At 74.8% G+C, this 57044-nt stretch carries 54 protein-coding genes (1 of these 54 only partly in view); 7 read left to right on the top strand and 47 right to left on the bottom strand.

The window, feature by feature from the left end; all coding sequences use genetic code 11:
• The 14 genes from DQ241_RS15565 to pyrR form a co-directional block, all read right to left on the bottom strand.
• Positions 1 to 1271 carry the 5' portion of a primosomal protein N' gene (locus DQ241_RS15565; RefSeq protein ID WP_113831093.1) on the bottom strand. It extends 685 nt beyond the left edge of the window, so 1271 of the gene's 1956 nt are visible here — the first part of the coding sequence; the start codon lies at positions 1269 to 1271; its stop codon lies off the left edge, out of view.
• Positions 1272 to 1318: 47 nt separating this feature from the next.
• Entirely contained in the window at positions 1319 to 2536 is a 1218-nt protein-coding gene (gene metK / locus DQ241_RS15560; RefSeq protein ID WP_113831092.1) for a methionine adenosyltransferase, read from the bottom strand.
• Positions 2537 to 2617: 81 nt separating this feature from the next.
• Complete coding sequence (gene coaBC, locus DQ241_RS15555) at positions 2618 to 3844, bottom strand: bifunctional phosphopantothenoylcysteine decarboxylase/phosphopantothenate--cysteine ligase CoaBC (protein ID WP_113831091.1); 1227 nt, start codon at positions 3842 to 3844, stop codon at positions 2618 to 2620.
• 90 nt (positions 3845 to 3934) lie between these two features.
• Positions 3935 to 4198, bottom strand: coding sequence for a DNA-directed RNA polymerase subunit omega (rpoZ, locus tag DQ241_RS15550; RefSeq protein WP_012949163.1), 264 nt, complete (start codon positions 4196 to 4198; stop codon positions 3935 to 3937).
• A gap of 52 nt (positions 4199 to 4250) precedes the next feature.
• Positions 4251 to 4850, bottom strand: a complete 600-nt coding sequence (gene gmk, locus DQ241_RS15545) for a guanylate kinase (RefSeq protein ID WP_113831090.1) — start codon at positions 4848 to 4850, stop codon at positions 4251 to 4253.
• A gap of 44 nt (positions 4851 to 4894) precedes the next feature.
• Complete coding sequence (mihF, locus tag DQ241_RS15540; protein WP_113831089.1) at positions 4895 to 5251, bottom strand: integration host factor, actinobacterial type; 357 nt, start codon at positions 5249 to 5251, stop codon at positions 4895 to 4897.
• Between the two features lie 332 nt (positions 5252 to 5583).
• Positions 5584 to 5874: a hypothetical protein gene (locus tag DQ241_RS15535; RefSeq protein ID WP_113831088.1), complete on the bottom strand. Its 291-nt coding sequence runs from the start codon at positions 5872 to 5874 to the stop codon at positions 5584 to 5586.
• Positions 5875 to 5887: 13 nt separating this feature from the next.
• Positions 5888 to 6703 (bottom strand): orotidine-5'-phosphate decarboxylase, encoded by an 816-nt coding sequence (gene pyrF / locus DQ241_RS15530; RefSeq protein ID WP_113831087.1) that lies wholly within the window; start codon positions 6701 to 6703, stop codon positions 5888 to 5890.
• Entirely contained in the window at positions 6700 to 8052 is a 1353-nt protein-coding gene (locus tag DQ241_RS15525; protein ID WP_233492465.1) for a dihydroorotate oxidase, read from the bottom strand. The genes pyrF and DQ241_RS15525 overlap by 4 nt, the downstream gene beginning before the upstream one ends.
• Positions 8049 to 11357, bottom strand: a complete 3309-nt coding sequence (gene carB, locus DQ241_RS15520; RefSeq protein ID WP_113831086.1) for a carbamoyl-phosphate synthase large subunit — start codon at positions 11355 to 11357, stop codon at positions 8049 to 8051. Before carB ends, DQ241_RS15525 begins: the two co-directional genes overlap by 4 nt.
• Positions 11357 to 12523: a glutamine-hydrolyzing carbamoyl-phosphate synthase small subunit gene (carA, locus tag DQ241_RS15515; protein WP_113831085.1), complete on the bottom strand. Its 1167-nt coding sequence runs from the start codon at positions 12521 to 12523 to the stop codon at positions 11357 to 11359. Before carA ends, carB begins: the two co-directional genes overlap by 1 nt.
• The gene (locus DQ241_RS15510) at positions 12520 to 13806 is read right to left on the bottom strand and encodes a dihydroorotase (protein WP_113831084.1); all 1287 of its coding nucleotides are present in this window, start codon (positions 13804 to 13806) and stop codon (positions 12520 to 12522) included. The genes carA and DQ241_RS15510 overlap by 4 nt, the downstream gene beginning before the upstream one ends.
• Positions 13803 to 14723 carry an aspartate carbamoyltransferase catalytic subunit gene (locus DQ241_RS15505; RefSeq protein ID WP_113831083.1) on the bottom strand — a complete coding sequence of 307 codons (921 nt, stop codon included), beginning with the start codon at positions 14721 to 14723 and terminating at the stop codon, positions 13803 to 13805. Before DQ241_RS15505 ends, DQ241_RS15510 begins: the two co-directional genes overlap by 4 nt.
• Complete coding sequence (gene pyrR / locus DQ241_RS15500) at positions 14720 to 15319, bottom strand: bifunctional pyr operon transcriptional regulator/uracil phosphoribosyltransferase PyrR (protein WP_113831082.1); 600 nt, start codon at positions 15317 to 15319, stop codon at positions 14720 to 14722. The genes DQ241_RS15505 and pyrR overlap by 4 nt, the downstream gene beginning before the upstream one ends.
• A 241-nt stretch (positions 15320 to 15560) precedes the next feature.
• Between pyrR and DQ241_RS15495 the strand changes: the two genes are divergently transcribed.
• From DQ241_RS15495 to DQ241_RS15485, 3 genes are all read left to right on the top strand, one after another.
• Positions 15561 to 16121, top strand: coding sequence for a transcriptional regulator (locus DQ241_RS15495; protein WP_113831081.1), 561 nt, complete (start codon positions 15561 to 15563; stop codon positions 16119 to 16121).
• Positions 16122 to 16291: 170 nt separating this feature from the next.
• On the top strand, positions 16292 to 17221 hold the full coding sequence (locus tag DQ241_RS15490) for an ABC transporter ATP-binding protein (RefSeq protein WP_113831080.1): 930 nt from the start codon (positions 16292 to 16294) through the stop codon (positions 17219 to 17221).
• Positions 17218 to 18249 carry an ABC transporter permease subunit gene (locus tag DQ241_RS15485; RefSeq protein ID WP_113831079.1) on the top strand — a complete coding sequence of 344 codons (1032 nt, stop codon included), beginning with the start codon at positions 17218 to 17220 and terminating at the stop codon, positions 18247 to 18249. The genes DQ241_RS15490 and DQ241_RS15485 overlap by 4 nt, the downstream gene beginning before the upstream one ends.
• 12 nt (positions 18250 to 18261) lie before the next feature.
• Here the strand turns inward: DQ241_RS15485 and nusB are convergent, their stop codons facing one another.
• The 15 genes from nusB to DQ241_RS15410 all read right to left on the bottom strand — a co-directional run bounded on the left by nusB (position 18262) and on the right by DQ241_RS15410 (position 32425).
• Positions 18262 to 18672, bottom strand: coding sequence for a transcription antitermination factor NusB (gene nusB, locus DQ241_RS15480; RefSeq protein ID WP_113831078.1), 411 nt, complete (start codon positions 18670 to 18672; stop codon positions 18262 to 18264).
• A complete protein-coding gene (gene efp / locus DQ241_RS15475) occupies positions 18672 to 19232 on the bottom strand; it encodes an elongation factor P (RefSeq protein WP_113831077.1) in 561 nt (186 codons plus the stop codon). The genes nusB and efp overlap by 1 nt, the downstream gene beginning before the upstream one ends.
• Positions 19233 to 20330, bottom strand: a complete 1098-nt coding sequence (locus DQ241_RS15470; protein ID WP_113831076.1) for a Xaa-Pro peptidase family protein — start codon at positions 20328 to 20330, stop codon at positions 19233 to 19235.
• Positions 20327 to 20761 (bottom strand): type II 3-dehydroquinate dehydratase, encoded by a 435-nt coding sequence (gene aroQ / locus DQ241_RS15465; RefSeq protein WP_113831075.1) that lies wholly within the window; start codon positions 20759 to 20761, stop codon positions 20327 to 20329. The genes DQ241_RS15470 and aroQ overlap by 4 nt, the downstream gene beginning before the upstream one ends.
• The gene (gene aroB / locus DQ241_RS15460) at positions 20758 to 21816 is read right to left on the bottom strand and encodes a 3-dehydroquinate synthase (protein ID WP_113831074.1); all 1059 of its coding nucleotides are present in this window, start codon (positions 21814 to 21816) and stop codon (positions 20758 to 20760) included. The genes aroQ and aroB overlap by 4 nt, the downstream gene beginning before the upstream one ends.
• Positions 21813 to 22343 (bottom strand): shikimate kinase, encoded by a 531-nt coding sequence (locus DQ241_RS15455; protein ID WP_113831073.1) that lies wholly within the window; start codon positions 22341 to 22343, stop codon positions 21813 to 21815. The genes aroB and DQ241_RS15455 overlap by 4 nt, the downstream gene beginning before the upstream one ends.
• Positions 22340 to 23518, bottom strand: a complete 1179-nt coding sequence (gene aroC / locus DQ241_RS15450) for a chorismate synthase (RefSeq protein WP_113831072.1) — start codon at positions 23516 to 23518, stop codon at positions 22340 to 22342. The genes DQ241_RS15455 and aroC overlap by 4 nt, the downstream gene beginning before the upstream one ends.
• A 21-nt stretch (positions 23519 to 23539) precedes the next feature.
• Positions 23540 to 24202 (bottom strand): prepilin peptidase, encoded by a 663-nt coding sequence (locus tag DQ241_RS15445; protein WP_113831071.1) that lies wholly within the window; start codon positions 24200 to 24202, stop codon positions 23540 to 23542.
• A 9-nt stretch (positions 24203 to 24211) separates the two neighbouring features.
• On the bottom strand, positions 24212 to 25048 hold the full coding sequence (locus DQ241_RS15440; protein ID WP_113831205.1) for a shikimate dehydrogenase: 837 nt from the start codon (positions 25046 to 25048) through the stop codon (positions 24212 to 24214).
• Entirely contained in the window at positions 25041 to 26858 is a 1818-nt protein-coding gene (gene mltG / locus DQ241_RS15435; RefSeq protein ID WP_113831070.1) for an endolytic transglycosylase MltG, read from the bottom strand. The genes DQ241_RS15440 and mltG overlap by 8 nt, the downstream gene beginning before the upstream one ends.
• A complete protein-coding gene (gene ruvX, locus DQ241_RS15430; protein WP_233492464.1) occupies positions 26855 to 27535 on the bottom strand; it encodes a Holliday junction resolvase RuvX in 681 nt (226 codons plus the stop codon). The genes mltG and ruvX overlap by 4 nt, the downstream gene beginning before the upstream one ends.
• A gap of 5 nt (positions 27536 to 27540) precedes the next feature.
• Positions 27541 to 30222, bottom strand: coding sequence for an alanine--tRNA ligase (gene alaS / locus DQ241_RS15425; RefSeq protein WP_113831069.1), 2682 nt, complete (start codon positions 30220 to 30222; stop codon positions 27541 to 27543).
• A 49-nt stretch (positions 30223 to 30271) separates the two neighbouring features.
• Positions 30272 to 30556, bottom strand: a complete 285-nt coding sequence (locus DQ241_RS15420; RefSeq protein ID WP_113831068.1) for a hypothetical protein — start codon at positions 30554 to 30556, stop codon at positions 30272 to 30274.
• A complete protein-coding gene (locus tag DQ241_RS15415; RefSeq protein WP_113831067.1) occupies positions 30556 to 30981 on the bottom strand; it encodes a DUF948 domain-containing protein in 426 nt (141 codons plus the stop codon). The genes DQ241_RS15420 and DQ241_RS15415 overlap by 1 nt, the downstream gene beginning before the upstream one ends.
• Before the next feature lie 106 nt (positions 30982 to 31087).
• Positions 31088 to 32425: a replication-associated recombination protein A gene (locus DQ241_RS15410; protein ID WP_113831066.1), complete on the bottom strand. Its 1338-nt coding sequence runs from the start codon at positions 32423 to 32425 to the stop codon at positions 31088 to 31090.
• Positions 32426 to 32461: 36 nt separating this feature from the next.
• On the opposite strand from DQ241_RS15410, the gene DQ241_RS15405 reads away from it, so the two are divergent.
• Genes DQ241_RS15405 through DQ241_RS15395 form a run of 3 tightly spaced genes read left to right on the top strand, consistent with a single transcriptional unit; the run spans position 32462 to position 35307 of the window.
• Positions 32462 to 33316 carry an aldo/keto reductase gene (locus tag DQ241_RS15405; protein WP_113831065.1) on the top strand — a complete coding sequence of 285 codons (855 nt, stop codon included), beginning with the start codon at positions 32462 to 32464 and terminating at the stop codon, positions 33314 to 33316.
• A gap of 54 nt (positions 33317 to 33370) precedes the next feature.
• Entirely contained in the window at positions 33371 to 34867 is a 1497-nt protein-coding gene (locus tag DQ241_RS15400) for an adenylate/guanylate cyclase domain-containing protein (RefSeq protein WP_113831064.1), read from the top strand.
• On the top strand, positions 34864 to 35307 hold the full coding sequence (locus DQ241_RS15395) for a CBS domain-containing protein (RefSeq protein WP_113831063.1): 444 nt from the start codon (positions 34864 to 34866) through the stop codon (positions 35305 to 35307). The genes DQ241_RS15400 and DQ241_RS15395 overlap by 4 nt, the downstream gene beginning before the upstream one ends.
• Before the next feature lie 16 nt (positions 35308 to 35323).
• Here the strand turns inward: DQ241_RS15395 and DQ241_RS15390 are convergent, their stop codons facing one another.
• The 8 genes from DQ241_RS15390 to DQ241_RS15355 form a co-directional block, all read right to left on the bottom strand.
• Complete coding sequence (locus tag DQ241_RS15390; RefSeq protein WP_113831062.1) at positions 35324 to 36661, bottom strand: sensor histidine kinase; 1338 nt, start codon at positions 36659 to 36661, stop codon at positions 35324 to 35326.
• Entirely contained in the window at positions 36658 to 38298 is a 1641-nt protein-coding gene (locus tag DQ241_RS15385; RefSeq protein WP_113831061.1) for an FAD-dependent oxidoreductase, read from the bottom strand. Before DQ241_RS15385 ends, DQ241_RS15390 begins: the two co-directional genes overlap by 4 nt.
• 79 nt (positions 38299 to 38377) lie before the next feature.
• Positions 38378 to 39709, bottom strand: coding sequence for an adenylate/guanylate cyclase domain-containing protein (locus DQ241_RS15380; RefSeq protein ID WP_113831060.1), 1332 nt, complete (start codon positions 39707 to 39709; stop codon positions 38378 to 38380).
• A gap of 73 nt (positions 39710 to 39782) precedes the next feature.
• Positions 39783 to 40874: an alanine--glyoxylate aminotransferase family protein gene (locus DQ241_RS15375; RefSeq protein WP_113831059.1), complete on the bottom strand. Its 1092-nt coding sequence runs from the start codon at positions 40872 to 40874 to the stop codon at positions 39783 to 39785.
• Between the two features lie 35 nt (positions 40875 to 40909).
• Entirely contained in the window at positions 40910 to 42685 is a 1776-nt protein-coding gene (aspS, locus tag DQ241_RS15370) for an aspartate--tRNA ligase (RefSeq protein ID WP_113831058.1), read from the bottom strand.
• A 27-nt stretch (positions 42686 to 42712) separates the two neighbouring features.
• The gene (locus DQ241_RS15365) at positions 42713 to 43702 is read right to left on the bottom strand and encodes an aldo/keto reductase (RefSeq protein ID WP_233492463.1); all 990 of its coding nucleotides are present in this window, start codon (positions 43700 to 43702) and stop codon (positions 42713 to 42715) included.
• The gene (gene hisS / locus DQ241_RS15360; protein ID WP_113831056.1) at positions 43699 to 44961 is read right to left on the bottom strand and encodes a histidine--tRNA ligase; all 1263 of its coding nucleotides are present in this window, start codon (positions 44959 to 44961) and stop codon (positions 43699 to 43701) included. Before hisS ends, DQ241_RS15365 begins: the two co-directional genes overlap by 4 nt.
• A complete protein-coding gene (locus DQ241_RS15355) occupies positions 44958 to 45653 on the bottom strand; it encodes an MBL fold metallo-hydrolase (protein WP_113831055.1) in 696 nt (231 codons plus the stop codon). Before DQ241_RS15355 ends, hisS begins: the two co-directional genes overlap by 4 nt.
• Positions 45654 to 45812: 159 nt before the next feature.
• Between DQ241_RS15355 and DQ241_RS15350 the strand changes: the two genes are divergently transcribed.
• Positions 45813 to 46649, top strand: coding sequence for a peptidylprolyl isomerase (locus DQ241_RS15350; protein WP_113831054.1), 837 nt, complete (start codon positions 45813 to 45815; stop codon positions 46647 to 46649).
• 55 nt (positions 46650 to 46704) lie between these two features.
• On the opposite strand, the gene DQ241_RS15345 is transcribed toward DQ241_RS15350, so the two are convergent.
• The 10 genes from DQ241_RS15345 to DQ241_RS15300 form a co-directional block, all read right to left on the bottom strand.
• Positions 46705 to 49146: a bifunctional (p)ppGpp synthetase/guanosine-3',5'-bis(diphosphate) 3'-pyrophosphohydrolase gene (locus DQ241_RS15345; RefSeq protein WP_113831053.1), complete on the bottom strand. Its 2442-nt coding sequence runs from the start codon at positions 49144 to 49146 to the stop codon at positions 46705 to 46707.
• 93 nt (positions 49147 to 49239) lie between these two features.
• Positions 49240 to 49818 carry an adenine phosphoribosyltransferase gene (locus DQ241_RS15340; protein WP_113831052.1) on the bottom strand — a complete coding sequence of 193 codons (579 nt, stop codon included), beginning with the start codon at positions 49816 to 49818 and terminating at the stop codon, positions 49240 to 49242.
• Positions 49815 to 51191 carry a protein translocase subunit SecF gene (secF, locus tag DQ241_RS15335; RefSeq protein WP_233492462.1) on the bottom strand — a complete coding sequence of 459 codons (1377 nt, stop codon included), beginning with the start codon at positions 51189 to 51191 and terminating at the stop codon, positions 49815 to 49817. Before secF ends, DQ241_RS15340 begins: the two co-directional genes overlap by 4 nt.
• Positions 51188 to 52840: a protein translocase subunit SecD gene (secD, locus tag DQ241_RS15330; RefSeq protein WP_113831051.1), complete on the bottom strand. Its 1653-nt coding sequence runs from the start codon at positions 52838 to 52840 to the stop codon at positions 51188 to 51190. Before secD ends, secF begins: the two co-directional genes overlap by 4 nt.
• A gap of 13 nt (positions 52841 to 52853) precedes the next feature.
• Positions 52854 to 53183 carry a preprotein translocase subunit YajC gene (gene yajC / locus DQ241_RS15325; protein ID WP_113831050.1) on the bottom strand — a complete coding sequence of 110 codons (330 nt, stop codon included), beginning with the start codon at positions 53181 to 53183 and terminating at the stop codon, positions 52854 to 52856.
• A gap of 179 nt (positions 53184 to 53362) precedes the next feature.
• A complete protein-coding gene (ruvB, locus tag DQ241_RS15320) occupies positions 53363 to 54487 on the bottom strand; it encodes a Holliday junction branch migration DNA helicase RuvB (RefSeq protein ID WP_199584589.1) in 1125 nt (374 codons plus the stop codon).
• Entirely contained in the window at positions 54484 to 55110 is a 627-nt protein-coding gene (gene ruvA, locus DQ241_RS15315; RefSeq protein ID WP_233492461.1) for a Holliday junction branch migration protein RuvA, read from the bottom strand. Before ruvA ends, ruvB begins: the two co-directional genes overlap by 4 nt.
• Positions 55111 to 55118: 8 nt before the next feature.
• Positions 55119 to 55688: a crossover junction endodeoxyribonuclease RuvC gene (gene ruvC, locus DQ241_RS15310; RefSeq protein WP_113831048.1), complete on the bottom strand. Its 570-nt coding sequence runs from the start codon at positions 55686 to 55688 to the stop codon at positions 55119 to 55121.
• A gap of 82 nt (positions 55689 to 55770) precedes the next feature.
• Positions 55771 to 56532, bottom strand: a complete 762-nt coding sequence (locus tag DQ241_RS15305) for a YebC/PmpR family DNA-binding transcriptional regulator (protein ID WP_113831047.1) — start codon at positions 56530 to 56532, stop codon at positions 55771 to 55773.
• Between the two features lie 150 nt (positions 56533 to 56682).
• Positions 56683 to 57030: a hypothetical protein gene (locus DQ241_RS15300; RefSeq protein WP_113831046.1), complete on the bottom strand. Its 348-nt coding sequence runs from the start codon at positions 57028 to 57030 to the stop codon at positions 56683 to 56685.
• Positions 57031 to 57044 lie beyond the last annotated feature (14 nt).

Raw genomic sequence — 57044 nt, 5'->3', positions numbered from 1 at the left:
AGCTTGGTCCCGTGGCAGTGCGGGCAGTCGAAGGTCGCCGCCGGCCGCGCGCACCAGCGGCAGGCCGGGATCCGGGTGCCGCCCGGACCGGGGCGCGGGGAGATGCCCAGCGGGCCGGCGCAGTGCGCGCACCGGGCGGGGGCGCGGCAGCGGGCGCAGGCCAGCGACGGCACGTAACCGCGCCGGGGCACCTGCACCAGCACCGGGTTGCCGTCGGCCAGCGCCTTCCGGGCGGCGGCGTGCGCCAGCGAGGGCAGCCGCGCCGAACGCGCGGCCGGGTCGCGGGCCAGCTCGAAGTCGTCGCCGAGCGCCTGCACCCGCGGCGCGGCGGTGCGGACGGCGGCTCGGTCGGCGACCAGCTCGTGCGCCCACCCCGACTCCACCAGCACCGCCGCCTCGGCGGTGCGCGCGCTCCCGGCGACGACGGCGGCGCAGCCGTCCAGCCACGCCCGCTGCACCAGCACGTCGCGGGCGTGCGGGTAGGGGGCGTGCTCGTCGGCGTGCAGGTCGTCGCCGTCGTCCCAGATGGCGACCAGACCGAGGTCGCGGACCGGCGCGAACATCGCCGCGCGGGTGCCCAGCACCACCTGGGCTGCGCCCCGGGAGGCGGCCAGGAACCGGCGGTAGCGCTTCTCCGGGGAGTCGTCGGCGCGCAGCACCGTGAACGAGTGCTCGGGCAGCAGCCGCTCCGCGGCGGCGGTCAGCCGGTCCAGGTCCTTGCCGTCGGGCACCACCACGAGCGCGCCCCGGCGGCCGGAGAGCGCCGCCCGGCACAGCTCCACCAGCCGGGTCGGCCACTCCTCCCCCGGCAGCGCCGTCCACACCGCGCGCGCCGGGCGGCCCTCGGCCAGCGCCGTCAGCAGCGCCGGGCCCGCCTGGTACCGGGCGAACCCGGCCGGGTCGGGCGGCTCCGGCAGCGCGTCGGGCGTCGGGCTGTCCCGCTTCTCCGCCGCGGCCCGCCGAGGGGGCAGCGCCAGGCGCAGGACGTCGCTCGCCGTCCCCGCGTAGCGGTCGGCCACCGCGCGCACCAGCCGCGCGACCTGCGGGGTGAGCACCGGCTCGCCCGAGGGCACGTGCGAGAGCGGCTGGAGCTTCCCGGCGAAGTCGGTGCTGCCGCCCAGCTCCCAGACGATCCCGTCGACGAGGCGGCCGTGGAAGCGCACCCGCACCCGGCACCCGGCCCGCACGGTGCCCGCGTACTTCTCCGGGACCGCGTAGTCGAACGGCCGGTCCAGGTGCGCCAGCGGGACATCGACGACGACCCGGGCCACCGTCGGGTGGCCCGGGTCGTCAGGTGGTGCAGAGGTGTCCAGCGCCGTTACGCCCCCACGGCGGAACGCAGCGCGTCGACGCGGTCGAGGCGCTCCCACGGCAGCTCGACGTCGGAGCGGCCGAAGTGCCCGTAGGCCGCGGTGGGCCGGTAGATCGGGCGGAGCAGGTCCAGGTCGCGGACGATGGCGCCCGGGCGCAGGTCGAACACCGAGCCGATGGCCTTCTCGAGGACGTCGTCGGCGACCGTCCCGGTGCCGAAGGTCTCGACGAACAGGCCCACCGGGTGGGCGGCACCGATCGCGTACGCGACCTGCACCTCGCAGCGGCGGGCCAGGCCCGCGGCGACGACGTTCTTGGCCACCCAGCGCATGGCGTAGGCGCCGGAGCGGTCGACCTTCGACGGGTCCTTGCCCGAGAAGGCGCCGCCGCCGTGGCGCGCCATGCCGCCGTAGGTGTCGACGATGATCTTGCGGCCGGTCAGGCCGGCGTCGCCCATCGGTCCACCGATGACGAACTTGCCGGTGGGGTTGACCAGCAGGCGGTAGCCGGTGGTCGGCAGCCCCAGGGCGGCCAGCTCGGGCTCGACCACCAGCTCCTGGATGTCGGGCGTCAGCAGCTGCTCGATCGAGATGTCCTCGGCGTGCTGCGAGGACACCACCACGGTGTCGACGGCGACCGGCTGGTCGTCCTCGTAGACCACGGTGACCTGGGTCTTGCCGTCGGGCCGCAGGTAGGGCACCGAGCCGTCCTTGCGCACCGTCGACAGCCGCCGGGCGAGGCGGTGGGCCAGCGCGATGGGCAGCGGCATGAGCTCCGGGGTCTCGTCGCTGGCGTAGCCGAACATCAGGCCCTGGTCGCCGGCGCCCTGGCGGGCGATCGCGTCCTCGACCGCGGCGGCCTGCGAGTCCAGCTCCGCCTGCGTCCGCGACTCGTAGGCGGTGTCGACGCCCTGCGCGATGTCCGGCGACTGCGCGCCGATCGAGACGCTGACGCCGCACGAGGCGCCGTCGAAGCCCTTGCGCGAGGAGTCGTAACCGATGCCGAGGATCGTCTCGCGGACGATGGCCGGGATGTCCACGTAGCCACCGGTCGTGACCTCACCGGCGATGTGCACCTGGCCGGTGGTGATGAGGGTCTCGACGGCGACGCGGCTGCGCGGGTCCTGGGCCAGCATCGCGTCCAGGATCGAGTCGCTGATCTGGTCGGCGATCTTGTCCGGGTGGCCCTCGGTCACCGACTCGGACGTGAAGAGGCGGCGTGGCACTGGATCTCCCTGGGGCCGGGGGTGTGTGGGCTGCGGTGGTCGGGATGGCGCTCGAGGCCGAACGTTACCGGCGTCCGGGCGTCAGGCGTCGGCGCGGGGCGACATCCTGGGGGTCACGGCGTCCCAGACCCCGGCCGCGACGGCGTCCTTGGTGCTGCGGGCGACCTCGGTCGCCGAACCGTCGGCGGCCAGGACGACGACCGCGTTGTCGGCCTGCCCGAAGACCTGACCGGCCGAGACGTCGTTGACCACGAGCAGGTCGCAGCCCTTGCGGGCGAGCTTGGCGCGCGCGTGGGTGAGCACGTCCGCGTCGGCGTCGCCGGTCTCGGCGGCGAAGCCCACGACCAGCTGGCCGGGGCGCCGCTCGGACACCAGCTCGGCCAGGACGTCGGGGTTGCGCACCAGCGGCACGGAGTCCGGCTCGGCGGCGGAGTCCTTCTTCAGCTTGCTGGCCGCGACCGCGGCCGGCCGGAAGTCGGCGACGGCGGCCGACATGACGACGACGTCCGCGTCCGGCGCCTCGGCGAGCACCGCCGTCCGGAGCTCCTCCGCGGTCCCGACGGGCACCACGCGCACGCCGAAGGGGGCCGGCAGGTCGACGTTGGCCGCGACGAGCACCACGTCGGCGCCCCGGGCCGCGGCCACGCGGGCCAGCGCCCAGCCCTGCTTGCCCGAGGACCGGTTGCCCAGGTAGCGGACGGGGTCGACCGGCTCCCGGGTGCCGCCGGCGCTGATGACCACCCGTCGTCCCGCCAGGTCGTGCGCCAGGGCGGCCGCCCCGGCCCCGAGGACGACGGCGGCCAGCGCGGCGATGTCGGCCGGCTCGGGCAGCCGGCCGGGGCCGGAGTCGGGCCCGGTCAGCCGGCCGACCGCCGGTGGGAGGACGACGGCGCCCCGGCGGCGCAGGGTGGCCACGTTGTCCTGGGTCGCGGGGTGCAGCCACATCTCGGTGTGCATCGCCGGGACGAACACCACCGGGCAGTGCGCGGTGAGCAGGGTGGCGGTGAGCAGGTCGTCGGCGCGGCCGGCCGCGGCGCGGGCCAGCAGGTCGGCGGTGGCGGGGGCGACGACGACGAGGTCGGCCTCCTGGCCGATCCGCACGTGGGCGACCTCGGGGACGTCGGACCAGACGTCGGTGGTGACCGGGTTGCCGGAGAGCGCCTCGAAGGTGGCGGCACCGACGAAGTGCAGCGCTCCGGGGGTCGGGACGACGCGCACGTCGTGCCCGGCCTCGGTGAAGGCACGCAGCAGCAGGGCGGCCTTGTACGCGGCGACGCCGCCGCTGACGCCCAGCACGATCCGGCTCATGCGCTCATCCTGCCGCAGGCACGACGACGCCCCCGGCGCAGGCCGGGGGCGTCGTCATCACTTCTGGGTGCCCCGGAGGGGGCAGCCGGCTCAGTTCTCGCCGGCGGTGTGGGTCAGCAGGCCCTCGTTGATCTCGCGCAGCGCGATCGAGAGCGGCTTCTCCTGGGGGGCGGTGTCGACCAGCGGGCCGACGTACTCGAGCAGGCCCTCGGAGAGCTGGCTGTAGTAGGCGTTGATCTGCCGCGCGCGCTTGGCGGCGAAGATCACCAGGCCGTACTTGCTGCTGGTGCGCTCGAGCAGCTCGTCGATCGGCGGGTTGGTGATGCCCTCGGGGGCGGGTGCGACTCCGGACACGGGCGGGCGTGCTCCTCAGATCGGTTCAGCGGGGGCGGCGGGACCGCGGCCCCTACTCGTGGGCGCCGCTGCTCCGGGAGGCCCCGGGCGACGGCGCAGTCAGCAATCCTACCAACTCGTCGGCGGCTCGGGCCACGTCGTCGTTGACGACCACCACGTCGAACTCCCCGGCGGCGTCCAGCTCGGCCTGCGCGAGCGCCAGCCGGCGCTCCTGCACCTCGGGCCGTTCGGTGCCCCGCCCGGCCAGCCGGCTGACCAGCTCGGCCCACGACGGCGGGGCCAGGAGGACCAGCTGGGCCTCGGGGGCCCGGGCCCGCACCTGGCGGGCTCCCTGCAGCTCGATCTCCAGCAGGGCCGGCGCCCCGGCCGCGAGGCGCTCGCGGACCGGGGCGGCCGGGGTGCCGTACCGGTTGCCGGCGTACTCGGCCCACTCCAGCAGGCCGTCGGTGGCGATCAACCGGTCGAACTCGGCGTCGTCGACGAAGTGGTAGTGCTGCCCGTCGACCTCGCCCGGGCGGCGCGGGCGGGTGGTCGCGGAGACCGAGACCCAGACGTCGGGGTGCCGCCGGCGCACCTCGGCGACCACCGTCCCCTTCCCGACCCCGGAGGGTCCGGAGAGCACGGTCAGTCGCGCGGTGTCACCAGCAGTCACGTCCCGATTCTCGCCCAGGCCCGCGCCGCCGGCGGAAGCGGGCCTCAGACCGCGCCGTCGGCCGGGACCTGGTCGGCGTCGACCTTGTCGCCCCCGAACTCCGCCTCGAGCGCGCGGCGCTGGTTGGCCCCGAGGCCCCGCACGCGGCGGGTCGGCGAGATCTCCAGGCGCTCCATGATCTTCGCGGCACGGGCCTTGCCGACGCCGGGCAGCGACTCGAGCACGGCCGAGACGCGCATCTTGCCGATCACCTCGTCGGTCTCGCCCTGCTTGAGGACGTCGCCGACGGTGGCGCCCTTGCTCTTGAGCCGCTCCCGCAGCTCGGCGCGCGCCTTGCGGGCGGCGGCGGCCTTCTCGAGTGCTGCGGCGCGCTGCTCCGGGGACAGGGAAGGAAGGGGCATGGTGCGACCCAATCGTGTCGGTGCCGGCGTGGTCGCCGAGCGGCTGTTCTCTGAGCGCTCCGCGCCGGCGGGACGCCGCCGCGAGAGCCTCCCCGAACCGTAGTTCCCGGCGAATCCGCTGGTCACCCGCACCGGCGCGCTTTGCGGCCCGCCCTCGCGTGTCGGCACAGTTCACACGCGCTTCACGACTCCGCTCACCGAGCGTCATCCCCGCAGGTCAACCCCCGTTGCGCGCGGATCCGTTCCGGAATCCGAGCCGCCCGGGGAGCACGAGGAGGCCCGGCGACACGCCGAGCAGACGACACGCCGGGGACGGGAGCGCGCCGCGCAGGTCAGCGGCGCGTGCGCCGTCCCAGCAGCCACCCGGCCAGACCGGTCAGGACGAGCAGGCCCACCATCGCCAGCCCGGCGCCGACCAGCTGCCCCCGGCTCCAGAGGACCGCGCTGTCGAAGCCGAGCGTCAGGGAGCTCCGGTAGGCGCTGTCGAGCTCGGCCAACGGCTCGTAGCTGCCGCTGAAGAAGGTCCGCTCCGGCGGGTGGCCGGCGACGGCGAACACCACGACCCCCGCCACCAGCAGCGCGGCACCGACCAGGGCGACCAGCCAGGGGACCGTCCGGCGCACCGCTTCCCTCCCGTCAGCCGGCGAGGGCGTCGGCCCACCGCTCGGCGGCGGAGCGTAGCGCCGCCGGGTCCGGTCCGGCGCCGAGCACGTCGCGCGACACGGTGGGCACCACGAGAGGCGCGCCGCCGAAGAGCCGGCGCAGGTCGGCCGGGGTCCCGCCCTGGGCCCCCAGCCCGGGGGCGAGCACCGGCCCGCCCAGACCGGCCAGGTCGACGTCGAGCTCGCGCAGGGTCGCGCCGACGACGACGCCGAACGAGCCGTCCGGCGTCCCGGCGTTCCAGCCCGCCACGGTGTCCACGACCACCTGCGCAACGCTGCGGTCCCCGACCACCGCGTGCTGCAGCGTGCCGGCGTCGGGGTTCGAGGTGCGGGCGAGCACGAACAGCCCTCCCCCGTGCGTCCGTGCCGTGTCGACCGCGGGCTGCAGCGACTGCGGCCCGAGGTAGGGGCTGACGGTGAGGGCGTCGGCGGCCAGCGGGTGGTCCGGCCGCAGGTAGTCGGCGTAGGCGTCCATCGTCGAGCCGATGTCGCCGCGCTTGGCGTCCAGCAGCACCAGCGCCCCCGCCGACCGGGCGCGGGCCGTCGCCTCCTCCAGCACCGCCAGCCCGCGCGAGCCGTGCCGCTCGTAGAACGCCAGCTGCGGCTTGAGGACGGCGACGCTGCCGGCGAGCGCGTCGACCACGGCGTCGGTGAACCGGGCCAGGCCCTCCGGGCTGTCGGGCAGCCCCCACGCCTCCAGGAGCGGCACGTGCGGGTCGATGCCCACGCACAGCGGCCCGCGCGCGGCGACGGCGTCGGCCAGCCGCCCGCCGAACGGGGTGGGGGTCACACCGTCCCCCCGAGCTCGGCGATGCACTTCTGCGCGAGGAACGGGTCGGCGAACGCGCCGGACGCGGACTGCACGGCGTCGGCGCCCAGCGCGAAGAGCGCCGCCGCCGACGCCGGGTCGGTCACCCCGCCCATCGCCAGGACGTCGAAGCGCGGCCCACCCGCCTCGCGGAGGGCGACCAGCCGGCGGGTGAAGTCGAGCGCCGGCTCGCGCACCGCGGCGCCGGAGAGGCCGGCCAGCTCGCGGCCCGGGAACGTCGCCGCGCCGTCGCTGCGGCGGACCCGGCTCTGCACGGTGTTGATGCCGGCCACGCCGTCGACCAGCGGCGCCAGCCGCGGCACCAGCGCGGCCAGCGACGGCTCGTCGAGCCAGGACAGCTTGGCGACCAGGCCGGTGCGGTCGTCCAGCGCCCGGCGGACGGCCCCCACCACGGCCACGGTGGCGTCGGCGTCCAGGCACAGCGGCGGCTTCACGCCGGTCCCCGAGCGGTCGAGGGTGTTCGGGCAGGAGAGGTTGAGCTCGACCACCGGCGCACCGGCCTCCTCGGCCAGCCGCGCCGTCCGCGCGAAGTCCTCGGCCAGGGCGGCGAGCTCGCCGGTGCCGGCCGGGTCCTCCCCCATGACGCTCACCAGCAGCAGGGCGTCGTCGCCGACGGCGGCCAGGGAGCGTTCCAGGTCGGCCATCCACTCCTCGGGCGCCGGCGAGGGCACGCCGAAGGAGTTGACCGTGCTCACCGACGGCACGCCCGGTGGCACCCAGTCCCAGGGGTCGGCCACCACGTCGCCGGCGGCGCCCGGCGGCAGGCTCGCCGTCTCGCGCGGGGCGAACACCCAGTTCGGCTGCTCGTTGGGCGGGTGGGCCCGGCCGCGCACCGTCTTGTAGGTCAGCACGGTCCAGCCGTTGGCCAGGTTGTAGCGGACCTCCGCCTCGCTGCCGTTGAGCACGCAGGCCGGCACCCCGATCGGGAAGCCGACCGAGCGGCCCAGCAGCCGCCACCGCCGCCCGGCCGCCGGGCGCGCGGCCAGCCGCGGGCCGACGGGCCGGCCGAGGTTCTCGCGGAAGGACCCGAGCACGTCGTAGACCGGGACCGGCAGCCCGGCCGCGGCCAGGACGTCGGCGTGCCGGGCGAAGAAGAGCACGCGGGTCAGCAGCGGCAGGTCGCCCGCGCCCACGGTGCCGGCGGCCAGCCGCCCGGCCAGCTCGCCGGCGTCGCCCACCAGGCCGTCCAGCTCCGCCTGAGTCGGCTGCGCGAAGCGGGTGACGCCGGCCGCGAACTCCGCGGGCAGGCCCTCGACCAGCCCGCGGGCCAGCAGGTCGGCCCGCACCCGCTCGACCGCGGCGGCGGTCACGCCCCGGTCCCGGCGCGGGACGTGCCCAGCGCCGCGTGCACCTCCTGCAGGCTGCGCACCCCGACGTCGCCGGCGCGCAGCGCCTCGATGCCCTGCACCGCCGCCGCGAGCCCCTGCACGGTCGTGATCGAGGGGATGCCGGCGCTGACCGCGGCGGTCCGGATCTCGTAGCCGTCCAGCCGCGGTCCGCTGTTGCCGGGCGACCCGAACGGCGTGTTCACCACGATGTCGACGTCGCCGGCGAGGATCCGCTCGACGCAGTTGCCGGGGCCCTCGCTGAACTTGCCCACGACCTCGCAGGCGACGCCGTTGCGGCGCAGCACCTGCGCGGTGCCGGCGGTGGCCAGGACGCGGAAGCCGAGGTCGGCCAGCCGCTTGACCGGGAAGATCGCCGAGCGCTTGTCGCGGTTGGCCAGCGACACGAACACGGTGCCCTCGGTGGGCAGCGACCCGTAGGCGGCGGCCTGCGACTTGGCGAACGCCGGGCCGAAGCCGGCGTCGAGCCCCATGACCTCGCCGGTCGACTTCATCTCCGGGCTGAGCACGGTGTCCACGCCGTGGCCCTCGACGGTGCGGAACCGGTGGAAGGGCAGCACCGCCTCCTTGACCGCGATCGGCATGTCCTCGGGCAGGTCGGCCCCGTCGCCCGTCGCCGGCAGCACCCCGGCGGAGCGCAGCGAGGCGATCGACTCCCCGACCGCGATGCGCGCCGCGGCCTTGGCCAGCTGCACCGCCGTCGCCTTGGACACGAACGGCACCGTGCGGCTGGCCCGCGGGTTGGCCTCGATGACGTAGAGGATGTCGTCCTTGATCGCGTACTGGACGTTCACCAGCCCGCGCACGCCGATGCGGGCGGCCAGCTTCTCGGTGGCCTCCCGGATCTTCAGCAGGTCCGCGTCGCCGAGGGTGATCGGCGGCAGGGCGCACGCCGAGTCGCCGGAGTGGATGCCGGCCTCCTCGATGTGCTCCATGACCCCGCCGAGGTAGAGCTCGGTGCCGTCGTAGAGCGCGTCCACGTCGATCTCGACGGCGTCCTCCAGGAACCGGTCGACCAGCACCGGGTGGTCCTCGCTGACCTCGGTGGCCTTGGCGATGTAGGCCTCGAGCGTGGCGTCGTCGTAGACGATCTCCATGCCCCGGCCGCCCAGCACGTAGGAGGGCCGCACCAGCACGGGGTAGCCGATCTCGGCGGCGATGGCCTTGGCCTCGGCGAACGTCGTCGCCGTCCCGTGCTTGGGGGCGAGCAGGCCGGTGTCGGACAGCACCCGGGAGAACGCGCCACGGTGCTCGGCGTCGTCGATCGCCTCCGGCGAGGTGCCCAGCACCGGGACACCGGCGTCCTTGAGCCGCTGCGCCAGGCCCAGCGGCGTCTGCCCGCCCAGGGTGCAGATGACCCCGGCGACCGGGCCGGCCGCGCGCTCGGCCTCGACCACCTCGAGGACGTCCTCGAAGGTCAGCGGCTCGAAGTACAGCCGGTCGGCGGTGTCGTAGTCGGTGGAGACGGTCTCGGGGTTGCAGTTGACCATCACCGCCTCGTAGCCGGCGTCCTGCAGCGCGAGGACGGCGTGCACGCAGGAGTAGTCGAACTCGATGCCCTGGCCGATCCGGTTGGGGCCCGAGCCGAGGATGAGCACCGCCGGCTTCTCGCGCGGCTGCACCTCGGTCTCCTCGTCGTAGGAGGAGTAGTGGTACGGCGTGCGGGCGGCGAACTCGGCGGCGCAGGTGTCGACGGTCTTGTAGACCGGCCGGATGCCCTGCCGCCAGCGCAGCACGCGGACGCCGTCCTCGCCGGCCAGCTCCGGCCGGAGCGCGGCGATCTGCCGGTCGGAGAGCCCGTGCCGCTTCGCCCGCCGGAGCAGCTCCGGCGTCAGCGCCGGGGCGTCGCGCACCTCGTCGCCGACCTCGCGGACGAGCGCGATCTGGTCGACGAACCACGGGTCGAACCCGCTGGCCTCGGCGACCTGCTCGACGGTGGCGCCGGCGGCGAGCGCCTGCTCGGCGATGTACAGCCGGCCGTCGACCGGCGTCCGCAGCACCTCGAGCAGCTCGTCGGCCGAGCGCTGCCCGTCCGGGCCCGTCCAGAAGCCGGCGGCCTTCGTCTCGGTGGACCGCATCGCCTTGCCCAGGGCCTCGGGGAAGTTGCGGCCCATGGCCATGACCTCGCCGACGCTCTTCATCGTCGTCGTCAGCCGGGGGTCGGCGCCGGGGAACTTCTCGAAGGCGAACCGCGGGATCTTCACCACGACGTAGTCCAGCGTCGGCTCGAACGCGGCCGGGGTGACGCCGGTGATGTCGTTGGTGATCTCGTCGAGGGTGTAGCCGATGGCGAGCTTCGCGGCGATCTTGGCGATCGGGAAACCGGTGGCCTTCGACGCCAGGGCGCTGGACCGGGAGACGCGCGGGTTCATCTCGATGACGACCAGCCGCCCGTCGGCCGGGTTGACCGCGAACTGGATGTTGCAGCCGCCGGTGTCGACGCCGACCTCGCGCAGCACGGCGATGCCGACGTCGCGCATGCGCTGGTACTCGACGTCGGTGAGGGTCATCGCCGGCGCGACGGTCACCGAGTCGCCGGTGTGCACGCCCATCGCGTCGATGTTCTCGATCGAGCAGATGACGACCACGTTGTCGCTGCGGTCCCGCATGAGCTCGAGCTCGTACTCCTTCCACCCGAGCACCGACTCCTCGATGAGCACGGTGTGCACCGGGGAGTCGGCCAGGCCGTGGGTGGCCATCCGGCGCAGCATCGCCTCGTCGGTGGCGAAGCCGGAGCCCAGGCCGCCCATGGTGAAGCTCGGCCGGATGACGACCGGGTAGCCCACCTCCTCGGCGGTCTCGATCGCCTCCTCGACGCTGCCGCAGACCCGCGACCGCGGGGCGTCGGCGCCGATCGACCGGACGATGTCCTTGAACTTCTGCCGGTCCTCGCCGCGGTTGATCGCGTCGACGTCGGCCCCGATGAGCGCGACGCCGTACTTCTCCAGGACGCCGTTCTCGTACAGCCCGATCGCGATGTTGAGCGCGGTCTGCCCGCCGAGGGTGGCCAGCAGCGCGTCGGGGCGCTCCTTGGCGATGACCTTCTCGACGAACTCCGGCGTCAGCGGCTCGACGTAGGTCGCGTCGGCGATGCCGGGGTCGGTCATGATCGTCGCCGGGTTGCTGTTCACCAGGCTCACCCGCAGGCCCTCGGCGCGCAGCACGCGGCAGGCCTGGGTGCCGGAGTAGTCGAACTCCGCCGCCTGCCCGATGAGGATCGGGCCGGAGCCGATGACCAGGACGTGCTCGATGTCGGTGCGCTTGGGCATCAGGCCTTCTCCCCCGTGCTGTGCTCCACGACCGGCGCCGGCCCGCCGGATCCCGCCGTCCCGGTCCGGGCGCTCTCCATCAGGTCGACGAACCGCTGGAACAGCGGTGCGGCGTCGTGCGGGCCGGCCGCCGACTCGGGGTGGAACTGGACGCTGAACGCCGGCGCGTCGATCAGCCGCAGGCCCTCGACGACGTCGTCGTTGAGCCCGACGTGGCTGACCTCCACCGGCCCGTACGGGGTGTCCGTCGGGCGGTCGAGCGGGGCGTCGACGGCGAAGCCGTGGTTGTGGCTGGTCACCCGGACCGTGCCGCTCACCCGGTCGAGCACCGGCTGGTTCAGGCCGCGGTGGCCGAAGCGCAGCTTGTAGGTGCCCAGGCCCAGCGCGCGGCCGAGGATCTGGTTGCCGAAGCAGATGCCGAACAGCGGGCGGCGGGCGTCCAGCACGCCGCGCACCGCCTCGACCGCGTAATCGGCGGCGGCCGGGTCGCCCGGGCCGTTGGAGAGGAAGACCCCGTCCGGACCCGCGGCGAGGAGCTGCTCGGCGGTGGCCGTCGAGGGCAGCACGTGCGTCTCCACCCCCAGGGCGGCGAGGTGCCGCGGGGTGGCGGTCTTGATGCCGAGGTCGAGCGCGGCGATGGTGAACCGCTTCTCCCCCACCGCCGGGACGACGTAGGGCTCGGCGGTGCTCACCGTCGGCGCGAGGTCGGCGCCGGTCATGCTCTGCGACTCCTGCACCCGCCCGAGCAACGCCTCCGCGCCGAGCTCGGTGCTGATCCCGGCCCGCATCGCCCCGCGGTCACGCAGGTGGCGGGTGAGCGCGCGGGTGTCGATGCCGCTGATGCCGACGACCCCCTGCGCGCGCAGCTCGTCGTCCAGGCTGCCGGTGGCCCGCCAGTTCGCCGGTCGCCGCGCGGGGTCGCGGACGACGAACCCGGCCACCCACATGCGGCGGCTCTCGTCGTCCTCGCCGTTGACGCCGGTGTTGCCGATGTGCGGGGCGGTCATGGTGACGATCTGACCGGCGTAGCTGGGGTCGGTGAGCGTCTCCTGGTAGCCGGTCATGCCGGTGGCGAACACCGCCTCGCCGACCGTCGTCCCGGCCGCGCCGTAGCTCTCGCCGCGGAACGTCCGCCCGTCCTCGAGCACGAGGATCGCGTCACTCACCGTGTTGCCTTTCCGTCCAGGACGGTCGCGGACCCCCGCAGGAAGGTCGCGACCACGCGGCCGGGGAGCTCCCGGCCGGCGTACGGGCTGTTGCGGCTGCGGCTGGCCAGCGCGGCCGGGTCCACGACGGACCGGGCGGTGGGGTCGATCAGCAGCAGGTTGGCGGGCTCGCCGACGGCCAGCGGCCGGCCGTGGCCGGTCAGCCGGCCGATCCCGGCGGGGCGCACGGACATCCGGTCGGCGACGCCGCGCCAGTCGAGCCGGCCGGGCTCGACCATGGTCTGGACGACGACGGAGAGCGCCTGCTCCAGCCCGAGCATGCCGGGCCGGGCCTGCGCCCACTCGCTCTCCTTGTCCTCGACCGCGTGCGGGGCGTGGTCGGTGCCGACGGCGTCGATCGTGCCGTCCGCGAGACCGGCGCGCAGGGCCTCGACGTCGGCGTCCGTCCGCAGCGGCGGGTTGACCTTGAACACCGGGTCCCAGGTCTCGGCGCACGCGTCGGTGAGCAGCAGGTGGTGCGGCGTCACCTCGGCGGTGACCTGCACCCCGCGCGACTTCGCCCAGCGCAGGATCTCCACCGAGCCCGCCGTCGACACGTGGCAGACGTGCAGCCGGGCGCCGACGTGGCCGGCCAGCAGCACGTCGCGGGCGATGATCGCCTCCTCCGCGGCGGCCGGCCAGCCGGTGAGGCCCAGCGAGGCCGAGCGGTCGCCCTCGTGCATCTGCGCGCCCGCGGTCAGCCGCGGCTCCTCGGCGTGCTGCGCGACGACGCCGTCGAAGGCCTTCACGTACTCCAGCGCGCGGCGCATGAGCGCCGGATCGCTGACGCAGTGCCCGTCGTCGGAGAAGACCCGGACACGGGCGGCGGAGTCGGCCATCGCGCCGAGCTCGGCCAGCCGCTCGCCCTCGAGCCCGACGGTCACCGCGCCGACCGGGACGACGTCGACCAGCCCGGCCTCCTGGCCCAGCCGCCACACCTGCTCGACGACGCCGGCGGTGTCGGCCACCGGGTCGGTGTTGGCCATCGCGTGCACCGCGGTGAACCCGCCCAGCGCGGCGGCCCGGCTGCCGGTCTCCACGGTCTCGGCGTCCTCGCGGCCGGGCTCGCGCAGGTGGGTGTGCAGGTCCACCAGGCCGGGCAGGGCGACCAGCCCGGCCGCCTGGACCACCTCCGCGCCGTCGGCGGCCAGCTCGGTGCCGATCGCGGCGATCCGGCCGTCCTCGAGCAGCAGGTCGACGGCGTCCTCGCCGTAGGGCTTCGCGCCCTTGATCAGGTACGTCACTGCGGCGAGCCTCCGAGCAGCAGGTAGAGCACGGCCATCCGCACGGAGACCCCGTTGGCGACCTGCTCGACGATCGTGGAGCGGACGGAGTCGGCCACCTCGGCGGCGATCTCCATCCCGCGGTTCATCGGGCCGGGGTGCATGACGATCGCGTCGTCGGGCAGCGCGGCCATGCGCGGCGCGTCGAGGCCGTACCGGCGGCTGTACTCCCGGGCGCTCGGGAAGAACGAGGCGTTCATCCGCTCGGCCTGGACCCGCAGCATCATCACGACGTCGCTCTTGGGCAGGACGGCGTCCAGGTCGTAGCTCACCTCGGCCGGCCAGCTGCGCACCCCCACCGGCAGCAGCGTCGGCGGGGCGACCAGCGTGACCTCGGCGCCGAGGGTGTGCAGCAGCCCGACGTTCGAGCGGGCCACCCGGCTGTGCAGGACGTCGCCGACGACCGCCACCCGCACGCCCTCGAGCCGGCCCAGCCGCCGCCGGATCGTGTACGCGTCGAGCAGCGCCTGGGTCGGGTGCTCGTGGGTGCCGTCGCCGGCGTTCACCACGCTGCCCCGCACCCAGTTCGCCAGCCGGTGCGGCGCCCCGGAGGCGGAGTGGCGCACCACGACCGCGTCGGAGCCCATCGCCTCGAGGGTGAGCGCGGTGTCCTTGAGGCTCTCGCCCTTGGAGACGCTGCTGCCCTTGGCGGAGAAGTTGATGACGTCGGCCGACAGCCGCTTGGCCGCCAGCTCGAAGGAGATGCGGGTGCGGGTGGAGTCCTCGTAGAAGAGGTTCACCACCGTGCGCCCGCGCAGGGTCGGGAGCTTCTTGACCTCGCGGCCGGCCAGCGCCTGGTCGATCTGGGCTGCGGTGTCGAGGACGAGGGTGGCGTCGGCCCGGTCGAGGTCTGCGACCTCCAGCAGGTGCCGCTTCACGCCGCGCCCCCGGTGACCAGGACCTCGTCGGCGCCGTCGGTCTCCTGCAGGCGCACCTTCACCTGCTGCGTCCGCGACGTCGGCACGTTCTTGCCGACGAAGTCCGCGCGGATCGGCAGCTCGCGGTGCCCGCGGTCGACCAGGACGGCGAGCTGCACCGCCCGGGGCCGGCCGAGGTCGCGCAGCGCGTCGAGGGCCGCGCGCACCGAGCGGCCGGAGAAGAGCACGTCGTCGACGAGGACGACCAGCCGGTCGTCGATCCCGGCCGCCGGCAGCACGGTCGGCTCGAGCGCCCGCACCCCGCGCCGGCGCAGGTCGTCGCGGTACAGGGTGATGTCGACGGTGCCGACGTCGACGGCGGTCCCCGAGAAGGCCTCGACGCGGGCGGCCAGCCGGCGGGCCAGGGGGGCGCCGCGGGTCGGGATGCCGACGAGGACGAGGTCGCGCAGGCCGCCGGTGGCATCACCCTCGGGGGCGAGCGAGGCGGCGCGCTCGATGAGCTGGTGGGCCATCCGGTCGACCACGCGGGCGACGTCGGCGGCGGAGAGCAGCGGGGCCTGCGCCGCATCGCGGGCAGGCAGGGACGAGCTGGCCATCAGGCCTCCTTCCCCGCCTCACGGGACGGGTCGTTAAAGGAGAGTGGTCGGACCGGGAGCGACGGTACTGCACCGCGGGACGGGGCCGCCGCGCGCCTGCCGGCCTGCGGAAACGGCCACCCGGCGTGACCGCACGATCACGGACCCGCGAGGGCGGTCCTCCTGTTGCGCACGGGGCACGACCAGTACGCTGCGTGACGATCAGGACGTTCCCGAGACGACGGACAGTGAGCAGACAGCGATGAGCACCGACTACTCACGGGCCCTCGGTGCCCGGCTCCGCGCGATCCGCAACCAGCAGGGCCTCTCGCTTCAGGGGGTCGAGGACAAGTCGCACGGCCGCTGGAAGGCCGTCGTCGTCGGGTCCTACGAGCGCGGCGACCGGGCGGTCACCGTGCAGCGGCTCTCCGAGCTCGCCGTGTTCTACGGCGTGCCGGTCTCCGAGCTGCTGCCCGACCCGCGGCCCAGCTCCGCGGTCACCTCGACCACCAAGATCGTGCTCAACCTGGAGTCGCTGGGCTCGCTGCCCGCCGACGAGGCGGGCCCGCTGGCCCGCTACGCCTCGACCATCCAGGCGCAGCGCCACGACTACAACGGCAAGGTCCTGTCGATCCGCGCCGAGGACCTGAAGTCGCTGGCGATCATCTACGACATGAGCCCCGACGAGCTCACCACCCGGCTCATCGAGTGGGGCGTCCTCTCCCCCGGCATGGAGGGCGTCGTGGGCAACGCCGACGACGACGACCTGCTCCTCGAGGACGACGTCGACCCGAACTGGGAGCGCCGCCGCGCCCCGCGCTGACGGCGCAGCCGGCTTCCGGCACCGAGAGCTGCAGAGGAGGCCCTCACCGCACCGCCGGTGGGGGCCTCCTCGCGTTTCCGGGGCACGACGGTTCCGACACGTGCGCCACCGCGCACCCTGCGTGGCCGGGCTGTGCCAAGGTCGGCCTCCCCGGAGCCGGAGGAGGCCCCATGCCCGCCGTCCACATGACGTCGGTGTCCAAGACGTACCGACGCCGCGGACGCCCGCCGCAGAAGGCGCTGGACTCCCTCGACCTGGTCGTCGACTCCGGCGGCGTGCACGGCTTCCTCGGCCCGAACGGCTCCGGTAAGACCACCTCGATCCGGGTCCTGCTCGGCCTGGTCCGCCCCGACCCGGGCGGCGAGATCCGGCTCCTGGACGCCCCGGTCCCCGCCGGCCTGCCCGACGTCATCGGTGCGGTCGGCGCGCTCGTCGAGACCCCGCTGTTCTTCCCCGGCTTCTCCGGACGGCTCAACCTCCAGCTGCTGGCCGAGGCCGCCGGGGTCTCCCGGGCGCGGGTCGAGGAGTGCCTGGAGACCGTCGACCTGCGCGACCGGGCCGAGGACCGGTTCAAGGGCTACTCGCTCGGTATGAAGCAGCGCCTGGGCATCGCCGCGGCCCTGCTCAAGGCGCCCCGGCTGCTGATCCTCGACGAGCCCAGCAACGGCCTGGACCCGGCCGGCATCCGCGACGTCCGCGAGCTGATCCGCCGGCTGGGCGCCGACGGGCGCACCACCGTGCTCCTCTCCTCCCACCTCCTGGCCGAGATCCAGCAGGTGTGCGACTCCGTCTCCATCCTCGCCCGCGGCCGGTGCGTGGCCTCCGGCCCGGTCAGCGAGGTGCTCGCCCGGGGTGCGTCGGGCGACCTGCGGGTGCGGGTCCCCGACGCCGCCGCGGCCGCCGCGGTCCTGTCCGCCGCGGGCTTCGCCGTCGCCCCGCCCGAGCACCCCGACGGGCGGACCCTGCTCGTGCACGGCGTCCCCGCGCCGGGCGAGGTCACCCGCATCCTCGCCGCCCACGGCCACTACCTGGAGGAGCTCACGCCCGTGACCGCCGACCTGGAGAGCGCGTTCCTCGCCATCACCGGGGACCCGGCGTGAGCGCGGTCGTCGAGCAGCCCCCGGCCCCCGCCCGGGACGAGGGGTACGTGCACCCGAGCCTGCTGCGCGCGGAGTTCCACCGGTTCCGCTCACGGCGGTTCATCCAGGTGCTGCTGGCCGCGGCGCTGGTGGGCTGGCTGGCCGCCGTCGTCATCGGGCTGTTCCAGTTCGGCGAGCCGGACGAGGGGGACCTGGCCGCCGCGCGGGCGGAGATCGCCCAGATGGTCGAGCAGCAGGAGGTGTGGCGGCAGCAGTGCCTCGACGACGCCCCACCGGGCGAGGAGGAGAGCTTCTGCGGACCGGAGATCACCGCGGCCGAGTTCCGGACCGAGGACTTCGTCGGCACCGCGCCCTTCGACCTCGAGCAGAGCGCGAGCGGCGGCGCCATGGGGTTCGGTGCGGCGGCCGCAGCGCTGGCCTTCCTCATCGGCGCCACCTGGATCGGCGCCGAGTGGTCCAGCCGCTCGGTGGTCGCGCTGCTGTTCTGGGTGCCGCGCCGCATGCAGGTCATGGGTGCCAAGGTGACCGTCCTCGCCGTGGCGGCGGCCGCCCTCGGCGTCGCGGCCCAGCTCGGCTGGCTGGCGATGGCCTGGATCCTGCGGATCGCCGTCGGCACCGACGACCCCCTGCCGTCCGGCTTCTGGGGCGACCTGCTGGCCACCCAGGGCCGGTGCGTGCTGCTGGTCGTCTTCGCCGCCCTGGCCGGGTTCGGCCTGGCCAACCTGATCCGCAACACCGGCGCCGCGCTGGGCGTGGGCTTCGTCTACTTCGCGATCGTGGAGAACGCCGTCCGGGTCATGCGGCCGGAGTGGCAGCCCGCGCTGCTCACCAACAACGCCGCCGCCCTGGTGGCCCCCGGCGGGCTCCGGATCGTCGACTACGAGAACTTCACCGTGGACGCCGACGGCAACCAGGTGTTCGAGGAGTTCGTGATCGGCAACCTGCAGGCCGGGATCGTGCTCGGCGTGGTCGCCGCGGTGGTCATCGGGCTGGGGGTGCTGCTGTTCCAGCGCCGCGACGTCCACTGACGCCGGCCGGGCTCAACCGGAGGTCGGGACCTCGGCCTGCAGGATGGCGCCCAGGACGCCGTTGACGTAGGCCGGCGAGTCGTCCGTCGAGAGCGTCTTGGCCAGCTCCACCGCCTCGTCGATGACGACGGCGTCGGGCACGTCGTCGGCCCAGAGCAGCTCGAAGACGGCCATGCGCAGGATCGCGCGGTCGACGTCGGGCAGCCGGTCCAGCTGCCAGCCCGAGGCGTGCGCCTCGATCAGCTCGTCGATCCGCGCGGTGTGCGCGGTGACGCCCTCCACCAGCCGGACGGCGTGCTCGGGCACCGGCGGGTTGCCGTCGGCGACCCGCTCCGCGAGCAGCTCGAGCCGGTCGCGGCCGCGGACCTCGGCCTCGTAGAGGACGTCGACGGCGCGCTTGCGCGCCTTGGAGCGAGCGGCCATCAGTTGGCGCGGCCGAGGTACCGGCCGTCGCGGGTGTCGACCTTGAGCTTCTCGCCCGTGGAGATGAACAGCGGCACCTGGATCTGCGCGCCGGTCTCGAGCGTCGCGGGCTTGGTGCCACCGGTCGAGCGGTCGCCCTGCAGGCCCGGGTCGGTGTGCTCCACGACGAGCTCGAGGGTCACCGGCAGCTCCACGTAGAGGGCGACGCCCTCGTGCATGGCCACGGTGACCTCGGTGTTCTCGAGGAGGTAGTCCGCGCCGCCGCCGACTGTCTGGGCCGGGACGTGGATCTGGTCGAACGTGTCGCCGTCCATGAAGACGAAGTCGGTGCCGTCCTTGTACAGGTACGTCATGTTCCGCTTGTCGACGGTCGCCGTCTCGACCTTGGTGCCGGCGTTGAAGGTCTTGTCCACGACCTTGCCCGAGAGCACGTTCTTCAGCGTGGTGCGCACGAACGCGCCGCCCTTGCCGGGCTTCACGTGCTGGAACTCGGTGACGGTCCAGAGCTGGCCGTCCAGGTTGAGGACCATGCCGTTCTTGAGGTCGTTGGTGGTAGCCATCTAGAGGACCAGCAGTTCCTTGCTCGTGAGGGTCAACAACTCGGGCGCGCCATCGGTGACGATCAAGGTGTCCTCGATCCGGACACCGCCGTGCCCGGGCAGGTAGACGCCCGGCTCCACGGTGACGGCCATGCCGGCGGCCAGCGTACCCGCGCCCAGCTGGCCGATGCCCGGCGCCTCGTGGATCTCCAGGCCCACCCCGTGCCCGAGGCCGTGGGTGAAGTGCTCGCCGTGACCGGCGGCGACGATCACGTCGCGGGCCGCCGAGTCGACCGCGACGACGTCGGCGCCGACGCTCAGCGCGGCCCGGCCGGCCGCCTGCGACTCCGCCACCAGGGCGTAGACCTCGCGCTGCCAGTCGGCGACGTGCCCCAGCACCAGGGTGCGGGTCATGTCGGAGTGGTAGCCGTCGACGGTGGCGCCGAAGTCGAGCTTGAGGAAGTCCCCCTCGCGCAGCTCGGTGCGGTCGGGGCGGTGGTGCGGGATCGCCGAGTTGGCGCCGGTGGCCACGATCGTCTCGAACGACGGCGCCTCGGCGCCGAGGGCCAGCATGCGGGCGTCGAGCTCGCGGCCGACCTCGAGCTCGGTCCGCCCCGGCCGGAGCGCCCCCTCGGCGGCGAGCTCGGCCAGCGCCTGGTCGGCGACCGCGCAGGCGCGGCGCAGCGACTCGATCTCGTCGTCGTCCTTGATCGCGCGCTGGGCCTCCACGGCGCGGCGGACCGACGCCAGCTCCGGCACCCGGCCACCGGCCGCGGCGTCGTCGAGCACCCGGCGCAGCTGCTCCAGCCCGTCGACGGTCAGGTCGTGCGACTCGAAGCCGAGCCGCCCCGCGCCGGCCGCGGCCCGTGCCAGCGCCGGGACGGTGGCCCGGTCGACGACGAGCTCGACGTCGGGGACCTGGGTGGAGGCCTGGGTGGTGTAGCGGCCGTCGGTGCCGAAGAGGTCGGGTCCGTCGGTGCGCACGAGCAGCGCGCCGTTCGAGCCGGTGAACCCGGTCAGGTAGCGCACGTTGAGCAGGTTCGTGACCAGGACGGCGTCCAGGTCCTGCTGGGCGGCGAGCGCCCGCAGCGCGTCCCGCCGTGCGGCCTCCCGGCTCACGAGTGCCCCTTCAGCGTCATCCACTGCAGCGCCAGCACGTACCCGTGGATGCCGAGCCCGGCGATGACGCCGTCGGCCACGCGGGAGACGTAGGAGTGCCGCCGGAACTCCTCGCGCCGGTGGATGTTGCTGATGTGCACCTCGACGACCGGACCGGTCACCGCCGCCAGGGCGTCGTGCAGCACCACGGAGGTGTGCGACCAGCCGCCGGGGTTGATGACGACGGGGTCGCCGGCGTCGGTGGCCTCGTGCACCCAGCGCAGCAGCTCGCCCTCGTCGTCGGTCTGCCGGACGCGGACGTCGAGCCCCAGCTCGCGCGCGGTCGCCTCGATCACCTCCACCAGCTGGGCGTAGGTCGTGGTGCCGTAGACCTCGGGCTCGCGGGTGCCGAGCCGGCCGAGGTTCGCGCCGTTGAGCACGTGGATGGTCATGCGTTCTCTCCAGACACTGCGGACCAGGCCGCGTCGAGCCAGGCCTGCTCGGGGTCGGTCAGGATCGTCGGGTTGCCGATGCCGTCGAGGACGACGAACCGCAGCGACGCGCCGCGGGCCTTCTTGTCCACGGCCATCACCGGCCGCAGCCGGTCCCAGTCGCCGTCGTAGGTCGTGGGCAGGCCCATCGCGGCGACCAGGTCGCGGTGCCGGTCGACCTCGCCGCGGGACAGCAGGCCGGCCTGCCCCGCCAGCTCCGCGGCGAAGACCAGGCCGACGGCGACCGCCTCGCCGTGCCGCCAGCCGAAGTCCTCCACCCGCTCGATCGCGTGCGCCAGGGTGTGGCCGTAGTTGAGGAACTCGCGGACGCCGGTGTCGTGCAGGTCCTGGCCCACCGCGTCGGCCTTGACCTGGACCGCGCGGGCGATCAGCTCCCCGGTGTCCCGCCGCCCGGTGGGGTCGGCCTCGAGCAGCCGCAGGATCTCGGCGTCGGCGATGAAGCCGCACTTGACCACCTCGGCCAGCCCCGAGCGGAACTCGGCGTCGGGCAGCCCGGCGAGGTGGTCGGTGTCGGCGAGGACGGCGGCCGGCGGGTGGAACGCGCCGACCAGGTTCTTGCCCGCCGCGGTGTTGATCCCGGTCTTGCCGCCCACGGCGGCGTCGACCATGCCGAGCAGGCTCGTGGGCACCTGGACGACCCGCACCCCGCGCATCCAGGTCGCGGCCAGGAAGCCGGCGAGGTCGGTGACCGCTCCCCCGCCGATGCCCACGACCGCGTCGCTGCGGGTCAGCCCCAGCCGGCCGAACTCCTCCCAGGCACCGGCGGCGACCTCGGCGGTCTTCGCGGCCTCCCCGTCGGGGACGACGACCGCCTCGGCGGCCACGCCCGCGGTCTGCAGCAGCTCGACCGCGGCGCCGGCGGCCGCCGCCAGCGGCGGCGCGTGCACCACGACGGCGCGGGCCGTGCCGGCGAGCACGACGCCCAGCCGGGTGGCGGCGCCGGCACCCACGAGCACCTCGTAGGGCTGCTCCCCCGCGACGGCGACCGTCCTCATCGCGCTCCCCCTCGTGCGATCGCGGCGACGTCGGCGACGACGTCCTCCGGTTCCCGGCCCCCGGTGGCCACGCGGTGCGTGGACACCTCGTCGTAGAGCGGTGCCCGCTGTTCCAGCATGCTGCGCAGCATCGCGCGCGGGTTCACGGCGAGCAGCGGGCGGTCCCGGGACAGCCCCACCCGGCGCGCGGCCGACGGCAGGTCGACGTCCAGCCAGACGACGGTGCCGCCGACGCGGCCGTAGGCGACCAGCAGCTCGCGGGTCGCGGCGGTGGTCACCGCTCCCCCGCCGAGGGCGAGCACGCCCCGGTGCTCGGCCAGGCCGCGGGCCACGGCCTGCTCCTCCAGCTCCCGGAAGCGCGGTTCGCCGTGCTGCACGAAGAGGTCCGCGACCGTGGTCCCGGTCAGCTGCTCGACGTCGGCGTCGGTGTCCCGGAACGGCACCCCCAGCAGCTCGGCCACCGCGGTGCCGACCGTGGTCTTCCCCGAGGCGGGCGGTCCGACGAGCACGAGTCGCGGCGCGGTCACCGGTACGGGAGGGCGTCGAGGTAGGCCTGCGCGTTGCGGCGGGTCTCGGCCACCGAGTCGCCGCCGAACTTCTCCAGGGCGGCGTCGGCGAGCACCAGCGCCACCATCGCCTCCATGACCACGCTGCCGCGGGGCACCGCGCAGGCGTCGCTGCGCTGGTTGATGGCCACCGCCGGCTCGCCGGTGGCGACGTCGATGGTGGCCAGCGCGCGCGGCACGGTGCTGATCGGCTTCATGGCGGCGCGCACGCGCAGCACCTCGCCGTTGGTCATGCCGCCCTCGATGCCGCCGGCGCGGTCGGTGCGGCGGCTGACCCGGCCACCGTCCTGGTCGATCTCGTCGTGGGCCACCGAGCCGCGGCGGCGCGCGGTCTCCAGCCCGTCGCCGACCTCGACCGCCTTGACCGACTGCACCCCCATGAGCGCCGCGGCCAGCCGGGCGTCGAGGCGCCGGTCCCAGTGCACGTGGCTGCCCAGGCCCGGCGGCAGGCCGTGGACGACCACCTCGATGACCCCGCCGAGGGTGTCGCCGTTCTTCCGGGCGTCGTCGATCTCGGCGACCATGCGCTCGCTGGTGGCCGGGTCGGCGCAGCGGACCGGGTCCTCGTCGAGGGCCGGGTTGTCGTCCGGCCCGGGGACGACGCCGGCGGGGCCCACGACCGGGCCGATGGCGACGACGTGGCTGACCACGGAGACGCCGAGCGCCTGGCGGAGGAACTGCTGGGCGATCGCGCCGAGGGCGACGCGGGCCGCGGTCTCGCGGGCGCTGGCCCGCTCCAGGACCGGGCGGGCGTCGTCGAAGCCGTACTTCTGCATGCCGGCCAGGTCGGCGTGGCCGGGGCGCGGCCGGGTGAGCGGCGCGTTGCGCGCCTGGCCGGCCAGGACCTCCGGGTCGACCGGGTCCGCGGACATGACCGTCGACCACTTGGGCCACTCGGTGTTGCCCACCTGGACCGCGATCGGGCCGCCCTGGGTGCGGCCGTGGCGCACGCCGCCGGTGAGGGTCACGACGTCCTGCTCGAAGGACATCCGCGCCCCCCGGCCGTGGCCCAGCCGGCGTCGGGCCAGCTGCAGGTCGACGTCGGAGGTCTGCACCTCCACGCCGGCGGGCAGGCCCTCGAGGATGGCGGTGAGCTGCTGGCCGTGCGACTCACCGGCGGTCAGCCAGCGCAACATGGCCGGGATTGTGCCATCCGGTCAGCCGGCGGCCCCCGCGCCCACGGCGAGGGCGAGCACGGCGCCCACCAGCAGCGGCGGTCCGAAGGGGATCGCCGTCCGCCACCCGGCGCGACGGGTGAGCAGCAGCACCACCGAGACCAGCGCGCCGGTGAGCAACCCGAGGAAGACGCCGGCCAGGAGCACGCCCCAGCCGAACCAGCCCAGGACCAGGCCGATCAGGCCGAGCAGCTTGGCGTCCCCCAGTCCGAGCCCCTGCGGGGAGAGCAGCCAGCCCAGGCCGCCGAGCCCGGCCGCCACCGCCGCGGCGACGACCGCCCGCACCAGCGCCGCCCAGCTGCCCTCCACGGCGCCGTCGGCGAGCAGCGCCGCACCCGCGGCACTGAGCGCCGGGTAGGTGACCCGGTCGGGCAGCCGGTGGCTGAGCAGGTCCACCGCGCCGAGGACGACGGCGGCACCGCCGGCCCAGGCCAGCGCCAGGGTGGCCGGCCGCAGCCCGGTCAGCTGCCCGGCGCCGACCAGCAGGCCGGCGAGCAGCGCGGTGGTCGTCCCGGTGCGCAGCGGGGTCGCGCGGGCGGCGGGATCGAGGCGGGCAAGCCGCACCGAGGTGCGCGCCAGCGCGGGGCCGCAGACCAGCGCGGCCCCGAGGGCGAGCGCGGCCAGCACCGGCCGGGTGAGGTCCACGGCCGCGGATCAGCGAGCGGGGACGGCCGCGTCCAGCGCGCGGCGCATGGCCGCGATCGGCGCGGGTCGCCCCGTCATCAGCTCCACCTGCTCGGTGGCCTGCCAGAAGAGCACCTCGAGCCCGCCGACGACGGTGCCGCCCGCGGCGGTGACCCGCTCGGCCAGCGGCGTGGGCCAGGGCGCGTAGAGCACGTCCAGGACGGTCTGGCCGGCCCGCCAGGGCAGCGCGGCGACCGCCGGCTGGCCGTCGACCGGCACGGTGCTCACCACCACCGGGGCGTCGACCGCTGCGCCGTCGAGCCGCCGGACGCCGACGTCCACCCCGAGCGTCTCGAGGACGCGGACCACGTCACCGGCCCGGGCCGGCTCGCGCACGACGACGTCGACGTGCCGCGCGCCGAGGGAGGCCAGCGCGACCGCGGCCGCGGCCGCCGTCCCCCCGGCACCGAGCACCGCCGCGTGCTCGACGTCGGCGACGCCGCCGACCTGCAGCGCGGTGCCGACGCCGGTGACGTCGGTGTTCTCCGCCCGCCAGCCGGCGTCGGTGCGGACCAGCGTGTTGGCCGCCCCCAGCAGCCGCGGCAGCGGCTGCACGACGTCGGCGACCGCCACGGCGGCCTGCTTGCACGGCATGGTCACCGAGAAGCCCCGCCACTCCTCGCCGAGCCCGGCGAGCAGGTCCGGCAGGTCCTCGGCGCCCACGTCGAGGGCGTCGTAGGTCCAGCCGGTCAGCCCGAGCGCCGCGTACGCCGCCCGGTGCAGCAGCGGCGAGAGCGAGTGGCCGACCGGCCGGCCGAGGACCGCCGCCCGCCCGGGGGCGGGCGGACCGGCGACCGGCTCAGCCACCACCGCAGCCGAGGCCCGCGTCCGCGCACCGCTGCCGCGCCGCCTGGAACTCGGCGTAGTCGGCGGTGAAGAAGTGCTCCCCCTCGGAGGACTGCAGCACGTAGTAGAGGAGGTTCCCGGTGCTCGGCGCGAGCGCCGCCTCGAGGCTGGCCTCACCCGGCGCGCTGATCGCCGTGGGCGGCAGCCCGGGGCGGGTCCGCGTGTTGTACGGGCTGTCGGTCTGCAGGTCGGTGACCGTCAGGTCGTTGCCGGACTTGTCCAGGCCGTACGCCAGGGTGGCGTCGATGCCGAGCGCGATGCCCTGGCCCAGCCGGTTGTAGATCACCTGGGCGACGTCCGGCCGTTCGGCGTCCAGCCGGGTCTCCGACTGGACCATGGAGGCCACGGTGACGATCTCGGCGGGGGTGCGCCCCATCGCCGCCGCGCGCTGCTCGAGCTGCAGGCTGCCGGCCACGGTCGTGAACTGGGTGACCATCGCCCGGAGCATCTCCGCCGGGGTGGTCTCCGGCTCGAAGTCGTAGGTCGCCGGGAAGAGGTAGCCCTCGAGCTGGCCGTTGGCGTAGGCCGGGAGCCCGAGCGCCACGGGGTCCGCGGCGGCTGCCTGCAGCTCCTCGATCGGGACGCCGGTCTTCTCGGCGAGGCGGGTGAGGGTCGCCTGCAGGGTGAGCCCCTCGGGGACGGTCACCCGGCTGAGGAGGCGCGACGCGGGGTCGAGCAGCAGGTCGACGGCGGCCGCGCCGCTCATCTGCAGCCGCAGCCGGTAGACGCCGGGCTGGATGCCCATGGCTTCCGGTCGCGCCTCGGCGGCGTCCACGAACGGGCCGACCGAGGCGATGACGTCCGCGTCGACCAGCGTGCCGGCGATGTCGCTCAGGGTGTCGCCGTTCTGCACCCGGATCTCCACGGTGCCGGTCCCCTCGCCGGTGTAGTCCTTGGCGGAGAGCTTGTCGAGCAGCAGCTGCCCGCCGAGGACGATGCCCACGACGATGCCACCGAGCACGAGCAGCGAGAGCAGGACCGCCCAGGGGCGGCGCCGGCGTCGACGGCGGTCGCTGCGCGGGTCGTAGGGCGCGATGGGGATCTCGTCGTCGGTCAGCGGCTCGTCGTCGTGGTCGGCGGGCGCGACGGCGCGCTCCTGCCGGTCGACGTGCTCGTGGCCGACGTCGGCGCCGTGCGCCGCACCGCCGTGCTCCAGGGCACCGCCGTCCTCGGTCAGGTGGTCGTCGGCGTGCACCGGCGGCAGGTCGTCGTCCCGGCGCGCCCGGCGACGGCCCCAGCGGCGGCCGGCGCCGCCCTCGTCCACGTTGGCGCCGATGACGTCGAGCCCGCCGGTCTCGTCCCAGGCGGGGGCGCCGCCCTGCGGTGGTGCGACCGGCTCGGCCGGGTCGAGGTCGCGCGGGTCGAAGTGCTGGGCGACCGTGGCGTCGTCGTCCTCACCGGGGCGCGCGTGCAGCCGGTCCCAGACGCCGGCCGGCCGCGGTGGCAGCGGCGGCAGCGGCGCGGAGGGGTGCTGGGTGTCGGGCAGGTGCCCGGTGCCCGCCGGCTCCTCGTCGGCGCCGTGGCGGGCCCGGGGGTAGTCCGGGTGGTCGCTGGACCCGTAGGACCACCAGGCCGGCTCGGCCAGCGGACCGGTCTGGTCGTAGCGGTGGTCGACCAGCCCCGAGACCGGGCGGAAGCCGTCGGTCGGGGCGTCGGGAGAACCGGGGACCGACGGGTACCCGCCGGGCTGGGTCCACGGGAAGGATCCGCCGGCACCCTCGCCGGGCGAGGAGTGCCGTCCCCGCCGGCGCGGGCCGCCGGGCTCGGTCACGACCGAGCCCGCCGGCTGTCCAGGTACTGCTGGAGGATCACGACGGCGGCTGCCTGGTCGATCACCGGACGCTGCTTGCGGCTGTCGATGCCCCCCTCGCGGAGGTGACTGGCTGCGGTCACGGTCGAGAGCCTTTCGTCGATCAGGAACACGGGCACTTCCGCTATGCGGTCGGCCAGTGCCTGAGAGTAGGCGGCGGCGTCCTCGGCGGACGCGCCCGACGCACCCGACAGGTGCCTCGGCTCCCCCACGACCACCTCGGTCACCTCGTGTTCCACCACGAGCGCCGCCAGCCGGTCCAGGTCGGACTGGTCCTTGGCCCGCTTGAGCGTCTCCAGCGGGCTGGCGAGGGTGCCGGTCGGGTCGGAGAGCGCCAGCCCGACGCGGACGGTACCGACGTCGACGCCGAGCACCCGGCCGGACGGCGCCGCCGCGGCCGGCGGCTTCGGCGGCACCTTGAGGTGCTGCGGCCACCCGCCGGAGAGGTCGATCTCCGTCGTCTCGTGGGAGACCGGCGGGAACCCGCGGCTGAGGTCGATCTCGGTCGTCGGGTGGTGCGCCGGCTGCGCCGGGCGGGGCCGCGCCGGCGGCACCGCCGGGAGCTCGCGCTTGCGCCGCCCGACCGGACCGGTGTCCTCGGGGCTGTGCTCGGGCTGCGTGTCCTTCGTTCCGGGCACGGTGCTCACCTCCCAGTGGCGGTCGCAACCGCCTGTTCGCCGGCCTGCAACGCAGCGGGGATACCCGCCGGGTCGGTGCCGCCCCCCTGGGCGACGTCGGCCTTGCCCCCACCACGACCGCCGACGGGACCCGCCGCGGCCTTCAACACGTCGTTCGCCGACAGTCCCTGCGCCTGGGCGGCCGGGTTGACCGCCGCCACGAGGGCCACCTTGCCACCGCTGTCCGAGGCCAGCAGCACGACCGCGGGCCGCTCCCCCAGCCGGCCGCGGACGTCCAGCGCCAGGGTGCGCAGGTCACCGCCGCCGAGCCCGGCCGGCGCGCCGGTGACCAGCGCGACGCCACCGACGTCCGCCGCGGCCGCGGCCAGCTGGCCGGCCGCCGCCAGCGTCTGCTGGCCGCGCAGCTCGGCGAGCTCGCGGTCGAGGTCGCGCAACCGGGCGACCATCCCGCTGACCCGGTCGACCAGGCCGTCCTGCGGCGCCTTGAGCAGGTCGGACAGCTGGCGGACCAGGTCCCGCTCGCGGGCCAGGTAGCGGAAGCCCTCCAGGCCCACGACCGCCTCGACGCGCCGCGAACCCGAGCCGACCGACGACTCACCGGTCAGCGCCAGGGTGCCGATCTGGGCGCTGCCGCGCACGTGGGTGCCACCGCAGAGCTCGCGCGACCAGGGGCCGCCGATCTCGACGACGCGCACCTGCTCGCCGTAGGTCTCGCCGAACAGCGCCAGGGCGCCGAACGCCTGCGCCTCGGGCAGCGTCATGTACTGGGCGGTGACCGTGTGGTCGGCGCGGACGGCGGCGTTGGCGACGTCCTCGATGTCGGTGCGCTGCTGCTGGGTCAGCGCACCCTGCCAGGCGAAGTCCAGCCGCAGGTAGCCGGGACGGTTGTACGAGCCCGACTGCAGGGCCTGCGGGCCGAGCACCTGGCGCAGCGCGGCGTGCACGACGTGGGTGCCCGAGTGGGCCTGGCAGGCCGACAGCCGCCACTCGCGGTCCACCTCGGCGGTGAGCTCGGCGCCCTCGCGCAGCTCGCCCTCGAGGACCCGCACCTGGTGGGCCACCAGCCCCTTGACCGGGCGCTGCACGTCGATGACCTCGGCACGGCCGCCGTCCCAGGTGAGGACGCCGGCGTCGGCGACCTGGCCGCCGGACTCGGCGTAGAACGGAGTCCGGTCGAGCACCACGCGGGTGATCTCCCCGGGGCCCACCGGCCGCGCGGCCTCGTCGTCGCCCTCGGACACGACGCCGAGCACGCGGGAGTCGGTGCGCAGCGTCTCGTAGGCCTGCCAGTCGGTCGGGCCGTGCTCGGCCAGCAGCCGCCGGTAGGCCAGGACGTCGACCGCGCCGGTGCGCTTGGCGCGGGCGTCGGCCCGGGCGCGGTCGCGCTGCTCCGTCATGAGCGCGCGGAAGCCCTCCTCGTCGACGGTCACGCCCTGCTCGGCGGCCATCTCGAGGGTCACGTCGATCGGGAAGCCGTACGTGTCGTGGAGGGAGAACGCCTGCGCGCCGCTCAGCGTCGCGGCGCCGGCCTGCTTGGCCTGCGCGACGGCGGTGTCGAACAGCGCCGTCCCGGAGGTGAGGGTGCGGCGGAACGCCTCCTCCTCGGCGTAGGCGACCGAGGAGATGCGGGCGAAGTCGGTCTCCAGCTCCGGGTAGCTGGCCTTCATGGCGTCCCGGGACACCGGCAGCAGCTCGGGCAGGGTCGCCTCGTCGACGCCGAGCAGCTTCATCGAGCGGACGGCGCGGCGGAGCAGCCGGCGCAGGATGTAGCCGCGGCCCTCGTTGCCGGGGGTGACCCCGTCCCCGATGAGCATCAGCCCGCTGCGCACGTGGTCGGCGACCACGCGCAGGCGGACGTCGGAGTCGTGGTCCTTGCCGTACGTGACCCCGGCGAGCTCTGCGGCCCGGCGCAGCACCGGGGCGACCTCGTCGATCTCGTACATGTTGTCGACGCCCTGCAGCAGGAAGGCCACCCGCTCCAGGCCCATGCCGGTGTCGATGTTCTTGTTCGGCAGCTCGCCGACGACCGTGAACTCCTCCTTGCTCCGGACGTCGGTCAGCTCGTACTGCATGAAGACCAGGTTCCAGATCTCGAGGAACCGGTCGCCGCCGGTGTCGACGAGCGGGCCGCCCTCGGGCCCGAACTCCGGGCCGCGGTCGAAGTAGATCTCCGAGCAGGGGCCGCCGGGGCCCGCCGCCCCGGTGTGCCAGTAGTTGTCCTTCTTGCCCAGTCGCTGGATGCGCTCGACCGGCAGGCCCGCGATGCGGTGCCAGGCCTCGGCGGCCTCGTCGTCGTCCAGGTAGACGGTGACCCAGATCCGGTCGGGGTCGAAGCCCAGTCCGCCGTCGTCGACCGATCCGGTGATCAGGTCCCAGGCGTGCTGGATCGCCCCTTCCTTGAAGTAGTCGCCGAAGGAGAAGTTGCCGTTCATCTGGAAGAACGTGCCGTGGCGGGTGGTCTTGCCCACCTCCTCGATGTCGAGGGTGCGCACGCACTTCTGGACGCTCGTGGCCCGCGGGAACGGCGCGGGCTCGCGGCCGGTCAGGTACGGGATGAACGGCACCATGCCGGCCACGGTGAACAGCAGCGACGGGTCCGGGGAGACCAGCGACGCGCTGGGGACGACGGTGTGGCCGCGGGAGGCGAAGTGCTCCAGGAAGCGGCGGCGGATCTCGGCGGTCTGCATCAGGTCTTCTCGGTCTCCGGGCCGGGGACGGGTCCCGGCCGGTCGGGGGTCAGAGGTCGGCGGCGTGCGCCCCGCGGCGCAGGACCGCGGCGTCGCCGGCGGCGGGCAGCGGCGCGTCCAGGCCGGTGCCGGCGCGCAGCTCCTGCTCGCGCTCGGCCATCGCGTCGCGGACGTCGGCGCCGAAGTCGCCGATGGCGTCGGCGAGGTCGCGCAGGCCCTCGGCGATGCTCGCGCCGATGCCGGCGGGGGTCATCTTCTCGGCCGCCCGGGACAGCTTGCGGACGACGAGGGCGCCGATGGTGATGCCCATGGCGAGCCAGAACAGCCGGCGCATCAGGCGGCCCGCCGGGCGGCGCGACGGGCACGGCGCGCGGCCTTGTCACGGGCGGCCGCGTCGGCGATCGCCTGGCCCTCGCGCTTCTTCTTCGTGGCGCTGCGCACGCCGTAGCTGAAGGCGGCGACCTTGATCAGCGGGCTGCCCAGCGTGGCGGCCACGACGCTGGTGAGCGCGGCGACGTTGCTGGAGACGCTGACCGCGTTGCCGGTGATGTCGTCGACCCGCTCGAGGTTGCTGTTGACGTGGGTCACCGTGGTCGTGGCCTGGCTGAGGATGGGCGCGCTCTGCTCCCGCACCTGGCGGATGGTCAGCGTGGCCTCGTCGAGCGTGCGGCCGAGCTTGAGCAGCGGGAAGGCCAGCAGCACCACCAGCAGCACCACGGCGCCGGCTGCGATCAGCCCGGCGATCTCTCCTGCGGACACGCGCGCTCCTCATCTGTCTCTCTCGGCGACCGGGCCCGACGACGGTCCTGCCCGGAGTGGTCACAGTAGTCGCGGGGTGGGCCCCGCTCCTCCATCGGCAGTCGAGCTAGCGGGGACGCCTGATGATCGCCCGCAGCTTGGCCAGCCGTTCGCCGAGCCGGGCCTCGGCACCGCGCGCCGTCGGCCGGTAGTAGTCCTTCCCCACCAGCGCGTCCGGCGGGTACTGCTGCGGGACGACGCCGTCGGGGTGGGCGTGCGGGTAGACGTAGGTCTGCGCGTGGCCGAGCCTCTTGGCGCCGGCGTAGTGCCCGTCCCGCAGCCCCGGTGGCACCGGCCCCGCCAGCCCGGCGCGCACGTCGCGCACCGACTCGCCGATGGCGGTGGTGACCGCGTTCGACTTCGGCGCGGTCGCCAGGTGGACGACGGCCTGCGCGAGCGGGAAGTGCCCCTCGGGCATGCCGATGAACTGCACTGCCTGCATCGCCGCGACCGCCACCGGCAGCGCCGTCGGATCGGCCATCCCGATGTCCTCGCTGGCGGAGATGACCAGGCGGCGGGCGATGAACCGCGGGTCCTCCCCGGCCTCGACCATGCGGGCCAGGTAGTGCATCGCGGCGTCGACGTCGCTGCCCCGGATGGACTTGATCAGCGCGCTGGCGACGTCGTAGTGCTGGTCGCCCTGCCGGTCGTACCGGACCGCCGCCTGCGCCACCGCCGTCTCCAGGGTGGCGAGGTCGATCTCGGACGCGCCGACGGCCCTGGCCGCCCCCGCGCCGGACTCCAGCGCGGTCAGGGCCTTGCGCCCGTCACCGCCGGCGATGCGGACCAGGTGCTCCTGCGCCTCCTCGCTGATCGTCACCTCGCCGCCCAGGCCGCGGTCGCTGGTGAGCGCGCGGCGCAGCAGGGCGCGGATGTCGTCGTCGGCCAGCGGCTGCAGGGCGAGCACGAGGCTGCGCGAGAGCAGCGGGCTGACCACGGAGAAGAAGGGGTTCTCGGTGGTGGCGGCGATCAGGCTGACGATCCGGTCCTCGACCGCCGACAGCAGGCTGTCCTGCTGGGTCTTGGAGAAGCGGTGCACCTCGTCGATGAACAGGACGGTGCGGCGGCCGGAGAAGGTGAGCTCGCGCTTGGCGCTCTGGATGACCGCGCGGACCTCCTTGACGCCCGAGTCCAGCGCCGACAGCTGGACGAACTGGCGCTTGGTGGCCAGCGAGATCACGTGCGCCAGGGTGGTCTTGCCGGTGCCGGGCGGGCCGTAGAGGACCAGGGACATCGGCTCGTCGGACTCGACCAGCCTCCGCAGGGGTGCGCGCGGCCCGAGGAGGTGCTGCTGGCCGACGACCTCGTCCAGCGACCGCGGCCGCATGCGCACGGCGAGCGGGGCGCCGGGGTCGACGGCCGGGGCGCCGTCCCCGTCCGGCGCCGGGTCGAACAGGGATGTCACGGGTCAGAACGCTACCCGCGGGGCACGACACCCCCCATGCAGCAGCGACGCATCGGAGACGTGCAGGTCAGCGCCATCGGGCTGGGGGCCATGCCCCTCTCGACGAAGGACGGGCGCCCGCCCCGGGACGAGGCGATCGGCGTGGTGCACGCGGCCCTGGACGCCGGCCTGACGCTGATCGACACCGCCGACGCCTACGCGCGGGACGAAGCCGAGTTCGGGCACAACGAGGAGCTGGTCGCCGAGGCGCTGCGCTCCCACGGGTCCCCGGAGGTGCTCGTGGCGACCAAGGGCGGGCACACCCGACGCGGGACCGACTGGGAGCTGGACGGCTCCCCGGCCTACCTGCGCCGGGCGTGCGAGGGGTCGCTGCGGCGGCTCGGCGTCGACGCGATCGGCCTGTACCAGTACCACCGGCCCGACCCCGCCACGCCGTGGGAGGACTCCATGGGTGCCCTGCGCGGGCTGGTGGACGACGGCCTGGTGCGGATGGTCGGGGTCTCCAACGCCGACATCGCGCAGATCGACATCGCCCGTTCGATCATCGGCCCGGCGTTCGTCAGCGTGCAGAACCAGTTCTCCCCGGGCTGGCGCTTCTCCGCCGACGAGCTCGCGCACTGCGCCGGGCACGGGCTGGCGTTCCTGCCGTGGAGCCCGTTCGGCGGGGTCGGGGCGGCCGGCTCGCTGGGCACCACGGCGCCGGCGTTCGCGGAGGTGGCGGCGGAGCTCGGCGTGTCGGTGCACAGGGTGGCGCTCGCGTGGCACCTGGCGCAGGCCGACGTCGTCGTCCCCATCCCGGGGGCGTCGCGGCGGGAGTCGGTCGAGGACTCCGCGGCCGCCGCCGGCCTGGCGCTCACCGCGGACCAGCTCGCCCGCCTCGACGCGAGCTGAGCTCCTCGCCGCAGGGCGCTGGTGGCGCGCGGCCGACGGGAGCACACTGACCCGGTGGACCCGGCCGGGCTCCGCCCCGCGCAGGACGAGTCGGGCCGCCGGCGCCTCGACGACGGCCGGCGGGCGATCCGTGCGGTGCACCCGACGGCGGCCGCGGTCGTGGTCGCCGCGCTGGTCCTGCCGATCGCCGGGCTGGTCTTCCTCCTCCGCCCCGACTACGCGGCCGTCCACTGGACCAGCCCGTCGCTGCACTTCGTCTTCTTCCTGGTCGTCGGCGCCACCGCGGCCAGCCTCTCCCTGGTCACCGCCGAGGCGGCCCGCAGGCGCGGCGATGCCCGCGTGTTCCTGCTGTCGCTGGCCTTCCTGACGATCAGCGGCTTCATGGCGCTGCACGCCGCCGGCACGCAGGACGTGCTGACCCGCCGGTCGCTGCCGGGGTTCACCGTCGCCATCACGGTCGGGCTGCTGGTCGCGGCCCCGCTCGCGCTGGCCTCGGGGTACGTGGACCTGCGGCCGTGGGCCGGACCGGCGGTCATGCGGGCCCGGCCGTGGCTGCGGGCAGGCGTCGTCGGGGCGCTGGCGCTGTGGGGCGTCTGGTCGGTGGGCAACTGGCCGCCGATCGACGTCATCACCGGTGAGGGACCCAGCGGGGACGCGCTGGAGATCGCCGCCGGGTTGGCCGCGCTCGCCTACGTCGCCGCCGCCGCCCGCCTGTGGTGGGTGCACCGCGACCACCCGGGTTTTCTCGTGCTCAGCGTCGTCGTCTGCTACGTCCTGCTGGCCGAGGCGCTCGTGGGGGTCGCCGCGGCCGGCGAGCGCAAGTTCCACCCGTCCTGGTGGGTGTGGCACGCGCTGATCGTGGCCGGTTTCCTGCTGGTCTTCGTCGCCGCCCGGCGGGAGTGGCGGGAGGAGCGCTTCCGGCCGCTCTACCTGCCGGCCACCCGCGAGCAGCGCCAGGAGGTGTCGGTGCTGGTCGGCGACCTCGCCGGCTACACGAGCTACGCCGAGCACCGGGACCCCGCCGAGGTCGCCGCCATGCTCCGCGCCTACTACGAGGTGGCGACCCCGCTGGTCGCCCGCCGGTACCGGGGCGAGGTGGAGAAGTTCACCGGCGACGGCATCTTCGCCACCTTCAACCGGCGCGGCGACCAACCCGACCACGCCGCACGGGCCGTCGCGGCCGCCGCGGCGCTTCAGGCGGAGGTGGCGCAGGTCCGGGATGCGCACCCGGACTGGCCGGGCCTGCGCGTGGGCGTCAACAGCGGACCGGTGGTCGTCAGCGAGATGGGCGGCCGCGGCTACGTCGTCTACGCCGCCGTCGGGGACACGGTGAACGTGGCCGCGCGGCTGCAGGCCGCCGCCCCGGTCGGTGGTGTCCTCGTCGGGGCCCGCACCCGCGCGCTCCTCGGCGACGCCGCCCCGCTGCTGCCCACCCCCCGGCTGGAGGTGAAGGGGAAGGCCGACGCGGTCGACGCCTACCTCCTCCAGGTCCCCGGTCCCCGCACCGAGCCCCGGCCGCACCCCGCCACGCACCCGAAGGAGATCCGATGAGCACGTCGACGACCGCCACCGGCCACCTGACCGTGGCCGAGGTGATGCGCCCGCCGGTGACCACCGTGGAACGCAGCGCCCACGTGGCCGCCGTGGCCTACCTGATGAAGAAGTCGCACGACAACGCCATCGTGGTGCTCGCCGACGGAGCCACCTGCGAACCGGTCACCATGGTCTGCGACAGCGACGTCACCCGGGCCGTCGCCGACGGGCGGGATCCCGAGCAGGCGCGGATCACCGAGCTGCCGCTGCCCCCGCTGGTGCTGCTGGCCCCGGAGGACGGCGTGACCGAGGCGGCGGAGCGGATGCTGGCGGCCGACGTCGTCTTCGCGCCCGTGGTGGCCGGCGGTCGCCTGGTCGGCCTGGTGGACATGCCCGGTGTCTGCCGGGCACTGCTCGCCGAGCGGCGCACCGACCGCGCCGGGGTGCCTCGCCCGTAGCCCTGCCGCAGGACCCTCAGCCGCGCCGCGGCAGCAGCACCCGGGCGCGCGTGACGCCGTCGGCCGCCCCCAGGGTCAGCTCGCCGCCGTGCTGCTGGGCGACGACGGCCAGCGCGGTGGCCAGGCCCAGACCGGTGCCCTCCCCCACCGGCTTGGTGGTGAAGAACGCGTCGAAGGCCCGCTCCAGCACCTCGGGGGACGGCGGCGGCCCGGTGTCGTCGACGTCGACCTCCACCCGGTCGCCGGCCGGGCGGGTCCGCAGCGTGATCGTGCCCCGCTCCCCCACCGCGGCGACGGCGTTGTCCAGCAGGTTCACCCACACCAGGGCCAGGTCGGCCGGGCGGCCCCGGACGAACCGGGCCTCCGGGTCGAGCTCGCGGACCACCTCCACCCCCGGCGGGATCTTGTGCCGGACCAGCACCAGCGCCTGCTCCAGGCCGGCGTGCAGGTCGACGTCGGTCAGGCCCTGGTCGGCGGAGTACGCCAGCGGGCGCACCCCGCTGACGATCCGGCTCAGGTGCTCGGCGCCCGCCGCCAGCTCGTCCAGGATCGCGGCCACCTCGGCGTCGCGCAGGAAGGCCCGGACGGTCCCGACCCGCTCGCCCGCCGGCAGACCGCCCAGCACCTTCTCCAGCGCCGCCGGGTCGACCCCGAGCCCGGCCAGCTGGTCGGCGGCGGACCGGTCGAGCTGCGGCGCGGTCCGCCGCAGGACGGCGACCAGCGCCGTGGCCGCATCGGCGCGGTCCAGCGGATCGGCCGCGGGCGGCGCGACCAGGGCGCGCAGCGGCGCGGTGCGCGGATCCGGTGGCAGCAGGCCGCGCAGCCGGGCGGCGCCCCGGGTGACCGCGGCGGCGGGGTTGTTCACCTCGTGCAGCAGCCCGGCGGCCAGCGAGCCCAGCGCGGCCATCCGCTCCCGCTGGCGCAGCAGCGCCTCCTCGCGCGCCAGCCGCCGGGTGACCGCCTGCAGGAGGGCGCGCGCGGTCCTCGGGTGGGCGAGCAGCCGGTCCAGGGCGTCGGCGCCGATCTGCCGCACGCGCACCGCGGTCCGGGCCCGCACCGTCGCCGAGCGCGGCAGGCCCTGCAGCACGCCCAGCTCCCCCAGAAGGTCCCCCCGCGTGCAGACGTTGAGCAGCACGCGCTCCCCGCCACCTGCCCGGGTGACCTCCAGCTCACCGTCCAGGACGACCACCATCGCGTCCGACGGCTCCCCCTCGGCCATGAGCACCGCCCCGGCCGGCACGTCCACGGTCCGGCCGCCGGCGGCCAGCTCGGCCACCACCGGGTCCGGTAGCTCGGCGAGCAACGGCGAGGACCGCAGCGCGGCGACCACGTCGTCGGCAGGCGCCGGGGTCACCGCCCGGCCAGGCGCTCGTGCGCGAAGCTGACCGCCATCGCCCCCTCGCCGACGGCGGAGGCGATCCGCTTGATCGATCCCCTGCGGACGTCGCCGGCCGCGAACACCCGCGGCACCGAGGTCTCCAGGGGCAGCGGCGGCACCGGCAGCGGCCAGCCCTCCGGGGGCTGGCCCAGCTCCGCTCCGGTGAGCAGGAAGCCGCGCTCGTCGCGGCGCACCACACCCTCCAGCCAGCCGGTGCGCGGCGCCTGGCCCACGAAGACGAACAGCGCGTCGGCGGGCACCTCCTGCTCGTCCGTGCCCGACCGCAGCCGCAGCCCCTCCACCCGCCGCTCCCCCAGCACGCCGGCGACCTCCGTCCGGTGGGCGACGGTGATCCGCTCCGAGGCCTCGATCCGGTCGATGAGGTAGCGCGACATGGTGCTCGTCAGGTCGTCCCCGCGGACCAGCACGGTGACGGAGGCGGCGAACGCGGACAGGAACACCGCCGCCTGCCCGGCCGAGTTCCCCCCGCCGACCACGAACACCGAACCGCCGCTGTGGTCGACCGCCTCCGCGCGCCCGGCGCCGTAGTAGACGCCCATGCCGGTCAGCGCCGCGGCGCCGGGCACGTCGAGCGTGCGGTAGGTGACGCCGGAGGCGATGACCAGCGCCGAGGCGCTCACCTCACCGCCGTCGGCCAGGCGGACGACGGTGTACGGGTCGGCACGCTCCAGGCCGACGGCCTCGCTCGGCACCAGCATCTCGGCACCGAAGCGGATCGCCTGCTCCCGCGCGCGCAGCGTGAGGTCGGCGCCGGAGAGCCCCACCGGGAAGCCGAGGTAGTTCTCGATCCGCGTGGTCGTCCCCGCCTGGCCGCCGGGGGCGCTGCACTCCAGCAGCAGCGTGGCCAGTCCCTCCGACGCCCCGTACACCGCGGCGGCCAGCCCGGCCGGACCGGCGCCGGCGATGACCAGGTCGTAGGCGTCCCGGTCGGCCCGGACGTGCAGGCCGATCCGCTGCGCCACCTCGTGCAGGTCGGGCCGGGCCAGCACGTCCCCGTCCTCCAGCACGAGGACCGGCAGCTCGCCGGCGTCCACCCGGGCCACGTCCAGCAGCTCGCGCGCCGCCGCGTCGGTCTCCACGTCCAGCCACCGGTAGGGAACCAGGTTGCGGGCGAGGAACTGGCGCACCTCGTGCGTCGACGGGGACCACCGGTCGCCGATCAGCCGGAGGTTCGCGGCCGGCGCCGGCCGCCGCCAGGTCTCCAGCAGGTCGTCCAGGACCGGGTAGAGCCGGTCCTCGGGCGGGTCCCAGGGCTTGAGCAGGTAGTGCTGCACCTCGGCGTCGTTGATGGCGCGGATGGCGGCGTCGGTGTCGGCGTAGGCGGTGAGCAGCACCCGGCGCGCCTCCGGGTAGAGCCGGCGCGACGCGGTGAGGAACTCGGTGCCGCTCATGCCGGGCATGCGCTCGTCCACCAGCAGCAGCGCGACCGGTTCCTCGCGCAGCCGCAGCCGGTGCAGCAGGTCCAGCGCCTGCTCGCCCGAGGAGGCGGCGAGGACCTGGTAGTGCTCGGCGTAGCGGGACCTCAGGTCGCGCTCGACCGCGGCCAGCACGGGCGCGTCGTCGTCCACGGCGAGCAGCACCGGCTGGCCCATGGGGTCCTCCGCTCCGTCGGGCGGCTGCGCGGACCGTACGCCTGTTCCGCCGCTGCTGAGAAGGGCCGGAGGACGGCGCTCAGCCGGCCGCGGCGAACAGCGGCCAGCTGCCCGGCACCCCGCGCAGCGTCCGCACCCCGCGCTCGGCGAAGGCGAGCCCCGACCCCACGACGAGGTCCTTCACGGTGCCCGAGACCAGCACCTCGCCCGGCTCCGCCTCGGCCATCACCCGCGCGCCGATGTGCACGGCGAGGCCGGCGACCTGCCCGCCGTCGAGCCGCTGCACCTCACCCGCGTGCACGCCCACCCGCAGCCGCACACCGGCGGCACCGGCCGCCTCCTGCATCGCCAGCGCGCAGCGGATGGCCCGGGCCGGCCCGGGGAAGGTGGCGAGCAGCCCGTCGCCGGCGACGTCGACCTCCGCCCCGCCGTAGCGGTCCAGCTCGGCCCGGACCAGGTCGAGGAACCGCTGCCGGATGCCGCGCCACGCGGCGTCGCCGACCCGTGCGGCCAGCTCGGTGGAGCCGGCGACGTCGGCGAACAGCACGGTGGCCAGCACCGTGCCCCCCGGGTCCGGCGCCGGGCGGCTGCCGGTGAGGAACCCCTCGATCTCGGCCAGCGGCGTCTCGGTGTCCCCGAGGAAGAACAGGTGGTCGGCGCCGTCCAGCTCGACCATCCGGGCGCCGGCGATGTGCTCGGCCAGGTAGCGGCCGACGCCGAGGGGGATCATCCGGTCCCCGCGCCGGTGCAGCACCAGGGTCGGCACGCGGATGGTCCCGAGGACATCGCGGAGGTCGATGCGCGGGTACAGCTCGAACATGCGCCGCGCCATGCCGGGGCTGGCACCCATCCGCTGCAGGGTGCCCCACCACGCCCGCAGCGCGGGGTCCTGGCGGTGGTCGGGCGCCCACGCGCCCAGACCGGAACCCTCGCCCCAGCGCTCGACCAGCCGGCTCAGCATCGCGGCCATCACCTCGGCGTCCACGCCCTCGGGGAAGTCGGGGGCGCGGACGATGCGGGGGTAGGCGCCGTACAGCACCAGCGCCCGGGTGCGCTCGGGGTGCTGGGCGGCGAACAGCATCGCCATCGCGCCACCCTCGGAGACGCCGAGCAGGGCGGCGCGCTCGGAGCCGGCGGCGTCCATCACCGCGCGCAGGTCGTCGGTGCGCTCCTCGAGGGTGGCCGGGCCGGGCACCGGGTCCGACAGCCCGGTGCCGCGCTTGTCGAACAGGATCAGCCGGCTGAACTCCGCCAGGCGCTGCAGGAACCGGCGCAGCGCGGGCTCCTGCCAGTTCCAGTCGAGGTGGGAGATGAAGCCCGGGGCGGCGACGAGGTCCAGCGGGCCGTCCCCGACCACCTGGTAGGCGATGGACAGCTCACCGCTGCGGGCGTAGCGCGTGCTGGGCAGCACGCGCAGCAGTCTGGCACCCCTCCCACCCGCCGGTCCCCCGTGATCACCGCCGTCCGGCGATGATCGACCCGGGTCAGCGGCCGAGGACGTCCTTCAGCGCGGCCAGCACGAGGGCCACCTTGTCCGGCGCGGCGTTGGGCCCCATGAGGCCGATCCGCCACACGGTGGCCGCGTACGCGCCCGCGCCGGCCCCGATCTCCAGGTCGTAGCGCTCCAGGAGCTCCTTGCGCACGGCGGCCGGGTCCACGCCGTCGGGCACCTTCACCGTGGTCAGCTCCGGGAGCCGGTGCCCCTCGGCGGCGAACAGCTCGAGACCCAGCTCCTGCAGCCCCTCGTGCAGCAGCCGGCCCGCCTCGGCGTGCCGCGCGTGCACCGCGTCGAGCCCCTCCTCGAGGATCCGCCCGAGCCCGGCGTGCAGCGAGACGACCATCCCGGTCGGGGCCGTGTGGTGGTAGGTCCGGCCACCCGAACCCGCGGCCTCGCCGGCGTACCCGCCGAGCATGCCGAGGTCGAGGTACCAGCTCTGCGGCTTCTCGATCCGCCGCTCCCACGCGCGGTCGGAGATGGTGAACGGCGCCAGGCCCGGGGGCACCCCCAGGCACTTCTGCGAGCCCGCGTAGGCCAGGTCCACGCCCCACTCGTCCAGCCGCACCGGGATGCCGCCGAGCGAGGTCACGCAGTCCGCCAGCAGCAGGGCGTCGCCCTTGCCGGCGGCCAGCGGCTCGAGGTCGGAGCGGACACCGGTCGAGGTCTCGGCGTGCACGGCCGCGATGAGCTTCGGTGCGGGGTGCGCGGCCAGCACGCGCTCGGCGTCGACCGGCCGGCCCCACTCGTGCTCGACGGCGACGACCTCGGCGCCGCACCGGGCGGCGACGTCGGTCATCCGCTGCCCGAACAGCCCGTTCACCGCGACGACGACGACGTCGCCCGGGCCCACGGTGTTGACGAACGCGGCCTCCATACCGGCCGAGCCGGTCGCCGACAGCGGCAGCGTCCGCCGGTTCGCCGTCCCGAAGACGGCCCGCAGCCGGTCGGAGGTCTCGTCCAGCACCTGAAGGAAGAGCGGGTCCAGGTGCCCCAGGAGCGGGAACCCGAGCGCCGCGGTGGCCTCCGGGTACGGGTTGGAGGGACCGGGACCGAGCAGGGTGCGGGCACGCAACGGCATGCCCGCACCCTAAGGGGAACGGCCCGGGCCGGCCGCTACTTCGTCGGGTCGGACGGGCCGGGCGCCCCCGGCTCGCCGGGCAGCGCCGGCTCCTCCGGCTTCGCGTCGATGCCGGCCTCCTTGCGCTGCGCCTCCGTGATCGGCGTGGGCGCACCGGTGAGCGGGTCGAACCCGGCGCCGGTCTTCGGGAACGCGATGACCTCGCGGATCGACTCCACCCCGGCCAGCAGGGCGGTCAGCCGGTCCCAGCCCAGCGCGGCCCCGGCGTGCGGCGGCGGGCCGTAGGCGAAGGCCTCAAGGAAGAACCCGAACCGCTCGCGGGCCTCCTCGCGGGACATGCCGAGCGTCTCGAACACCCGCTCCTGCAGGTCCGCGTCGTGGATGCGGACCGAGCCGCTGGCCAGCTCGTTGCCGTTGACCACCAGGTCGTAGGCGTCCGAGAGCGCCGCGCCCTTGTCCTCGGCGAAGCGCTCCCGCCACTCGGGCGTGGGCGAGGTGAACGGGTGGTGCATGAACGTCCAGTCGCCGTCCTCGGTCTCCTCGAACATCGGGAAGTCGACGACGAACAGGAACGACCACGACCCCGGCTCGATGAGCTCCAGCCGCTTGGCGATCTCGTTGCGCGCGGCGCCCAGCAGCTCCTGCGAGGAGCGGCGCTGGCCGGCGGCGAAGAAGACGCAGTCGCCGGGCTGCGCGCCGACGGCGGCCACCAGGCCCTCGCGCTCGGCCTCGGAGATGTTCTTGGCGACCGGGCCGCCCAGCGTGCCGTCCTCGGCGATGGTCACGTAGGCCAGGCCGCGCGCCCCCCGGGACTTCGCCCAGTCCTGCCAGGCGTCGAAGGCGCGCCGCGGCTGGGAGCCGCCGCCGGGCATGACCACGGCACCGACGTAGGGCGCCTGGAACACGCGGAACGGGGTCCCGGCGAAGTAGGAGGTCAGCTCGGTCAGCTCGATGCCGAAGCGCAGGTCGGGCTTGTCCGACCCGAACCGGTCCATCGCCTCCCGGTAGGTCATCCGCGGGATCTCGCCGACCTCGTGCCCGGCCAGCTCGCGCCACAGCGCCGTCACGACGTCCTGGACGACGGCGAGCACGTCGTCGCGCTCGACGAAGCTCATCTCGAAGTCGAGCTGGGTGAACTCCGGCTGGCGGTCGGCGCGGAAGTCCTCGTCCCGGAAGCAGCGCGCGATCTGGTAGTACCGCTCCAGCCCGCCGATCATCAGCAGCTGCTTGAACAGCTGCGGCGACTGCGGCAGCGCGTACCACTTGCCCTGCTGGAGGCGGACCGGCACCAGGAAGTCGCGGGCGCCCTCGGGCGTGGACCGGGTGAGGTTCGGCGTCTCCACCTCGGTGAACCCGTGCCCGGCCATGACGCCGCGGGCGATCCGGCTGATCTCCGAGCGCAGCCGCAGCACCCGGGCCGGGCCCTGCCGGCGCAGGTCGAGGTAGCGGTGCTTGTAGCGGACGTCGTCCGACGCCGCCTGGTCGGTCTCGATCGGGAACGGCAGCGGCGCGGAGGCCGACAGCACCTCGAGCGAGGTGGTGGCCACCTCGATCTCACCGGTGGGCAGCTCCGGGTTCTCGTTGCCCTCGGGGCGGCGGCGCACCTCACCGGTCACGAGCACGCAGTACTCGTTGCGCAGGTGGTGGGCCTCCTCCTCGCGGACGACGACCTGCACGTACCCGGAGGCGTCGCGCAGGTCGAGGAAGACCACCCCGCCGTGGTCGCGGCGGCGGGCCACCCAGCCGGCGAGGGTGACGGTGGTGCCGGCGTCGGACGCGCGCAGCGTTCCGGCGTCGTGGGTGCGGAGCACGGGAGATCCTTCGGGTGGTGGGGTGGGTTACCAGCGGTCGTGGACGTGGGCGCGGATGCGCTCGTCGTACACCCGCTCCAGGTCGGCGAGCTGGGAGTCCGACAGCGGGGCCATCGACGCGGCGGCGACGTTGCCGCGCACCTGGGTCACGTTGCGGGCCCCGGGGATGACGGTGGTGACGCCGGGCTGGTCGATGACCCAGCGCAGCGCGAAGGCGGCGGTGGGGACGGCGTCGCCGGCGATCTCGGCCACCTCGCGGGCGGCGGCGACGCCGACCTCGAACGGCACGCCGGCGAAGGTCTCGCCGACGTCGAAGGCCTCGCCGTTGCGGTTGAAGTTCCGGTGGTCGTCGGCCGGGAAGGTCGTCTGCTCGTCGTACTTGCCGGTGAGCAGGCCGCTGGCCAGCGGCACGCGGGCCAGGACGCCGACGCCGGCGCGCTGGGCGGCGGGCAGCAGCTCCTCCAGCGGCTTGCGCCGGAAGATGTTGAGGATGACCTGGATGGTCGCCACGCCCGGGTGCTCGAGCGCGGTCAGGCCCTCGGCGACGGTCTCGACGCTCACCCCGTACGCCGCGATGGCGCCGTCCTCGACGAACGAGTCGAGCGCGTCGTACACCCGCTGGTCGGAGTAGACCGCGGTCGGCGGGCAGTGCAGCTGCACCAGGTCGAGGGTGTCGACGCCGAGGTTGCGGCGGGACCGGTCGATCCAGGCCCGCAGGTTCTCGGGGGTGTACTGCGCCGCCTCGAAGGGGTCGGCGCGGCGGCCGGCCTTGGTGGCGACGAAGGGCCGGTCCGCGCGCGGGGCCAGCGCCTTGCGGATCCGCTCCTCGGAGCGGCCGTCGCCGTAGACGTCCGCGGTGTCGAGCAGGGTCACGCCGGCGTCGAGCGCGGCGTCGAGCACCTCGGCGGCGTCGTCCTCGGACACGTCGCCCCAGTCCCCGCCGAGCTGCCAGGTCCCCAGCCCGATCACGCTGACGTCTGCCCCGGTCCGGCCCAGCGGCCGCTGCTCCATGCTCATGCCCCCACGCTTTCACGAACCTGCTCGAACAGCTCCCCCACGGGGACGGCGTGCTGCTCGCCGGTGCGCATGTCCTTGAGCTGGCCGACGCCCTCGGCCAGGTCCCGCTCCCCGATGACGACGACGTGCGTGGCCCCCGAGCGGTCGGCGGCCTTCATGGCGCCCTTGAGCCCGCGGTCGCCGTACACGGTGTCCGCCGCGACGCCGGCCTGCCGGAGCTGCCCGACCAGCCGCACGGCCAGCTGCTTGGCCTCCGAGCCCAGCGGGACGACGAACGCCTGGACGCCGGCGACCGCGCCGATGGTCAGCCCCTCGGCCTCCACCGCGAGCAGCGTCCGGTCGACGCCCACCGCGTAGCCGATGCCGGAGACGTCCGGCCCGCCGAGCGCCGCCGACAGCCCGTCGTAGCGCCCGCCACCGCCGATGGCCGACTGCGCGCCGAGGCCGGAGTGCACGAACTCGAACGTCGTCTTGGTGTAGTAGTCCAGCCCGCGCACCAGCCGCGGCGCCTCGGTCCAGGTGACGCCGAGGTCGGTGAGGTGCTGGCGGACGGCGTCGTAGTGCGCCTTCGTGGAGTCCGACAGGTGGTCGACCATCAGCGGCGCGTCGTCCAGCTGCGCCTGGACCTCGGGCCGCTTGTCGTCGAGCACCCGCAGCGGGTTGATCTCCGCGCGCCGCCGGGTCTCCTCGTCCAGGTCCAGCTTCTCGAGGAAGGCGACCAGCTTCTCCCGGTACTGCGGCCGGCAGGTCGCGTCCCCGAGCGAGGTGAGCAGCAGCTCGAAGTCGGTCAGCCCCAGGTCGCGGAAGCCCTGCACGCCCAGCGCCACGACCTCGGCGTCCAGCGCAGGGTCGTCCACGCCGAGCGCCTCGCAGTCGACCTGGGTGAAGTGCCGGTACCGCCCGGCCTGCGGCCGCTCGTAGCGGAACGCCGTCCCGACGGTCCACAGCTTCACCGGCAGCGCACCGGTGTGCAGCCGGTGCTCGATGAAGGCGCGCATCAGCCCGGCGGTGAGCTCCGGGCGCAGCGTCAGCGACCGGCCGCCGCGGTCGGCGAAGGTGTACATCTCCTTCGTGACGACGTCGGTCGACTCCCCCACACCGCGGGAGAAGACGGCGGTGTCCTCGAACACCGGCGTCTCCACGTAGCCGTAGCCGGCCCGCCGCAGCGGCGCGGTGAGCGTGTCCCGGACGGCGAGGAAGCGCGCCGAGTCCGGCGGCAGCGTGTCGAAGGTGCCCTTCGGCGCGGTCAGCCCGCTCACAGTCCCCGCCCCTTCGGCGCCGGGCCCTCGCCCGCCGCGGCCTCGGCCAGGTACGGGTTGGTCGCCCGCTCCCGGCCGATCGTCGTCGCCGGGCCGTGCCCGGGCAGCACCACCGTCTCGTCGTCCAGCGGCAGGACGACGTCGCGCAGGGAGCGCAGCATGGCGTGCCACGAGCCGCCGGGCAGGTCGACGCGGCCCACCGAGCCGGCGAACAGCACGTCGCCGGCCAGCAGCCCGGGGGCCTCACCGAGGTCGAGGGAGAACACCACCGAACCCTGCGTGTGCCCGGGCGCGTGCCGCACGGTCAGCTCCACGCCGGCCAGCGACAGCACCTCGCCGTCGTCCAGGCTCTTCACCTCCGACGGGTCGGGCAGCCGCACGCCGGAGATCAGCGGGGCCAGCTGCGGACCGTGCCAGCGGGCCGGGTCGGCGAGCATGCCGGAGTCGGCCGGGTGGAGGTAGGCCGGGATGTCGTAGCCGTCGCACACCGGCAGCACCGAGAACGTGTGGTCGAGGTGGCCGTGGGTCAGCACGACGGCGACCGGCTTGAGACCGTCCTCGGCCAGCATCCGGGCCAGCGGCTCGACGGCGTCCATCCCCGGGTCGACGACGACGCACTCCTGCCCCGGGCCCGAGGCCACGGCGTAGCAGTTGGTGCCGAACGCGCCGGCGGGGAACGAGCGGATGAGCACCCGTGCAGGTTACGCGGGACCCGTCCGCGCCCCCGGGCGTGCCAGGGAACGCACAGGCCCGGCCCCTAGACTCCGGAGCCGACCCGCGCCGAGCGCACCGCCGGCGTCCCCGGTGGTGCCGCCGCCCGCCGAGCACCCGCACGTCCGAGGAGTCGACCCGTGCCCACGAACAAGCAGCGGCGCGAAGCCGCGCAGCGCCACCTGCAGCGCCAGCTGGAGCGCCGCGCCGAGCAGGCGAAGAAGCGGCGCCGCAACCTCGGCATCCTGGTCACCGCGCTGGCCGTGGTGGTCGTCGTCGGTGCCGCGCTGCTGATCACCGGCGTCTTCTCCGGGGACGACGACGAGGGCACCGACCCGCTCGCCTCCCCGTCGCCCACCACGAGCGCCGCTGCGCGCACCACCAACCCCGACGGCACGGTCACCTGCGAGTACCTGCCCGACGAGTCCGGCAACCCCAACAGCCAGGACGTCGGCACCCCGCCGAACCCGGAGGCGACGCCGACCCAGGGCAGCGCCACCCTGCTCATGGCCACCGACCAGGGCGACCTCACGCTGACCCTGGACCGGGCGAAGGCCCCCTGCGCCGCGGCGAGCTTCGTCTACCTCGCGCAGCAGCAGTTCTTCGACGGCAGCCCCTGCCACCGCCTGGTGAACCAGCCCAGCTTCGGCGTGCTGCAGTGCGGCGACCCGACCGGCACCGGGTCCGGCGGCCCCAGCTACCGGTACGGCGAGGAGGTCGGCGCCGACACGACCTACCCGCGCGGCACGATCGCCATGGCCAAGACCAGCGCACCGAGCTCCACCGGCAGCCAGTTCTTCCTGTGCTTCGTCGACACCGAGCTGCCGCCGGAGTACACCGTCGTCGGCACCGTCGACGAGGCCGGGATCGGCGTGCTCGAGACCATCGCCGCGGGCGGCATCGAGGGCGTCGGCCCGGAGGGCGACGGCGCCCCCGCCACCCCGGTGACGATCAACTCCATGACCGTCGTCTCCTGACGCCCACCCCGCTTTTCCGCGATGATGCGGCCCGCTTTACCGCGGAAAAGCGGGGTCAGGCCGTGACGCGCTCGACGTCGAAGACGCCGTCGACGTTGCGCACCGTCTGCAGCACCGCGCCGAGGTGCGCCGGGTCGGCCAGCTCGAAGGTGAACCGGCTGATCGCCACCCGGTCGCGGCTGGTCTGCACCGACGCCGAGAGGATGTTGACCCGCTCGTCGGCCAGCGCCTTGGTGACGTCGGAGAGCAGCCGGTGCCGGTCCAGCGCCTCGACCTGGATCGCGACCAGGAACATCGCGCCGGGCTGCGACCCCCACTCGACCTCGACCAGCCGCTCGGGCTTGCGCTGCAGGTCGGCGGCGTTCGTGCAGTCGGTGCGGTGCACGCTGACGCCGCCGCCGCGGGTGACGAAGCCGAGGATGTCGTCGCCCGGCACCGGGGTGCAGCACTTGGCGAGCTTGGCCCACACGTCGCTCATCCCGTGGACGACGACGCCCGGGTCACCGCTGGCGCTGCGCCGCGGCGTGGGCCGACGGGTGGGGATGGCGGTCTCGGCGATGTCCTCGACCGCGCCCTCGGTGCCGCCGAGCGCGACCATCAGCTTCTCGACCACCGACGCGGCCGAGATCTGGTTCTCCCCCACCGCCGCGAACAGCGCGGTGACGTCGGCGTAGCGCAGGTCCTTGGCCAGCGTGGACAGCGCCTCGCCGCCCATCAGCCGCTGCAGCGGGAGGCCCGCCTTGCGCATGGCCCGGGTCAGCGCCTCCTTGCCGGCGTCGACGGCGTCCTCGCGGCGCTCCTTGGTGAACCACTGCCGGATCTTGGTGCGCGCCCGCGAGGAGCCGACGAAGCCGAGCCAGTCCTGCGACGGCCCGGCCGTGGGCGACTTGGACGTGAAGATCTCGACGACGTCGCCGTTGCTGAGCTTGCTGTCCAGCGACACCAGGGCGCCGTTGACCCGCGCGCCGATGGTGCGGTGCCCGACCTCGGTGTGCACCGCGTACGCGAAGTCGACCGGCGTCGCGCCACCCGGCAGGCTCATCACGTCGCCCTTGGGCGTGAAGACGAAGACCTCCTGCGGACCGAGGTCGTAGCGCAGCGTCTCGAGGAACTCGCCGGGCTCCTGGGCCTCGCGCTGCCAGTCCAGCAGCTGGCGCAGCCACAGCATGTCGTCGGGCGAGCCGGCCTTGGGCGGCGCCCCGAACTCACCGGCGCTGGGCTTGCCGCCGGCGCGCGCCTTCTCCTTGTACTTCCAGTGCGCGGCGATGCCGTACTCGGCGGTGCGGTGCATGTCGTGCGTGCGGATCTGCAGCTCGACCGGCTTGCCCTGCGGCCCGATGACCGTCGTGTGCAGCGACTGGTACATGTTGAACTTCGGCATCGCGATGAAGTCCTTGAACCGGCCGGGCACCGGCTGCCAGTGGGCGTGCATGATGCCCAGCGCCGCGTAGCAGTCCCGCACCGAGTCGACCAGGATCCGGATGCCGACGAGGTCCCAGATGTCGGTGAAGTCGCGGCCGCGCACGATCATCTTCTGGTAGATCGAGTAGTAGTGCTTGGGCCGGCCGGTGACGACCGCCTCGATCTTCGCCGCCCGGAGCTGCTCGCTCACCCCGGCGGTGACCTCGGCCAGATAGGTGTCGCGCGACGGGGCCCGCTCGGCCACCAGCCGGACGATCTCGTCGTAGCGCTTCGGGTACAGCGTGGCGAACGCGAGGTCCTCGAGCTCCCACTTGATGGTGTTCATGCCCAGCCGGTGGGCCAGCGGGGCCAGGATCTCCAGCGTCTCGCGCGCCTTCTTCTCCTGCTTCTCGGGCGGGAGGAAGCGCAGCGTGCGCATGTTGTGCAGCCGGTCGGCCAGCTTGATGACCAGGACCCGGGGGTCGCGGGACATCGCGACGATCATCTTGCGGATGGTCTCGGCCTGGGCGGCGTCGCCCAGCTTCACCTTGTCGATCTTCGTGACGCCGTCGACCAGGTGGGCCACCTCGGGCCCGAAGTCGGCGGTGATCGTCTCCAGGGTGACGCCGGTGTCCTCGACCGTGTCGTGCAGCAGGGCCGCGATCAGCGTCGTGGTGTCCATGCCCAGGCCGGCCAGGATGGTCGCGACGGCCAGCGGGTGGGTGATGTAGGGGTCGCCGCTCTTGCGCTTCTGCGCCGAGTGCGCGGACTCGGCGACGTCGTAGGCGCGCTGCAGCAGCGCCAGATCGGCCTTGGGGTGGCTCTGCCGGTGCAGGGCGGCCAGCGGCTCGAGCACCGGCCGCACCAGCCCGCTGCGCTGGCCGGCGACGATGCGGCGGGCCAGCCGGTCACGCACCCGGCGCCGCGGGGCACCCGGCTCGGAGTCGGGCTCGGACCCGACGTCGTCGGGGCGGCGGACGGCGGGGCGCTCCGGCAGCGGGGCCGGCCGCTCGGGCGGCGCGGCGGGATCAGCCGGCCGCGTTCCAGCGGATCCGGGGCGCGCGGGAGCGGCGTCGGCGGCTACATCGGAGGCCACGGCGACTCCTGCGGGCTCGAGGAGGGAGGACCCTCCCCATGCTAGCCGCGCCCGCACCTGTGCGGCGGACGCGCGGGGAGGCGTCTCCCCCGGTCAGGTGGTCCAGAGCGAGTGCACGGCGTGCGGCGCCAGCCGCTGCCGGCCGCCGAGAGCGGCGAGCTCCACGACCACCGAGACGGCGGTGACGACGGCGCCCAGCTGCTCGACGAGGGCGACCGTCGCCCCCAGCGTGCCGCCGGTGGCCAGCACGTCGTCGACCACCAGCACCCGCTGGCCGGCGTGCAGCGAGTCGGCGTGCAGCTCCAGGGTCGCGTTCCCGTACTCGAGCGCGTAGTCGGCCGAGATCCGCTCGCGCGGCAGCTTGCCCGCCTTGCGGACCGGGACCACGCCGACACCGGCGGTCAGGGCGACGGCGGCGGCCAGCAGGAAGCCGCGGGCCTCGACCCCGACGACGACGTCGAAGCCCGACCCTCCGGCGGCGACCGCCGCGGCGCGCGGGTCCGAGTCCGTGGGGGCGGCCAGACCCTCGGCCACCCGCCGGAACGCCGGGCCGTCGGCGAACACCGGCGTCAGATCGCGGAAGAGCACCCCCGGCTCGGGGTGATCGGGGATGTCCACGGTCAGCGAGGCGACCAGCTCGTCGATCGGCAGCTCGGCCGCGGCGGCGCTCACCGGCGCCTCTTGCCCGACGGCCGACCGCCCGGCCGCTGCGGGCGGGCACCCGGGCGCGGCGCGGCGGTGGCTCCCGAACCCTCGGGACGCACCGACGACGGCGACTCCACGACGACGTCGGCCTGCACCTCCGCGGGCAGCTCCGCGACGGCGACCCCGCCACCGGCCGCGGGACGCCGGCTGCGGCGGGCGCTGGCCACCGGCCCCTGCGGTGCGGCCGCGCCCTGGCGGGCCGCCGACGACCGGCGGGCCAGGACGCGGCGGCGCAGCGCCTGCACCTCGGGCTCGCGCTCCTTGAGGTCGGCCACGATCGGGGTGGCCAGCACGATCGAGGAGTAGGTCCCGGCGGCGAGGCCGACGAACAGCACCAGGGCGAGGTCCTTGAGCGTGCCGACCCCGAGCAGGCCGGCGCCGACGAACAGCAGGCCCGCCACCGGCAGCAGCGCGATGACCGAGGTGTTGATCGAGCGCATGAGGGTCTGGTTGACCGCCAGGTTGGCCGCCTCGCCCCACGTCATGCGGGCGGTGCGCTCCAGGCCCTTCACGTTCTCGTCGACCTTGTCGAACACCACGACGGTGTCGTACAGCGAGAAGCCGAGGATGGTGAGGAAGCCGATGACCGTCGACGGCGTCACCTCGAAGCCGACGAGCGCGTAGATGCCGGCCGTGACGACGATGTCGTGCACCACCGCCGCCATGGCACCGACGGCCATCTTCAGCTGGAACCGGATCGCCAGGAACAGCGTGACCGCGACCAGGAACACGACCAGCGCCACGATCGCCTGGTCGGTGACGTCGTTGCCCCACTCCGCGCTCACCGACTCGGGGCTGACCTGGTTCGGCTCGACGTCCGCGGCCCCGGCCACCGCCTCCACGACCGCCCGTTCGCCGTCGTTGTCCAGGCTGCCGGTGCGCAGCAGGATCGTGTTGCCGCCGACCACCTGCGCGGTGGCCACCTCGGCCCCGGCCTCCTCGGCGGCGTCGCGCACCTCGGACAGCTGCTGCTCGCTGCCGGGCAGCCGGAAGCTGTTGCCTCCGGCGAAGTCGATGCCGAAGTTGAACCCGCGGAACACCATCGCCGCGATGGAGAGCAGGACGACGACCGCGGTGATCTTGTAGATCAGCGTGCTGCGGCCGACGACGTCCAGGCCCGCCTCGCCGTTGTACAGGCGGTGCGCCAGCGAGCCGCGCGGCCGCGAGGCCCCCGGGCGTCCCTCCTGCGGGAGGCCGGCCTCGGCGAGGTCGTCGTCGCCCATCGCCGCGGCCGCCTGAGCACCGGCCGAGCCGGCGTCCCGGCGCTCGTCGGCCTCGGTGCCCACGGGCACCTCCTCGGTCCCGTCGGTCGGCGCGCTGCCGTTCGGGTCGCGGGTCACGGGGTGCTCCTGTCCTGGGCGCCGGACCGGCCGGCGCCGACCAGCTGGCGGTCGGCCGCCGGAGCGGCCGCCGCGGTACGCGACCGGTCGACGTTGCCGAGGCCGGAGATGCGGGCGCTGCCGAACCACTTGTAGCGGGACAGCACCGCCATCAACGGGTGGGTGAAGAGGAAGACGACGACGAGGTCCAGCACCGTCGACATACCCAGGGTGAACGCGAAGCCCTTCACGTCACCGATCGCGAGGAAGTAGAGGATGGCTGCCGCCAGGAAGCTCACCGCGTCGGCGGAGAGGATCGTCCGGCGGGCCCGCACCCAGGCGCGCGGCACGGCCGAGCGGAGGGTCCGACCCTCGCGGATCTCGTCCTTGAGCCGTTCGAAGTAGACGACGAACGAGTCGGCGGTGATGCCGAGCGACACGATGAAGCCCGCGATCCCGGCCAGGCTCAGGGTGAACCCGATCTGCCGGCCCAGCAGCACCAGGCAGCCGTAGACCACGACGCCGGAGAGGATGAGGCTGGCGATCATCACCAGGCCGAGCAGCCGGTAGTAGAGCAGCGAGTACAGGAAGACCAGCGCGATGCCGATCGCGCCGGCGATCAGGCCGGCCTGCAGCTGCTCCTCGCCGAGCTCGGTGGAGATCGACTGCGCGGTCGCCTGCTCGAAGGTCAGCGGCAGGGCGCCGTACTTGAGCTGGTTGGCCAGGTCGGTCGCCGACTCCTGATCGAACGAACCGGTGATGGTGGTCTCGCCGTTGATCGCGCCCTGGATGGTCGGCGCGGAGATGACCCGGCCGTCGAGGGTGAAGGCGACGTTGCTGCCGACGTTGGCCGCGGTGTACTCCGCCCAGGCGTTGCGGCCCTCGGTCTTGAAGTCCAGCAGCACGACCCACTCGCCGGTCGCGGTCTGCGTCCCGGCGCTGGCGTCGTCGATCTGGGTGCCCTCGATGATCGTGGGGCCCAGCAGGTACTTGGCCGTGCCGTCCTCGCTGCACGCGGCGACGTGGTCGATCGGCCGGGCGGTCTCGCCCGTGGTGTTCTCGGCCTCGCAGGTGAGGGTGGCGTACGCGGCCGCGGCCTCCTCCTGGGTCACGGCCGGGGCGTCCGGGTCGGGGATGGCGGGGTCGGCGATCGCATCGCCGTCGCCCGCCGCGTCGGACGGCTCGGCCGCGTCGGTCGGCTCGGCCGCGTCGGTCGGCTCGGTGGCGTCCGTGCCTTCGGCGGCAGGCGCCTCCGCGGCGGGATCCTCGCCTGCGGGGTCCTCCACCGGCGTCACGGGCTCGGGTCCCTGCAGCACCGGGCGGAAGCGCAGCTGCGCGGTGGCCCCCAGCTCGCGGGCCTGCTCGCCGTCGTCCCCCGGCACCGAGATGACGATGTTCGAGTCGCCCTCGGTGACCACCTCGGCCTCGGCGACGCCGAGGCCGTTCACCCGCTGCTCGATGATCTGGCGGGCCAGCTCGAGGTCCTCCTGCGCCGGCGCCTGCCCGTCCGGGGTGCGCGCGGTCAGCGTGACCGTCGTGCCGCCGCGCAGGTCGAGACCGAGCTGCGGTGTGCGGGTGTCACCGGTGAAGAACACCAGCCCGTAGATCAAAGCGAGGATCGCGACGAACGCGCCGAAGTAGCGCGGCGCCGGCAGCGAGCGGTTGGCCACGGTGCGCCCCCGGTCAGACGGTGCCGTCGGCCGGGCGCTCGCCGGCCGAGCCTGGGGCGTCGGTGCCCGGGGTGCCGTCCGCGCCCGCGGGCCGGCGGATCTCCAGGATCGCCGGGCGGGCGAAGGTGACGACGACGCCCGGGGAGATCTCCAGGTCGACGGTGCTCTCGGCGAGCGCCGCGACGGTCCCGTGCAGGCCGCTGGTGGTCGTCACCGGCGTGCCGATGGTCAGCGACTCCTGGAGCTGCTGCGCCCGGGCCTGCATCGTCTTCCGCTGCCGGGCGGGCAGCACGAAGAGCAGCACGGCCAGCAGGGCCAGCATGATCAGGGGGAAGTACTCCACGACAGGTGTGCCTCTCTACCGCGCGATCTGCGCCGCGGTGGGTGCGGACCGAGTGGCCCGCTCGGGTGCGTCTGGTGCCATGTGCGTCTGGCCGGGGTCGTCTCGTGCGCGGCGCGCAGCGACCGGGCGGGACGCGCACGGCCGCGGCCTTCACGAATTGCGCGCCAGCGCCCCGCAGTCTAGGCGTCGAACAGCGTCTCGGCGGAAGCCCCCGCGACCAGTGGGTCTGCTGTGACTCGACCGAGTGGCACCCCGCCCTGCGGCACGGGGCGGCCCAGGTGGGCGAACGCCGCCTCGGTGGCCACCCGGCCGCGCGATGTGCGGGCCAACAGCCCGGCCCGGACGAGGAAGGGCTCGCAGACCTCCTCGACGGTGTGCGGCTCCTCCCCCACGGCCACCGCGAGGGTCGCGACGCCGACCGGGCCGCCGCCGAACTTGACGACCAGCGCCTCCAGGACGGCGCGGTCGAGCCGGTCCAGCCCGAGGTGGTCGACGTCGTAGAGCGCGAGCGCAGCCTCGGCGACCTCCCGGGTCACCCGACCGTCGGCCTCGACCTCCGCGTAGTCGCGGACCCGGCGCAGCAGCCGGTTGGCGATGCGCGGCGTGCCGCGGGAGCGACCGGCGATCTCCGCGGAGCCCTCGGGGGTCAGCTCGACGCCGAGCAGGTCGGCGCTGCGGGCCAGGACCCGCTGCAGCTCGGCCGGCTCGTAGAACTCCATCTGGCCGACGAAGCCGAACCGGTCGCGCAGCGGCCCGGTGAGCAGCCCGGCGCGCGTCGTGGCGCCGACCAGCGTGAAGGGGTTGATCTCCAGCGGGATCGCGGTGGCCCCGGGCCCCTTGCCGACGACGACGTCGACGCGGAAGTCCTCCATCGCCATGTAGAGCAGCTCTTCGGCCGGCCGGGCGATGCGGTGGATCTCGTCGATGAACAGCACGTCGCCCGGCGCGAGGTTGGACAGCATCGCGGCGAGGTCGCCGGAGCGCTCGATCGCCGGGCCGCTGGTGATCTTGACCGAGGTGCCCAGCTCCGAGCCGATGATCAGCGCGAGGCTGGTCTTGCCCAGCCCGGGCGGGCCGGACAGCAGCACGTGGTCCGGCGTCCGCCCCCGCCGCTTGGCGCCCTCGAGCACCAGCGCGAGCTGGCGGGCGACCTTGGGCTGGCCGATGAAGTCATGCAGCGAGTGCGGCCGCAGTGCGGACTCGACCACCCGCTCCTCGTCGCCGGCCTGCGGCGACACCGCCCACTCCTGGTCCGAGCCCGCGACCAGCTCACCGGTCAGCGACCGGTCGAACGGCGCGCTCATGCCCTACCGAGCAGCTGGAGCGCCTGCCGCAGCAGGACGGCGACCTCGACCGACCCGGTCGCCGCAATCTGCTCGTCGGCCACCGGCGCCAGCTGCAGCACCGCGCCGTCGGCCTCCCGCGCGCTCCAGCCCAGGCCCACCAGCGCGGAGGTGAGCTGGTCGCGCCAGGGCGCCACCGGCGTCACCGCGGGCAGCCCGGCGGCGGCCGGCGCGTCGAGCGAGGTGTCGGTGCTGGTCGAGCCCAGCCGGTCGCGCAGCTCCAGCACGAGCCGCTCGGCGCCCTTCTTGCCGATGCCCGGCACCTGCATGAGCGCCTTGAGGTCGCCCATCGACACCGCGCGGCGGATCTCCCGCGGCGGGTGGATGGCCAGCACCGCCTGGGCCAGCCGCGGGCCGACGCCGTTGGCGGTCTGGAGCAGCTCGAAGGTCTGCCGCTCGTCGTCGTCGGCGAAGCCGTAGAGGGTCAGCGAGTCCTCGCGCACGACGAGGCTGGTGGCCAGCCGGGCGCTCTCGCCGACCTGCAGCCGGGCGATCGTGCCGGGCGTGCACTGGACGGCGAGGCCGATGCCGCCGACCTCGACCACGGCGCCGTCGGGTCCCACGGCCGCGACCCGGCCGTTCACCGAGGCGATCATCGGGCCGCCGCCCCCTGCCAGCGGGGCAGCGTGCGCTGGACGACGGGCGCGCCGATGCCACCGGCCAGTGCGGCCGAGCGCAGCCGCTGCTGGGCCGGGCCGCGCCACGCGTGGCAGACCGCCAGGGCCAGCGCGTCGGCGGCGTCGGCCGGCTTGGGCGCCTCGGAGAGGCCGAGCACGCGGGTGACCATGAGGGTGACCTGCTCCTTGTCCGCGCGGCCGTTGCCGGAGATGGCCGCCTTGACCTCGCTGGGCGTGTGCCAGGCGACCGGCCGGTCGGCCTGGGCGGCCGCCAGCGCGGCGACGCCCGCGGCCTGCGCCGTGGCGTGCCCGGTGCCCTTGTTGTTCTGGGTGAAGACCCGCTCGACCGCGACGACGTCGGGCCGGTGCTCGCGCAGCAGCGCGGTGACCGCGGTGTGCAGCTCGAGCAGGCGCAGCTCCAGGTCCAGCTCCGGCAGGGTGCGGATCACGCCGACGCCGAGCGCGGTCGGGCGCGCACCGGGACGGCCCTCGACGACCCCCCACCCGCACCGGGTGAGGCCGGGGTCGATGCCGAGCACGCGCATGCAGCGCCTCCTGGTGCGAGCCGAACGGGTGTTCGACCCACGCTAACCGGAAGGACCGACGCCGGACGCCCGACACGCCCCGCTAGGCGTCGGCGGCGACCTTCTCCATGACGTCGTCGGGCACGTCGTAGTTGGCGTACACGTTCTGCACGTCGTCGAGGTCCTCGAGGGCGTCGATCAGCCGGAAGACCTTGGCCGCGCCGTCCTCGTCCAGCTCCACCTGCACGCTGGGCAGGAAGCCCATGTCGGCGGAGTCGTAGTCGATGCCGGCGTCCTGCAGGGCGGTGCGCACGGCGACCATGTCGCCGGGCTCGCTGACCACCTCGAAGGTGTCGCCGAGGTCGCGCACCTCCTCGGCGCCCGCGTCGAGCACGGCCATGAGCACGGTGTCCTCGTCCACGCCGTCGGCCTTGGGCACGACGACGACGCCCTTGCGGGAGAAGAGGTAGGACACCGACCCCGGGTCGGCCATCGAGCCCCCGTTGCGGGTCATGGCGGTGCGCACCTCCATGGCCGAGCGGTTCTTGTTGTCCGTCAGGCACTCGATCAGCACCGCGACGCCGCCGGCGGCGTACCCCTCGTAGGTGATGCCCTGGTAGTCGACACCGCCGGCCTCGGCACCGGAGCCGCGCTTGACGGCGCGGTCGATGTTGTCGTTGGGGACCGAGCTCTTCTTCGCCTTCTGGATGGCGTCGTAGAGCGTCGGGTTGCCGGCCGGGTCGCCCCCACCGGTGCGCGCGGCGACCTCGATGTTCTTGATCAGCTTGGCGAAGAGCTTGCCCCGCTTGGCGTCGATCCCGGCCTTCTTGTGCTTCGTCGTCGCCCACTTGGAGTGGCCACTCACGGCGTTCCCCTCTCGTCCCGGCACGGGCGCCGGCCTGGTCGGCCGGGCAACGGCGGACGGGGCCCGCGCGCGGTGCTGCACCCGGCGGTCCCCGCTCTGGTCGGGGACGGAAGTCGTCGGCCACCGGAGTGCCGGTGCGCCGGGGAGATCCTACCGTCGCGCTCCCGCACGGTGATCCGCCCGAGCCGGGGAGCGCTCCCCCGCCGCGGCGCGGGAGCTCCAGGTCAGCAGGCGCTCCAGGGGTCCGCGCCCCCGCGCCGCGCGCCAGGCCGCGGCCCCGACGAGGGCGGTCCCCGCGAACAGCAGCCAGGTGGCGGAGCCCCCTTCGCGCAACGGGTCCACCGTCCACAGCGCCCAGATCAGGACTATGTGCGCGCTGTAGACGGTGAGCGCCAGGGCCCCGACCGCCTCGAACGGCGCGGTCAGCACCGGCAGCAGATCGGCGAGCACCAGGCACACCCCGAGGACGGCGACGGCCACCCCGGTGGAGCCGACCACCTCGAACGGCGTCC

Source organism: Blastococcus sp. TF02A-30 (assembly GCF_003319185.1).
Classification (GTDB): Bacteria; Actinomycetota; Actinomycetes; order Mycobacteriales; family Geodermatophilaceae; genus Blastococcus.
This window is presented reverse-complemented; position numbering and strand designations above follow the sequence as displayed.

Bases quoted from the DNA above. Each gene is read 5' to 3' on its own strand.
- ruvC (WP_113831048.1), bottom strand. From the start codon at position 55,688: ATGCGCGTGCTCGGCATCGACCCCGGCCTCACCCGGTGCGGGTGGGGG.
- DQ241_RS15490 (WP_113831080.1), top strand. From the start codon at position 16,292: ATGCCCGCCGTCCACATGACGTCGGTGTCCAAGACGTACCGACGCCGC.
- DQ241_RS15365 (WP_233492463.1), bottom strand. From the start codon at position 43,702: ATGAGCATGGAGCAGCGGCCGCTGGGCCGGACCGGGGCAGACGTCAGC.
- DQ241_RS15375 (WP_113831059.1), bottom strand. From the start codon at position 40,874: ATGCCGTTGCGTGCCCGCACCCTGCTCGGTCCCGGTCCCTCCAACCCG.
- nusB (WP_113831078.1), bottom strand. From the start codon at position 18,672: ATGGCCGCTCGCTCCAAGGCGCGCAAGCGCGCCGTCGACGTCCTCTAC.
- DQ241_RS15385 (WP_113831061.1), bottom strand. From the start codon at position 38,298: ATGGGCCAGCCGGTGCTGCTCGCCGTGGACGACGACGCGCCCGTGCTG.
- aroB (WP_113831074.1), bottom strand. From the start codon at position 21,816: ATGAGGACGGTCGCCGTCGCGGGGGAGCAGCCCTACGAGGTGCTCGTG.
- coaBC (WP_113831091.1), bottom strand. From the start codon at position 3,844: ATGAGCCGGATCGTGCTGGGCGTCAGCGGCGGCGTCGCCGCGTACAAG.
- DQ241_RS15405 (WP_113831065.1), top strand. From the start codon at position 32,462: ATGCAGCAGCGACGCATCGGAGACGTGCAGGTCAGCGCCATCGGGCTG.
- DQ241_RS15495 (WP_113831081.1), top strand. From the start codon at position 15,561: ATGAGCACCGACTACTCACGGGCCCTCGGTGCCCGGCTCCGCGCGATC.
- DQ241_RS15395 (WP_113831063.1), top strand. From the start codon at position 34,864: ATGAGCACGTCGACGACCGCCACCGGCCACCTGACCGTGGCCGAGGTG.
- aroC (WP_113831072.1), bottom strand. From the start codon at position 23,518: ATGTTGCGCTGGCTGACCGCCGGTGAGTCGCACGGCCAGCAGCTCACC.
- DQ241_RS15420 (WP_113831068.1), bottom strand. From the start codon at position 30,556: ATGCGCCGGCTGTTCTGGCTCGCCATGGGCATCACCATCGGCGCCCTC.
- pyrR (WP_113831082.1), bottom strand. From the start codon at position 15,319: ATGGCCAGCTCGTCCCTGCCTGCCCGCGATGCGGCGCAGGCCCCGCTG.
- efp (WP_113831077.1), bottom strand. From the start codon at position 19,232: ATGGCTACCACCAACGACCTCAAGAACGGCATGGTCCTCAACCTGGAC.
- alaS (WP_113831069.1), bottom strand. From the start codon at position 30,222: ATGCAGACCGCCGAGATCCGCCGCCGCTTCCTGGAGCACTTCGCCTCC.
- aroQ (WP_113831075.1), bottom strand. From the start codon at position 20,761: ATGACCATCCACGTGCTCAACGGCGCGAACCTCGGCCGGCTCGGCACC.
- mihF (WP_113831089.1), bottom strand. From the start codon at position 5,251: ATGCCCCTTCCTTCCCTGTCCCCGGAGCAGCGCGCCGCAGCACTCGAG.
- carB (WP_113831086.1), bottom strand. From the start codon at position 11,357: ATGCCCAAGCGCACCGACATCGAGCACGTCCTGGTCATCGGCTCCGGC.
- ruvB (WP_199584589.1), bottom strand. From the start codon at position 54,487: ATGAGCGCGCCGTTCGACCGGTCGCTGACCGGTGAGCTGGTCGCGGGC.